At 56.1% G+C, this 57,671-nt stretch carries 51 protein-coding genes, 1 tRNA gene and 1 pseudogene (2 of these 53 cut by a window edge); 33 read left to right on the top strand and 20 right to left on the bottom strand.

The window, feature by feature from the left end:
• The 7 genes from Q1B21_RS14370 to Q1B21_RS14340 all read left to right on the top strand — a co-directional run.
• On the top strand, nt 1-959 hold the 3' portion of the coding sequence (locus tag Q1B21_RS14370) for a LacI family DNA-binding transcriptional regulator (RefSeq protein WP_298935151.1). It extends 82 nt beyond the left edge of the window; the window shows 959 of its 1,041 coding nt (coding positions 83-1,041); the start codon falls outside the window, past its left edge; it ends in the stop codon at nt 957-959.
• A gap of 92 nt (nt 960-1,051) precedes the next feature.
• The gene (locus Q1B21_RS14365; protein ID WP_299890341.1) at nt 1,052-2,140 is read left to right on the top strand and encodes an ABC transporter ATP-binding protein; all 1,089 of its coding nucleotides are present in this window, start codon (nt 1,052-1,054) and stop codon (nt 2,138-2,140) included.
• A gap of 30 nt (nt 2,141-2,170) precedes the next feature.
• Complete coding sequence (locus tag Q1B21_RS14360; protein ID WP_299080462.1) at nt 2,171-3,502, top strand: extracellular solute-binding protein; 1,332 nt, start codon at nt 2,171-2,173, stop codon at nt 3,500-3,502.
• Nucleotides 3,503-3,584: 82 nt separating this feature from the next.
• Complete coding sequence (locus Q1B21_RS14355; protein WP_298935148.1) at nt 3,585-4,511, top strand: carbohydrate ABC transporter permease; 927 nt, start codon at nt 3,585-3,587, stop codon at nt 4,509-4,511.
• Between the two features lie 5 nt (nt 4,512-4,516).
• Nucleotides 4,517-5,389 (top strand): carbohydrate ABC transporter permease, encoded by an 873-nt coding sequence (locus Q1B21_RS14350; RefSeq protein ID WP_299890338.1) that lies wholly within the window; start codon nt 4,517-4,519, stop codon nt 5,387-5,389.
• Nucleotides 5,389-6,129, top strand: coding sequence for a cytochrome b561 domain-containing protein (locus tag Q1B21_RS14345; RefSeq protein WP_299890336.1), 741 nt, complete (start codon nt 5,389-5,391; stop codon nt 6,127-6,129). The genes Q1B21_RS14350 and Q1B21_RS14345 overlap by 1 nt, the downstream gene beginning before the upstream one ends.
• Nucleotides 6,129-7,058: an SMP-30/gluconolactonase/LRE family protein gene (locus tag Q1B21_RS14340; protein WP_299890334.1), complete on the top strand. Its 930-nt coding sequence runs from the start codon at nt 6,129-6,131 to the stop codon at nt 7,056-7,058. Before Q1B21_RS14345 ends, Q1B21_RS14340 begins: the two co-directional genes overlap by 1 nt.
• A gap of 69 nt (nt 7,059-7,127) precedes the next feature.
• Here the strand turns inward: Q1B21_RS14340 and Q1B21_RS14335 are convergent.
• Nucleotides 7,128-7,358: pseudogene (locus tag Q1B21_RS14335) on the bottom strand (transposase); the annotation flags it as partial.
• Between the two features lie 166 nt (nt 7,359-7,524).
• A complete protein-coding gene (locus tag Q1B21_RS14330; RefSeq protein WP_299890332.1) occupies nt 7,525-8,553 on the bottom strand; it encodes a GSU2403 family nucleotidyltransferase fold protein in 1,029 nt (342 codons plus the stop codon).
• A 250-nt stretch (nt 8,554-8,803) separates the two neighbouring features.
• Here Q1B21_RS14330 and Q1B21_RS14325 point away from each other — a divergent pair, with 250 nt between their 5' ends.
• Entirely contained in the window at nt 8,804-8,929 is a 126-nt protein-coding gene (locus tag Q1B21_RS14325) for a hypothetical protein (RefSeq protein WP_298935143.1), read from the top strand.
• Nucleotides 8,930-9,487: 558 nt separating this feature from the next.
• On the opposite strand, the gene Q1B21_RS14320 is transcribed toward Q1B21_RS14325, so the two are convergent.
• Both Q1B21_RS14320 and Q1B21_RS14315 read right to left on the bottom strand, forming a co-directional pair.
• Nucleotides 9,488-9,564 (bottom strand) — tRNA-Pro (locus Q1B21_RS14320).
• Nucleotides 9,565-9,680: 116 nt separating this feature from the next.
• Nucleotides 9,681-10,796, bottom strand: coding sequence for a class I SAM-dependent RNA methyltransferase (locus Q1B21_RS14315; protein ID WP_299890329.1), 1,116 nt, complete (start codon nt 10,794-10,796; stop codon nt 9,681-9,683).
• 298 nt (nt 10,797-11,094) lie between these two features.
• On the opposite strand from Q1B21_RS14315, the gene Q1B21_RS14310 reads away from it, so the two are divergent.
• From Q1B21_RS14310 to nqrF, 6 genes are read left to right on the top strand one after another with little or no spacing between them, the layout of a single operon-like run.
• Nucleotides 11,095-12,438 carry a Na(+)-translocating NADH-quinone reductase subunit A gene (locus Q1B21_RS14310; protein WP_299890401.1) on the top strand — a complete coding sequence of 448 codons (1,344 nt, stop codon included), beginning with the start codon at nt 11,095-11,097 and terminating at the stop codon, nt 12,436-12,438.
• A 5-nt stretch (nt 12,439-12,443) separates the two neighbouring features.
• The gene (locus Q1B21_RS14305) at nt 12,444-13,652 is read left to right on the top strand and encodes an NADH:ubiquinone reductase (Na(+)-transporting) subunit B (RefSeq protein WP_298935141.1); all 1,209 of its coding nucleotides are present in this window, start codon (nt 12,444-12,446) and stop codon (nt 13,650-13,652) included.
• Entirely contained in the window at nt 13,645-14,460 is an 816-nt protein-coding gene (locus tag Q1B21_RS14300; protein ID WP_299890327.1) for a Na(+)-translocating NADH-quinone reductase subunit C, read from the top strand. Before Q1B21_RS14305 ends, Q1B21_RS14300 begins: the two co-directional genes overlap by 8 nt.
• Nucleotides 14,460-15,113, top strand: coding sequence for an NADH:ubiquinone reductase (Na(+)-transporting) subunit D (locus Q1B21_RS14295; protein WP_120631336.1), 654 nt, complete (start codon nt 14,460-14,462; stop codon nt 15,111-15,113). Before Q1B21_RS14300 ends, Q1B21_RS14295 begins: the two co-directional genes overlap by 1 nt.
• Nucleotides 15,113-15,721, top strand: coding sequence for an NADH:ubiquinone reductase (Na(+)-transporting) subunit E (gene nqrE / locus Q1B21_RS14290; RefSeq protein ID WP_120631335.1), 609 nt, complete (start codon nt 15,113-15,115; stop codon nt 15,719-15,721). The genes Q1B21_RS14295 and nqrE overlap by 1 nt, the downstream gene beginning before the upstream one ends.
• Before the next feature lie 10 nt (nt 15,722-15,731).
• The gene (gene nqrF / locus Q1B21_RS14285; protein ID WP_298935139.1) at nt 15,732-16,955 is read left to right on the top strand and encodes an NADH:ubiquinone reductase (Na(+)-transporting) subunit F; all 1,224 of its coding nucleotides are present in this window, start codon (nt 15,732-15,734) and stop codon (nt 16,953-16,955) included.
• Nucleotides 16,956-17,007: 52 nt separating this feature from the next.
• On the opposite strand, the gene tviB is transcribed toward nqrF, so the two are convergent.
• Nucleotides 17,008-18,291, bottom strand: coding sequence for a Vi polysaccharide biosynthesis UDP-N-acetylglucosamine C-6 dehydrogenase TviB (gene tviB / locus Q1B21_RS14280; RefSeq protein ID WP_299890324.1), 1,284 nt, complete (start codon nt 18,289-18,291; stop codon nt 17,008-17,010).
• 14 nt (nt 18,292-18,305) lie between these two features.
• Nucleotides 18,306-19,319: a GDP-mannose 4,6-dehydratase gene (locus Q1B21_RS14275; RefSeq protein WP_299890322.1), complete on the bottom strand. Its 1,014-nt coding sequence runs from the start codon at nt 19,317-19,319 to the stop codon at nt 18,306-18,308.
• Between the two features lie 182 nt (nt 19,320-19,501).
• On the opposite strand from Q1B21_RS14275, the gene Q1B21_RS14270 reads away from it, so the two are divergent.
• Nucleotides 19,502-20,266 (top strand): metallophosphoesterase, encoded by a 765-nt coding sequence (locus tag Q1B21_RS14270; RefSeq protein ID WP_299890320.1) that lies wholly within the window; start codon nt 19,502-19,504, stop codon nt 20,264-20,266.
• A gap of 41 nt (nt 20,267-20,307) precedes the next feature.
• Here Q1B21_RS14270 and Q1B21_RS14265 read toward each other — a convergent pair whose 3' ends face one another.
• Complete coding sequence (locus Q1B21_RS14265) at nt 20,308-20,832, bottom strand: CBS domain-containing protein (RefSeq protein ID WP_299080426.1); 525 nt, start codon at nt 20,830-20,832, stop codon at nt 20,308-20,310.
• A gap of 122 nt (nt 20,833-20,954) precedes the next feature.
• On the opposite strand from Q1B21_RS14265, the gene Q1B21_RS14260 reads away from it, so the two are divergent.
• The 4 genes from Q1B21_RS14260 to Q1B21_RS14245 all read left to right on the top strand — a co-directional run bounded on the left by Q1B21_RS14260 (nt 20,955) and on the right by Q1B21_RS14245 (nt 24,228).
• Complete coding sequence (locus Q1B21_RS14260) at nt 20,955-21,140, top strand: hypothetical protein (protein ID WP_299080424.1); 186 nt, start codon at nt 20,955-20,957, stop codon at nt 21,138-21,140.
• A 66-nt stretch (nt 21,141-21,206) separates the two neighbouring features.
• A complete protein-coding gene (locus Q1B21_RS14255; RefSeq protein WP_299890317.1) occupies nt 21,207-22,232 on the top strand; it encodes an FAD:protein FMN transferase in 1,026 nt (341 codons plus the stop codon).
• Nucleotides 22,233-22,247: 15 nt separating this feature from the next.
• Complete coding sequence (gene nqrM, locus Q1B21_RS14250) at nt 22,248-22,484, top strand: (Na+)-NQR maturation NqrM (RefSeq protein ID WP_120631329.1); 237 nt, start codon at nt 22,248-22,250, stop codon at nt 22,482-22,484.
• A gap of 73 nt (nt 22,485-22,557) precedes the next feature.
• Nucleotides 22,558-24,228, top strand: a complete 1,671-nt coding sequence (locus Q1B21_RS14245) for a sulfatase-like hydrolase/transferase (RefSeq protein WP_299890315.1) — start codon at nt 22,558-22,560, stop codon at nt 24,226-24,228.
• Here the strand turns inward: Q1B21_RS14245 and Q1B21_RS14240 are convergent.
• On the bottom strand, nt 24,225-25,646 hold the full coding sequence (locus tag Q1B21_RS14240; protein WP_299890313.1) for an aspartate aminotransferase family protein: 1,422 nt from the start codon (nt 25,644-25,646) through the stop codon (nt 24,225-24,227). The two genes, Q1B21_RS14245 and Q1B21_RS14240, sit on opposite strands and share 4 nt — an antisense overlap.
• Nucleotides 25,647-25,649: 3 nt before the next feature.
• Nucleotides 25,650-26,789 (bottom strand): DUF819 family protein, encoded by a 1,140-nt coding sequence (locus Q1B21_RS14235; RefSeq protein WP_299890311.1) that lies wholly within the window; start codon nt 26,787-26,789, stop codon nt 25,650-25,652.
• A 230-nt stretch (nt 26,790-27,019) separates the two neighbouring features.
• Between Q1B21_RS14235 and gpmI the strand changes: the two genes are divergently transcribed.
• Genes gpmI through Q1B21_RS14220 form a run of 3 tightly spaced genes read left to right on the top strand, consistent with a single transcriptional unit; the run spans nt 27,020 to nt 31,011 of the window.
• Nucleotides 27,020-28,537, top strand: coding sequence for a 2,3-bisphosphoglycerate-independent phosphoglycerate mutase (gpmI, locus tag Q1B21_RS14230; RefSeq protein WP_299890309.1), 1,518 nt, complete (start codon nt 27,020-27,022; stop codon nt 28,535-28,537).
• Nucleotides 28,534-29,664 carry a peptidase M23 gene (locus tag Q1B21_RS14225; RefSeq protein WP_299890307.1) on the top strand — a complete coding sequence of 377 codons (1,131 nt, stop codon included), beginning with the start codon at nt 28,534-28,536 and terminating at the stop codon, nt 29,662-29,664. Before gpmI ends, Q1B21_RS14225 begins: the two co-directional genes overlap by 4 nt.
• Before the next feature lie 6 nt (nt 29,665-29,670).
• A complete protein-coding gene (locus Q1B21_RS14220) occupies nt 29,671-31,011 on the top strand; it encodes a S41 family peptidase (RefSeq protein ID WP_298935126.1) in 1,341 nt (446 codons plus the stop codon).
• A gap of 54 nt (nt 31,012-31,065) precedes the next feature.
• Here Q1B21_RS14220 and Q1B21_RS14215 read toward each other — a convergent pair whose 3' ends face one another.
• From Q1B21_RS14215 to Q1B21_RS14205, 3 genes are all read right to left on the bottom strand, one after another.
• Nucleotides 31,066-32,592, bottom strand: coding sequence for an MFS transporter (locus Q1B21_RS14215; protein ID WP_299890304.1), 1,527 nt, complete (start codon nt 32,590-32,592; stop codon nt 31,066-31,068).
• Nucleotides 32,593-32,670: 78 nt separating this feature from the next.
• Nucleotides 32,671-33,030: a hypothetical protein gene (locus Q1B21_RS14210; protein ID WP_298935124.1), complete on the bottom strand. Its 360-nt coding sequence runs from the start codon at nt 33,028-33,030 to the stop codon at nt 32,671-32,673.
• 11 nt (nt 33,031-33,041) lie between these two features.
• Nucleotides 33,042-33,803 carry a DUF6478 family protein gene (locus Q1B21_RS14205; protein ID WP_299890302.1) on the bottom strand — a complete coding sequence of 254 codons (762 nt, stop codon included), beginning with the start codon at nt 33,801-33,803 and terminating at the stop codon, nt 33,042-33,044.
• Between the two features lie 248 nt (nt 33,804-34,051).
• On the opposite strand from Q1B21_RS14205, the gene Q1B21_RS14200 reads away from it, so the two are divergent.
• The 4 genes from Q1B21_RS14200 to Q1B21_RS14185 are packed head-to-tail and all read left to right on the top strand — an operon-like array spanning nt 34,052 to nt 40,311.
• Nucleotides 34,052-37,162, top strand: coding sequence for an ABC transporter transmembrane domain-containing protein (locus Q1B21_RS14200; RefSeq protein WP_299890300.1), 3,111 nt, complete (start codon nt 34,052-34,054; stop codon nt 37,160-37,162).
• On the top strand, nt 37,152-38,048 hold the full coding sequence (locus Q1B21_RS14195; RefSeq protein WP_299890298.1) for a CPBP family intramembrane glutamic endopeptidase: 897 nt from the start codon (nt 37,152-37,154) through the stop codon (nt 38,046-38,048). Before Q1B21_RS14200 ends, Q1B21_RS14195 begins: the two co-directional genes overlap by 11 nt.
• 59 nt (nt 38,049-38,107) lie before the next feature.
• Entirely contained in the window at nt 38,108-39,040 is a 933-nt protein-coding gene (gene accD / locus Q1B21_RS14190; RefSeq protein WP_299890296.1) for an acetyl-CoA carboxylase, carboxyltransferase subunit beta, read from the top strand.
• The gene (locus tag Q1B21_RS14185; RefSeq protein ID WP_299890294.1) at nt 39,037-40,311 is read left to right on the top strand and encodes a folylpolyglutamate synthase/dihydrofolate synthase family protein; all 1,275 of its coding nucleotides are present in this window, start codon (nt 39,037-39,039) and stop codon (nt 40,309-40,311) included. Before accD ends, Q1B21_RS14185 begins: the two co-directional genes overlap by 4 nt.
• A gap of 56 nt (nt 40,312-40,367) precedes the next feature.
• Here the strand turns inward: Q1B21_RS14185 and zapE are convergent, their stop codons facing one another.
• Complete coding sequence (gene zapE, locus Q1B21_RS14180) at nt 40,368-41,426, bottom strand: cell division protein ZapE (protein ID WP_299080384.1); 1,059 nt, start codon at nt 41,424-41,426, stop codon at nt 40,368-40,370.
• 149 nt (nt 41,427-41,575) lie between these two features.
• Between zapE and Q1B21_RS14175 the strand changes: the two genes are divergently transcribed.
• The gene (locus Q1B21_RS14175; RefSeq protein WP_299890292.1) at nt 41,576-42,814 is read left to right on the top strand and encodes an MFS transporter; all 1,239 of its coding nucleotides are present in this window, start codon (nt 41,576-41,578) and stop codon (nt 42,812-42,814) included.
• Nucleotides 42,815-42,828: 14 nt separating this feature from the next.
• Here the strand turns inward: Q1B21_RS14175 and mtnA are convergent, their stop codons facing one another.
• From mtnA to Q1B21_RS14150, 5 genes are all read right to left on the bottom strand, one after another.
• Entirely contained in the window at nt 42,829-43,923 is a 1,095-nt protein-coding gene (gene mtnA, locus Q1B21_RS14170) for an S-methyl-5-thioribose-1-phosphate isomerase (RefSeq protein ID WP_299890290.1), read from the bottom strand.
• 117 nt (nt 43,924-44,040) lie between these two features.
• Nucleotides 44,041-44,496 (bottom strand): YaiI/YqxD family protein, encoded by a 456-nt coding sequence (locus Q1B21_RS14165; protein WP_299890288.1) that lies wholly within the window; start codon nt 44,494-44,496, stop codon nt 44,041-44,043.
• A complete protein-coding gene (gene sthA, locus Q1B21_RS14160; RefSeq protein WP_299890286.1) occupies nt 44,493-45,950 on the bottom strand; it encodes a Si-specific NAD(P)(+) transhydrogenase in 1,458 nt (485 codons plus the stop codon). The genes Q1B21_RS14165 and sthA overlap by 4 nt, the downstream gene beginning before the upstream one ends.
• Before the next feature lie 3 nt (nt 45,951-45,953).
• On the bottom strand, nt 45,954-46,787 hold the full coding sequence (gene fghA / locus Q1B21_RS14155; RefSeq protein WP_299890284.1) for an S-formylglutathione hydrolase: 834 nt from the start codon (nt 46,785-46,787) through the stop codon (nt 45,954-45,956).
• Nucleotides 46,788-46,891: 104 nt separating this feature from the next.
• On the bottom strand, nt 46,892-47,821 hold the full coding sequence (locus Q1B21_RS14150; RefSeq protein ID WP_299890282.1) for an AEC family transporter: 930 nt from the start codon (nt 47,819-47,821) through the stop codon (nt 46,892-46,894).
• Nucleotides 47,822-48,022: 201 nt separating this feature from the next.
• Between Q1B21_RS14150 and Q1B21_RS14145 the strand changes: the two genes are divergently transcribed.
• Both Q1B21_RS14145 and phnY read left to right on the top strand, forming a co-directional pair.
• On the top strand, nt 48,023-48,640 hold the full coding sequence (locus Q1B21_RS14145) for a TetR/AcrR family transcriptional regulator (RefSeq protein WP_299080364.1): 618 nt from the start codon (nt 48,023-48,025) through the stop codon (nt 48,638-48,640).
• Between the two features lie 147 nt (nt 48,641-48,787).
• Nucleotides 48,788-50,233 carry a phosphonoacetaldehyde dehydrogenase gene (phnY, locus tag Q1B21_RS14140; RefSeq protein ID WP_299890279.1) on the top strand — a complete coding sequence of 482 codons (1,446 nt, stop codon included), beginning with the start codon at nt 48,788-48,790 and terminating at the stop codon, nt 50,231-50,233.
• Nucleotides 50,234-50,287: 54 nt separating this feature from the next.
• Here the strand turns inward: phnY and Q1B21_RS14135 are convergent, their stop codons facing one another.
• Together Q1B21_RS14135 and Q1B21_RS14130 are read right to left on the bottom strand one after the other, a co-directional pair.
• A complete protein-coding gene (locus Q1B21_RS14135; RefSeq protein ID WP_299890277.1) occupies nt 50,288-50,989 on the bottom strand; it encodes a GntR family transcriptional regulator in 702 nt (233 codons plus the stop codon).
• Nucleotides 50,990-51,069: 80 nt separating this feature from the next.
• Nucleotides 51,070-52,434, bottom strand: coding sequence for a formimidoylglutamate deiminase (locus Q1B21_RS14130; protein WP_299890275.1), 1,365 nt, complete (start codon nt 52,432-52,434; stop codon nt 51,070-51,072).
• A gap of 81 nt (nt 52,435-52,515) precedes the next feature.
• Here Q1B21_RS14130 and hutI point away from each other — a divergent pair, with 81 nt between their 5' ends.
• The 4 genes in view from hutI to hutU are tightly spaced (each overlapping or abutting the next) and all read left to right on the top strand, a layout consistent with a single transcriptional unit that may run on beyond the window.
• Nucleotides 52,516-53,727: an imidazolonepropionase gene (hutI, locus tag Q1B21_RS14125; RefSeq protein ID WP_299890273.1), complete on the top strand. Its 1,212-nt coding sequence runs from the start codon at nt 52,516-52,518 to the stop codon at nt 53,725-53,727.
• The gene (gene hutH, locus Q1B21_RS14120) at nt 53,724-55,262 is read left to right on the top strand and encodes a histidine ammonia-lyase (protein ID WP_299890271.1); all 1,539 of its coding nucleotides are present in this window, start codon (nt 53,724-53,726) and stop codon (nt 55,260-55,262) included. The genes hutI and hutH overlap by 4 nt, the downstream gene beginning before the upstream one ends.
• On the top strand, nt 55,259-56,053 hold the full coding sequence (gene hutG / locus Q1B21_RS14115; RefSeq protein ID WP_299890269.1) for an N-formylglutamate deformylase: 795 nt from the start codon (nt 55,259-55,261) through the stop codon (nt 56,051-56,053). Before hutH ends, hutG begins: the two co-directional genes overlap by 4 nt.
• A protein-coding gene (gene hutU, locus Q1B21_RS14110; RefSeq protein ID WP_299890268.1) for a urocanate hydratase crosses the window boundary here: on the top strand, nt 56,050-57,671 show its 5' portion. Its footprint extends 61 nt past the window's final position; the window shows 1,622 of its 1,683 coding nt (coding positions 1-1,622); it begins with the start codon at nt 56,050-56,052; its stop codon lies beyond the right edge, outside the window. The genes hutG and hutU overlap by 4 nt, the downstream gene beginning before the upstream one ends.

Genomic DNA, 57,671 nt, shown 5'->3' with positions numbered 1-57,671 from the left:
GCCGCGCGCTGAAGAAAAACAGCCCAATTTCCAAGGAAACACGCGACCACATCCTGCAAGTCGTCAAGCAGATGAACTATGTCCCAGACCAAATGGCAGGTTCTTTGACGACCAAGAAGTCCGGCTTTGTCGCAGTGCTTTTGCCCTCGCTGAACAATTTACACTTTGCGTTGACCGTCCAAAGCTTGACCGAAGAGCTGGAAAAAGTTGGGCTGCAATTGCTGCTTGGACACACGGACTATTCTGCCGAGCGGGAAGAACAGCTCGTGGAAACCATGCTGCGCCGCCGTCCAGAGGCTATAGTCTTATCTTATGACGGTCACACACAGCGCACTCTTGACCTGTTGGCTGACGTATCCGTGCCCATCGTTGAGATTTGGGAGAAACCGCAAAACCCAATTGCGCATACGGTTGGGTTCTCGAATTCAAAAGCTGCTTATGACATGACACAGGCGTTGATCGAACGTGGCTTTAAGAACATCGTTTTTCTTGGTGAAGGTCAGGATGATTGGACCCGAGGCGCGGCGCGGCGTGAAGGTTTTGAGCAGGCTATGAGCAGCGCCGGGCTAGATGCCAAGGCGCAGATCATGCTGGGCACTCCACCGCTGACCATCGAGAATGGTGCCGCCGCCGTCGATCACATTCTGGACAGGTATCCCAATGTCGATTGCGTGTTTTGCGTGTCAGACATGGCGGCCTTTGGCGTTCAGAGTCGTCTTTTGCAAATCGGCAAGGCCGTTCCAGACGAAATCTCTGTTGTCGGTTTCGGTAACTTTGAGGTCTCGAGGTTCAGCTCCCCCTCGATTTCCACCGTTGTTGTTGATCCGACTGAGATTGGGCGGCAAACCGGGAAGCTTATTTCACAACTTCTTGCTGACGAGGAAACTCGCACAGATTCGCCCTGTCATGTGACGCTTACACCGCGCATCGAGTTTCGCGAAAGCTGCAGATTCCCTTAGGCTGATTAACCTCCTGATTTAAATTGTAATATTTTACTATGTGACCGGTCACATAGATGCTATTGTGACCGGTAACAAGGGGTGGAGGGATAATGCCCAGAATACGATTAGAGGGCCTCGTCAAACGTTACGGGGACTTTGAAGTCCTGCACGGAATCGACCTCGAGATGGAAGAGAACGAGTTCACCGTGTTTGTTGGCCCGTCTGGATGTGGCAAGTCGACGACATTGCGTATGATTGCCGGGCTTGAGACCGTATCGGACGGTGAGATTTTCATTGATGATCGCCCGGTCAGTCATCTTGAACCCAAGGCTCGCGATCTGGCGATGGTGTTTCAGGATTATGCGCTCTATCCGCATCTTGATGTGGCGCGAAACATGTCTTTCGCACTGAGACTGCAAAAGGTCCCCAAAGCTGAGATCAACAAAAAGGTAGGCGACGTCGCCCGGATGCTGGGCTTAACCGATTACCTGCATCGCAAACCGGCGGAATTATCGGGGGGTCAGCGTCAGCGAGTTGCCATGGGCCGGGCGCTGACGCGCGACAGCAGTACGTTTCTGTTTGACGAGCCACTGTCCAACCTTGACGCCAAATTGCGTGGTCAGATGCGTGCCGAGTTGGCTCTGATGCGTCAGCAGGTACAGAAAAACATGATCTACGTCACTCACGACCAGATCGAAGCCATGACACTGGCGGATCGGATCGTCGTTATGCATGGCGGGTACATTCAGCAACACGGCACACCGGAAGAACTGTACAAAAATCCGGCTAACAAGTTTGTCGCTGGCTTTCTTGGTTCGCCACCGATGAACTTTCTGGACGCAAGTGTTGAAGATCGTGGTGGTGAGCTGTTTGTGACGGGCGCCGGATTTTCTATCAGCTTAACTCAGAAGCGTCAGCAAAATATACAGAAAGCCGACCTGCGCAATGTCACGCTTGGCATTCGACCTTCTGATCTGCGCTTTAATCCTAACGCCCCCGAGGATGCCAGTCTGGACCTGAAGGTCGTGGTCTCGGAATACATCGGCGCACAGTCCGTACTGATCTGCGATTGCGCAGGTCAGAAAATCGAGGTCGAACTGAAGTCGGATACGCCCATCGGGTTGGGTGAGACCCTTCGGTTTGAGGTCAACGCCGACGCAATTCATCTATTTGATCGCGAAAGGGAGGTCGCCCTCTAAGAGCGGCCCAAAACAGCATGGGAGGAGCAAATGCTGAACTTACTCAAACAGACCGGTGCGGGCGTCGCGGCCCTAACACTGACTGCAGGGTTGGCAACCGCCAATCCGTATGAGCCCTATGAAGGCTCAACACTTGTCGTGAATTTCCCGGCACACCCTCACTTTGACGCGGTGATGCAGGTGCTACCACAATTCACCGAAGAAACCGGCATTCGGGTTGAGGTCGACCAACTTCAATACCTGAAGATGCGTGAAAAACAGACGCTGGAACTGACAAAGAACAAAGGCGACTACGATCTGATTGCCTATGTGGTGTTTTCCAAAGCTGATTACGTATATGCGGATCAGCTGGAAAACCTGGCCAAGTATTTCATGAATCCCGCGCTGGCAGACCCGAACTACGACGCAGAGGATCTGATCGACGGATATGTTGGTAACATTGGCGTTTCTGGTGGCGCTAAGGGATACCTGCCCGGACCTACCGGATCGTTGTTCGGCATTCCTTTCGGGTCCGAGACTTCGATCTTGGGATATCGCAAGGATATCTTTGACAAGCACGGCCTTGAGGTGCCGAAAACCTATGACGACCTATTGGAATTGGCGTGTAGAATTCCCGAGCTGGAACCCGGCATGGGTGGTCTGGCATCGCGCGCCGCTTCAGGACATCATGCGTCGCACGCATACCTTCTGCACCTCGCGCCGTTGGGTGGTCGCATTTTCGATGACAACTGGAACCCGATTATGAACAACGAAGAGGGGGTCAAAGCCGCCGAAGCGTTGAAAACAATTGTTGAGTGTGGTGCCGAGGGCGCGGAGACTTTCGGCTTTGCCGAGGCGGGTGCATCGTTTCTGCAGGGCAATTCAGCGATGTTCCTCGACTCCACTGTCTTTGCTGGTCAGGTCAATAACCCGGAGAAATCCAAGGTCGTAGGCAAAATCGGTTGGGCACCACACCCAGAAGGCACACGCCGAGGGAGTCAGACCGGTGGGTTTGGCATCGGCATTCCGACAAATGCCCAAAATAAGGATGCCGCCTTCCTGCTGATGCAATGGCTGACTTCGAAAGAGGCGGACAAAGCTATAGCGGTTGCCGGCGGTAACCCCTCGCGCTTCTCGACCCATAGCGATCCTGATGTTTTGGCTGAACAGCCGCATCTTGAAGTTTTTGGTGAGGCACTAAAACATGCCGATCCCGATTGGCGTCCTATCATCCCGGTCTGGGGTAAAATCAATGCCGACCTGGGTACAACGCTCAGTCAGGTTCTGACCGAAGACCTGGACATTCAGACTGCGCTGGACGGTGTTGCGGAACGTAGCAAGGCGATTATGGACGACGCTGGCTACTACACCTGGCAGCAATAAGTTCACTCCCCGAGGTGGCGCCTGGAATAATGTTCGGGCGCCGCCTCTCAAGACGAAATTCAAAAATCAAAGGGCCGCTGTTATGAGTGCTGTAGCACGGGCCAATCGGCTCACCCCATATCTGTTCTTGGCGCCCGCAGCGGTTGTTCTGATCTTTGCGCTGCTCTACCCGATCGGGTACATGATCTATGCCAGTTTTCTTGATTGGAGCCCCAGCCAGCGCATCGGTCAGGCCGAGTTTGTTGGTCTAAAGAACTACGCCAATCTGCTGCATGACAGCGCGTTCCACGAAAGCTTCTGGGTCACGATCAAATTTGCCTTCGTTGTAGTGACTTTGGAAATGGTTCTGGGTGTAGGTCTGGCTTTACTGTTGGATCGGAACATTCGCGGCATGTCCGTCTTGCGGACGGTGTTCATCCTGCCGATGATGATTGCCCCGATCGTTGTCGGCCTGATGTGGCGCTACATGTACCATCCGACCGTCGGCATCTTTAACCGTACAATCAAAAGCTGGGGTTTTGATGAGGGCATTCCTTGGCTGTCGGATAGTACCTGGTCTTTTGTTGCCGTTGTGATCGCCGACGTCTGGCAGTGGACACCGTTCATTTTCATCCTTGCCTTGGCTGCCATGCAGTCTTTGCCGCGTTCAGCGTTGGAAGCAGCCGAGATTGATGGCGCCAGCGAGTGGCAGAAAATCACTCTGATCAAGATACCCCTCATGATGCCGGTTTTGGTCGTGACTTTGCTTTTGCGGCTTATCGATGCGTTCAAAGTGCTTGAGGTCATTTTGGTCCTGACGAATGGCGGCCCTGGCTTGTCGACAGAGATAATTGCCTTGCGAATTTTCCGAACGGCCCAGGAGTTTCAGGAGCTGGGCGAGGCGGCCGCGATGTCCAACGTCCTATTGCTGATGCTGATGGCGCTGACCATCGGGATGTTCATGTACACCAAGATTCAAGAAGCCCGGGCCGCCAGGATGCGAGCAGCTGCCGAGCAAACAGAAAGCTGAAAATCATGGCAACGCAAATCGAAAAACAAAACCCGGCCTTCTATGCTTTGCTCGCTGCATTGGTCGTCATGTCAGTGGGGCCGATCCTTTTGATGCTGGCGACGTCGTTCAAAATGAACGTCGACATCTATGATGAAAGCGTTTCAGCCTTTTTCTTCACGCCGACGATCAGAAATTATGAAACGGTTTTGTGCGACGTGCTGTGGTACGATCCTGACCATGTGCAATACTGCGATCCAACTTTCGGGCGGGCTCTTCGCAACTCGTTGATCGTGGCGACAATCTCGACGGGGATCACCCTACTGATTGGCGGCATGGCCGCATATGCTTTGGTCCGGTTTCGCTTCATGGGCCGCGGAGCGGTGTCCATCACAACGCTGATGATGCGCATGGTGCCGCCGGCTGTGCTGTTGGTTCCGGTTTTTGGCATCTGGACGTTTCAGTACCATCTTGATCAATCCTACACAGGGATCATTCTGGTCTATACGGCCATGAACCTGCCGTTTGTCATCTGGATCTTGCAGAGCTTTATCGTGCAGGTTCCAATCCAGCTGGAAGAAGCAGCGCGAATGGATGGTGCCAACCCGCTTCAGGTATTCTATCTAGTTGTTTTGCCGATCATCAAACCCGGGCTTGCGGCTGCTGCGATATTTACATTCCGTATTGCCTGGAACGAGTTCCTCCTGGCCAACGCGCTGCTGGGAAGGTCGACGCGAACGGTACCTGTGACAATCGTTAACTCGATCACCGAATACGACATCGACTGGGGCGTGATCATGGCCACAGGAATGTTGCTGGCAATACCGCCCATTATTTTTACATTTGTTGCTTCGCGACAGATCATTACTGGAATGACAGCGGGGGCCGTGAAAGGCTGATGATCGAGTGGTTGCTTTCACCGATTGATCCAACGCGAGGGCATGATGTCGGTTTCTTTTTGTCCTGGCATGCTCGGTGCATGGTGATCGCCTGGGGCGTGATATGCCCGGCAGCAATTCTGGCGGCACGCTATTTTAAGATACTACCGGGTCAGAACTGGCCTCAGGAACTGGACAACCGGGTGTGGTGGTTGTGTCACTGGAAAGGCCAGACACTCGCGTATGTGCTGTCGCTTGTTGGGCTCGGACTTGTCCTTAGTAGCTCCGGTGGGCGACCCGACGCGTGGTTGCATCGGATCTTGGGGTATATCGTGCTTGCTCTGGGCACGTTGCAAGTTGTATTGGGCGTTTTCCGGGGCACCAAAGGTGGCCCGACCGCACGGGCAAAGGATGGCAGCCTCTCTGGCGATCACTATGATATGACGCCTTGGCGAGTGGCGTTCGAGCACATTCATAGAACTTTGGGTTATCTAGCGCTGGTTCTCGGGGCAATAACGATCCTAAGCGGGTTATGGTCGTCGAATGCGCCACGCTGGATGTGGGTCCTGATCAATGGTTATTGGTTGGGCTTGATCGCGATTGCCGTTTTTTTGCAACTTTCTGGCAGGGCGCATGATACATATCAAGCCATTTGGGGGCCGGGTCCCGACCTGCCGGGCAATCGAAGGCACAAAATGGGTTGGGGCACCGTAAGACCCGGAGATCAAATGATTTTCCCCTCAGAGGAAGGAACAGAGTGATGTTTGGTGTTTTGGAAGGCACTGGCTTTGAGGTCATCGAAAAAGAGTTCGAGGCATGTTTCATCGGGCATGCCCGCGTCGAGCGGTTATGGACCGGGGCACGTTGGACCGAAGGACCTGCTTGGTTTGCGGCTGGTCGCTATCTGGTCTGGTCCGACATACCCAACAACCGGATGATGCGTTGGGATGAGACGGATGGTTCGGTTTCAGTATTTCGCGAACCGGCCAACAACACCAACGGTCACACGGTTGACGGCCAAGGACGTCTTGTCTCGTGCGAGCATCTGACCCGTCGGGTCACCCGCACGGAGCATGATGGCTCGATTACAGTTCTGGCTGACGCTTGGCAGGGCAAACGGCTCAACTCTCCAAACGATGTTGTCGTTAGATCTGATGGCTCAATCTGGTTCACAGATCCGTCCTACGGGATCATGATGGATTATGAAGGCGAGCGCGCCGAAAGCGAGATTGGGGCTTGCCACGTCTATCGGATCGACTCTGATACGGGCGAGGTGACTGCGGTCGCAACAGATTTTGTCAAACCAAACGGATTGGCTTTTTCGCAGGACGGAAATACGCTCTTCGTGTCGGATACTGGTGGTACACACATGCCAGATGGACCGTCACACATCCGCAAATTCTCGGTCGGTGGCGATGGGAAGTCTTTGTCTGGAGGCGGTGTTATCGCGGAATGCACCAATGGTTTCTTTGATGGTTTTCGGTTGGACCACGGCGGCAGAATCTGGAGCTCGGCCGCTGATGGTGTGCATTGCCTGAACGCCGAAGGGGATTTGATCGGGAAAATCCACATACCTGAAATCGTTTCAAATGTCTGTTTCGGTGGCGCCAAGCTGAACAGATTGTTTGTTACCGCGACCAGTTCGCTTTACTCGATTTACTTGAATGTGAACGGGATCAGGCACTCCTAGGCTCCGGACTCATACCCAATAGGTGACGATAGCGGCAAGCGCGATCGCTGACAGGAAGACCTTCGGGCATCAGTCGAAGCGGTTCGCAACCCTCCGCCAATCCTTGAGCCTGCCGAAGATTATCTCGATCCTGTCGCGTTGTTAATAGCGCCGCTTGTCGTATCGGATAGTCGATTTGCGTTGTTTCTGACTGGGGATACCGGCACATATCCCTTTGTCTTTCAACGCTTCTCTGAACCAGTCGGCGTCGTAACCGCGGTTCCCGAGAAGCGATCCGACCTTCGGCAGGCTGCCAACCAGAAAAACAGACACGTTCACCGCTTGTTTTCGCGGCGGTGAACCATGCAGAGCAACGGAAATCAATCGATCGCGAGCCTAATACAAGGGCTTCTGATGTCAGTCTCTGCGCTTCAGTGGCAGTCAGTCCCGAAATAACGCTGCGGTTTCATTGCGTACGTTCCTGGCTTCAATCTGAACAAACACCATCCAAAAGGTGCCGCGTCTCCGGCATACGCCCCAACGTTGCATCTATCCGCGCTCGCCACTTAGGACCGCGGGACCGGGCATCTTCATAGGCTTCACGCAACTCGTCCGGACGATCCTCGGCCAGCACCTCGATCAGAAAGGCGGCTTGGCGCCGGTCTTTTTCCGACTTTAGTGCATTCTCTCCACCGCGCCGGCGATCCGCGACGATCAGCTTGTGGATGGCATAGCGCTCGGGTTGCGGGATCTGCAGCATGACGCCGCTGCGATAGGTCACAGCCGCCTTGATCGGGTCGGCGATGAGGTAGTTCAGATGGTGCAGACCTTGCGCATCTACGCCGAGCGCGGGCAATTCGCGCACGCCTTCTTCTTCGCCAAAGGACGGTGTCAGGAACTCGACCAGAGTATCGCTGCGTGTTTGTTTCCAGCGCCAAGTCTTGTCAGCCTGCAGGCTGGGCTGAGGCACAAATGAAAAGTCCCGGAAGACCTGTTCGAGCGGCGGTGTGGCGGCGTCCTCAAGGGCGAGGGAGAGGCGGGAGAAGCTGGCGATGTCGATGTCATCGGTATGCGCCATCAGATCTAGGCCGTATCGGACACCCAATTCTCCCTCGTAGAGACGAAAGGCATGGGTGCCTACGATGGTGCCTCCAAGGCGAAATACGCCAGACGCTGCCATCGCCGACATGAGGCTGCCTGTTGCAGCGTCCAGGTTTAGGAAGCCTTCTGCCCGGAGAAGGCGCACAAGCCGGGTTCGGTTCTTCCTGCGCTCATCGGCTTCGGCTTTGAGTTGCTGATGTTGCTCAAGCCTGGCCCGGAGTTCCTCGCTGTCCTCGCCGATATAGCGCTTCTTGACGTCAGAGCCGACCCGGTATGTGTCATACCAGTAGACTTTCCCATTGCGTGAGACATGTGTTGGTGTGCCTCGGATATCCGAAACAGCGTCGTCTTTAAGCGATCGCAGCAGGTCGTGATAAGCGGCTTGGGCGATGGATGAATGTCGCTTGAACGTCATGTTGGCGCCGTGTTCTACAAAAGGTTACTTTGTTGAACATACTACGTGTTCAACAAAAAAGAAAGGTGTTGAACATATCAGGCGTTTCCCGCCACATTCCCAAACGGACCATCGCTATAACTAAGATATTCAGCGTGTGTTGCGTCATTTCCGAGAGGATAGAGATGACCAAGAAGCCGGATGAAAACAACCGATTGTGCCTTTTCCCCCAAACTGGGCCACTACTTTGGCTTAGAAAGGGGAAGAGGAGGTGGCTCGAAAGCAATACTCGGACGAAGATATTCTGAAGCTGCTGCGCGAGATTGAACTGAAGCTGGCCGATGGCGACGATGTTCGCATGGCTTGCCGCGGTGTCGGCGTCAGTGATGCGACTTAGTACAACTGGCAGCGACGGTTCGGAGGTATGGGTAGATCGCAGCTTTCGGAGTTGCGTAGTCTCGAGAAGGGAACGCCCGGCTCAAGAAGATCGTGGCCCAGCTCGAACTGGACAAGCCGATCCTAAAGGAAAGTCTGAACTACCTTAAACCGAGGGCCTGACGACGAGCCAACTTTGTCAGGCCGTCATTCATACTCGCCAGAAGCTCGTCACATCAGAGCGGCGCACCCGCAAGGTGGTCGGCCTCGCGCTCATTTCCATGCAGTGCCAGACCGTCGAGAAGGACGATGATGCTCTTCGACTGGCGGATGTGTCACCGCGCGTTCTGCGGCACATCGCGGCAGTTCATATGGCATAGGCAGGCATCTCGGTGGAGGAGATTGGACAGTTTCTCGGCCATTCAAAGCCGCGGATCACCGCGTCCGTTTATGCGCGCTAAAGCCCGGAGCACCTACGTAAGGCTGCTAGCGCCCTAGAGTTCGACAAATGCTCAGGTTTAACGAACCTCGGATCACTGTCCTGAAAACACTAAAGGCGCCATCGGGCGCCTTGAAAACTTGGTCGGAGTGGCGAGATTCGAACTCACGACCCCTGCCTCCCGAAGACAGTGCTCTACCAGGCTGAGCTACACTCCGACCGTGGCGGGTGATCTATACCCGGCAATTGGGATGCGCAAGTCGATTTCCGGGCCTGAGATTTTGCAAACCTCCGAAAAAGTTCATTTGTCAGTTCGGCCTATGATAGCGCGCAATCACGGCAACGCGTTGGTTCTGTACAGTTTTATTTTTGTTCCTCCGTGATCAACAACCGGCCCGGTTGGGAGTAACGGAAGGCGCGCCGATCGGGCGAGGGACGGGTTGCTGGTTACGATGCCGACGCGCCAACCGGAAAACCGTGACATAAGGACTTTGCCCAGACTGCCATACAAAGACCGCAGGCGCTTTTCATCCCCGATCCGTGCGCCGTAGGGTGGGTTAACGATCACCAGACCGGCCTTGCCTTCCGGGGGTTTAATGTCGCTGATGGCGCGTTGGGCAAATTGTGTCACATGGGAGACCCCCGCCTGAGCGGCATTGGCGCTGGCGGCTTCGATGGCGCCTGAGTTTCGGTCCGAGCCGTAGAAACGAAACGTCATCTCTGGGGGCGGGGTGTCGTGACGCAATGATTGCCAGGCTTGTGCGTCAAAGCTGGCCAGATCCTCGAATGCGAACTGGCGCGAGCGTCCGGGTTGCAGACCCAACGCGATTTCGGCCGCTTCAATCACAAATGTGCCCGAGCCGCACATAGGGTCCACCACCGGTTCAGTGCCGTCAAACCCGCATTCTCGCAGGAACATGGCAGCCATGGTCTCACGCATAGGGGCCTTGGCTACGGCTGGTTTGTGGCCCCGTTTGTGCAGCGGTTCACCTGAGGTATCGATGGAAAAGGTGCACAGGTCTTTCTCGATACGTAGCAGGACGCGCAGCTTGGCGTCAGAAGAAATTGGCGCACCAAGGGTCTCGGATATAGCGTTTTCAATTCGCTGCCGGGCCGCGCCTGCATGATAAATTCGGGATTTCCGGCTCGTGGCCTCGACTTTGATCGGTATGTCAGGGCGTAGAAAGTCTGACCATGGAAATTTGCGCGCCCGTTTGTCCAACTGAGCCAGGTGCACGGCCGGAAAACTTCCTATGCGTACCAATACCTTATTCGCTCCGCGAAGGCACAGGTTGGCACGCCAGGCTTCGGACCAATCCCCGCGGCAGTTGACGCCTCCGGCGACCTTATGGGCCTCGGCGAATCCGTTTTGGATAGCCTCTTCGCACAAAGGCGCTTCGAGACCGGGTGTGGCCACCAAAAAGATTTCAAAACTGTCTGAAGTGTTCATCCCCGTTGCTTACACTGGAAGTAAATCAGGCGCGACACGCTTTTTTTGTGCTATTTTGGTCGCGTCGCTGCGAGTTCAGGATAAAGTGACTTTGTTGTGCTGATTTGCGCGGTAACAGGTTTGCGTTTTAGGACGTCCGCGCGTAAAGGGTCCGTGATTGGAATAACGCGAGCGGATATCGGCAGGTTTGTGGCGCTTTCACGGACCGGATGGCGAGACAATTCGCACTATTTGATGCCCAAGACTGAAAGGCGACAAATAGCGGACGCAGGAACGAGGCTTGGAAGACCGTAGCGACATGCAAACTTTCAAACTGAAAAAAGGGTTGGAGCTGCCGATTCAGGGTGCCCCTGAGCAGACTATCCGGCCGGGGCCGGAGTTTTCCAGCGTCGCTGCGCTTGGGTCGGATTATTTGGGCCTGAAGCCGCGCATGCTGGTACAGGAAGGTGATGAGGTTCGGCGGGGAACACCATTGTTCTGCCACAAGGACGCACCAGAGGCGATGATGGTCGCGCCGCTGAGCGGCAAGGTCGTAGCAATAAACCGTGGCGCACGCCGGGTTCTTCAAAGTGTCGTTGTTGAGGTCTCTGACCCGAATGATACTGGTGTCGATTTTTCTGACGTAGGCGATGCAGACACAGCCGAGGGTGTGACCAAAAAACTCTGTGCGGCCGGGTTGTGGACCGCTCTCCGCACACGGCCGTATTCCAAGATGCCTGAGCCGGGGACAAAACCAACAGCGATTTTTGTGACTGCAATGGACAGCGAACCTTTGTCCGCTGATGCCGCAGTCATCATCGCGGATGCCGGGGATGACTTTGCCGCCGGGCTTGGCGCAATCGCCAAACTTACCGAGGGCACGACCTATTTGTGTCACAAGGACGGCGATACCATTCCGGGGGCCGACGTTGCGGGTGTCGAAGCCGCAGCTTTCTCGGGTCCGCATCCGGCAGGGCTGGCCGGGACGCATATCCATTTCCTCCGGCCATTGGCGGGTAACACGCAGGTCTGGACCATTGGGTATCAGGATGTAATTGCAATTGGTCGTCTGGTTCAGACAGGTCATCTGGATCCAAGTATCGTGATCGCATTGACGGGGCCGGGGGCACGTCAGCCACGTTTGATCCGCACTGTTCTGGGTGCCTCGACCGAGGATCTGACCCGTGATGAGGTCGATGTTGACGGAACGGCGCGCATCATCTCGGGCTCGATCTTGTCCGGACGCCACGCGGATGGACCAACCGCCTATCTGGGACGGTTTGCGCGTCAGATTACCATTATCCGCGAAGATCACGATCAGATCCCAATGGGCTGGATTCGTCCCATGCCGTCGAAGTTTGCCGTGCAGCCTGTTTTGGGCTCGGCTTTTGCCAAGAAACTGTATGGGCTCACCTCGAACCTGAATGGTGGGCGTCGTGCGATGGTGCCAACGGGGACGTTTGAGCAGTTGATGCCGCAGGACTACCTGCCGACGCAATTGCTGCGTGCGATGTTGGTGATGGACACCGATAGTGCTCAGGCCCTGGGCGCGCTGGAGCTGGACGAAGAGGATCTGGGCCTTGTGGGCTTTGCCTGTCCGGCAAAATATGAATACGGGTTGGCGCTGCGCGACTGCCTGACCAAGATTGAAAAGGAGGGCTGATCCAAATGGGTTTGCGCAGCTTCTTTGACCGGATCGAGCCGAACTTTACCAAGGGCGGCAAGTACGAGAAGTATTTCCCCATCTACGAGATGGTCGAAAGTTTCATCTACACTCCGAAAACAGTAACCACCGTCGCGCCACATGCGCGGTCATACATCGATATGAAGCGGATCATGACCTATGTCGTGATCGCGACGATCCCATGTATCCTATGGGGGATGTACAATACGGGTTACCAGGCGAACTCGGCTATTGCAGCGCTGGGGCCTGACGCGGCAACCGGTTGGCGAATTGCGATCCTGCAGGCCTTTGGCGTGTCATTGGACCCGGGCAGCATCATTGCCAATGTGTTGCACGGAATGATGTATTTCCTGCCAATCTACATCGTCACACTGGTCGCTGGCGGTATTTTCGAGGTGATTTTTGCCACCGTGCGCGGCCACGAGGTGAACGAAGGGTTTCTTGTCACCTCGATGCTCTACACGCTGATCATGCCGGCAACTGCACCTCTGTGGCAGGTGGCGCTGGGGATTATCTTTGGCGTTGTGATTGGTAAGGAAGTCTTTGGCGGCACCGGCAAGAATTTCCTCAACCCCGCGCTTGTGGGTCGGGCGTTCCTGTATTTCGCCTATCCTGCCAACATGTCCGGCGATGCTGTCTGGACACCGGTTGACGGATTCTCGGGCGCGACGGCTTTGGCTGTGTCCGCTGCCGATGGCGTGCAGGCCCTGGCAGCAGATGGGATCACCTGGTCGAATGCTTTCTTCGGGCAGATACAAGGCAGCTTTGGTGAGACCTCGACACTGGCTTGCATGGTTGGGCTGGCCTTCCTGCTGATGACGAGGATCGCCAACTTTCGTCTGATCGTGGGCTGTTTGGCCGGAACCATCGGCTTTACCTTGCTGCTGAACCTGATCGGATCTGACACTAATCCGATGTTCGCGATGCCGTGGTACTGGCATGTGGTTCTGGGTGGGTATGCTTTTGGGCTGGCCTTCATGGTGACCGAGCCGGTTTCGGCGAGCCATACCAATCTGGGACGCTATATCTATGGTGGGCTGATTGGTGTCATGGTGGTAATGATCCGGGTGATCAACCCGGCCTTCCCGGAAGGCATGATGCTGGCAATCCTGTTCGGCAACGTCTTTGCGCCGCTGATCGACTATTTCGTTGTGCAGGCAAACATCAAACGGAGGGCGCGTCGCCATGTCTGATACGCAATCCCCTGAACCAAAGGGCGCGATCGCCCGGTTTCTGGCGGCCTCGCCGGATTCTGTTGGCAAGACGATCTTTGTTGCCGTTGCAGTCTGCCTTGTTGCGTCGATGGTCGTATCGGCTGCCGCCGTTAGCTTGCGCCCGGTGCAAGAGGCCAACCGGCTGAAAGACAAACAAGTCAACGTCCTGCAAGTCGCGGGCGTCTATGAACCCGGGATTGATGTGACCGAAGCCTTTGCCGCCTTCGAACCACATGTTCTGGAACTGTCGACCGGCGATTTCGTCGATGACCAATTTGACCCAGCTACATTTGACGATATTGCTGCCGCAAGCGATCCTGAACTGAGCGTCGCTCTGGATGACGATCCGGCGGGGATTGGGCGCAAGGCGAAATACCGCGTGGTCTATCTGCTGCGTGATGACACTGGTGGTTTGGATAAGGTGATCCTGCCGATACAAGGATATGGCCTTTGGTCAACGCTTTACGGTTTCATTGCGTTGGAAAACAACGGCAACGATATCTATGGCCTTCAGTTCTATCAGCACGGTGAAACCCCCGGCCTTGGGGCCGAGGTCGATAATCCGCGTTGGAAAGCATTGTGGAACGGCAAAAAGCTGCGGGATGACGCGGGCGACTTGCAAATCACTGTCGCCAAGTCGCAACCCGCCGCCGGCCCCGATTTCTACATCGACGCGCTGGCCGGGGCGACGCTGACCTCGGTCGGTGTCGACAACCTTGTGAAATTCTGGATGGGCGATGCCGGTTACGGCCCCTTCCTTGGCAAATTGCAAGCAGGAGAGTTCTGATGTCCCAGACAAGGAAAGAGCTTCTGGTCGACCCGCTTGTCGACAACAACCCGATCACCTTGCAGGTGCTGGGCATTTGTTCGGCATTGGCGGTCACCTCGTCATTGCAGGTGTCGGCAGTGATGGCACTGGCGGTGATCTTCGTGACATCCTTCTCGTCTTTCTTCATCTCATGCCTGCGCAATCAGATCCCCGGATCAATCCGGATCATCGTGCAGATGGTGATTATCGCTTCTCTGGTGATCCTGGTTGACCAGATCCTTAAGGCCTATGCGTTTGAGATCTCAAAAACCCTGTCCGTCTTTGTAGGCCTGATCATCACCAACTGCATCGTGATGGGCCGTGCCGAGGCGTTTGCGATGAAGAACCCGCCCGTCGCATCCTTCATCGACGGGGCGGGCAACGGAATGGGCTATGGTCTGATCCTGCTGCTTGTGGGTTTCATCCGCGAGCTGTTCGGAGCCGGGTCGCTGTTCGGTGTGACCATTCTTGAGACCGTGAACAATGGTGGCTGGTACGTGCCAAACGGAATGCTTCTGCTGCCACCCTCGGCATTCTTCATCATCGGGCTGATCATCTGGGCCTTCCGCACATGGAAACCAAACCAGGTCGAAGAACGTGAATACAAAATCCAGCAGGTAGAGGCGCACTGATGGAAGGTCTACTGTCCCTGGCCGTAAAGGCCATCTTTGTTGAAAACCTTGCGCTCAGCTTCTTCCTTGGCATGTGTACCTTCATCGCCGTGTCCAAGAAGATTTCCACCGCGCTTGGTCTGGGCATTTCGGTGATGGTGGTGCAGGCAATCACCGTCCCTGCGAACAATCTTCTGTTGAATTACCTGTTGAAACCGGGTGCGCTGTCCTGGGCTGGGTTCCCGGATGTGGATCTGACATTTCTTGGCTTAATCTCGTATATCGGTGTGATCGCAGCGATGGTTCAGATCCTCGAGATGATCCTCGATAAATACTTCCCACCTCTCTACAACGCACTGGGGATCTTTCTGCCGTTGATCACTGTGAATTGCGCCATCCTGGGCGGCTCGCTGTTCATGGTCGAACGTGACTACAACTTTGCCGAAGCGACGACCTATGGTCTGTCCTCGGGCTTTGGTTGGGCGCTTGCGATCACCGCGATGGCGGGGGTTCGAGAAAAGCTGAAGTACTCTGACATTCCGGATGGCTTGCAGGGTCTGGGCATTACTTTCATCACCGCGGGATTGATGGCGATGGCCTTCATGTCCTTCTCGGGCGTGAAACTGTAAGGAGGGGCCAATGGAAACTTTTAGCTTAGGCGTCATCCTTTTCACTCTTATCGTTCTGGGGCTGGTGACCATCATCATGGCCGCGCGCTCGCGGTTGGTGTCGACGGGTAATGTCAATATCACCATCAATGGCGAGAAGACGGTTTCGGTTCCCGCTGGCGGCAAACTTCTCCAGACACTGGCGGCCGAAAAGCTGTTCGTTCCGTCCGCCTGCGGCGGCGGTGGCACCTGCGCGCAGTGCCGCGTGCGCATCCACTCTGGCGGTGGGTCTATCCTGCCAACCGAGGAGGGCCATATCACCAAGCGCGAGGCCGCATGCGGCGACCGCTTGTCCTGTCAGGTCGCCGTCAAGCAGGACATGGACATCGAAGTTCCTGAAGAGGTTTTTGGCGTCAAGAAGTGGGAATGCACGGTTCGGTCGAACGAGAATGTGGCGACCTTCATCAAGGCGCTGACTTTGGACCTGCCCGAAGGCGAAGACGTTAATTTTCGCGCGGGTGGCTATATCCAGATCGAAGCACCCGTACACCAGTTGAAATACACCGATTTCGACGTCGAAGAGGAATACCGCGAAGACTGGGATCGGTTCAATCTGTGGCAGTATGACTCGGTCGTGTCAGAGCCAATTGAACGCGCTTATTCGATGGCCAATTATCCGGATGAAAAAGGTATGATCATGCTGAACGTCCGGGTGGCGTCGCCGCCTCCGGGGTCAGAAGGTATTCCGGCAGGTCAGATGTCGTCCTACATCTTCAACCTTAAACCCGGTGACAAGGTCACCATCTCGGGGCCGTTTGGCGAGTTCTTTGCCCGCGAAACGGAAAAGGAAATGGTGTTCATTGGTGGTGGTGCCGGTATGGCCCCCATGCGCAGCCATATCTTTGATCAGCTCAAGCGCCTGAAGAACAAAGATCGCAAGATCACATTCTGGTACGGCGCTAGATCGAAGAAAGAGATGTTCTTTGTCGAGGATTTCGACCAGCTTGCTGCGGAATTCCCGAATTTTGAGTGGCATGTAGCCTTGTCTGATGCGCAGCCCGAGGATGACTGGAAAGGTTATACTGGCTTCATCCACAATGTTCTGTTCGATGAATACCTCAAAAACCACCCAGCGCCCGAGGATTGCGAGTATTACATGTGTGGCCCGCCGATCATGAACCAATCGGTCATCAACATGCTTCTTGATATGGGCGTTGACCGCGAAGATATCATGCTCGACGATTTCGGCGGGTAAATGAAAAAACCGGCGCATTTAGCGCCGGTTTTGTTGCTTTGGGGCCTGTGCCCTACAATCTTAGGTCGCTGGCATCGCGCGGCAGGCAAGATTTGATGTCAAACACCACACTGACTGGTTTGCCATAAGATCGAAACTGCTCCGGGTCGAGTGCTTGGTATTCCTGATGTGCCACCGCAAGAACCACGCCGTCATAGGCCCCTTCATGAGGTTGGTCTAACAGGGACAAGCCGTATTCAGCTTCCGCCGCTTTCGGATCGGCATGCGGGTCGTGCACATCCACCGAGACGCCGTAGCTTTGTAGTTCCTCGATGATATCGATCACCCGAGTGTTGCGAAGGTCGGGACAGTTTTCCTTGAAGGTCAGGCCCATGATCAGAACTCGCGCCGCGCCGACATTGATCCCGTTGCGCGCCATTTGTTTGACCAGTTGCGAAACGACGTAGCTGCCCATTCTGTCATTAAGACGCCGTCCGGCCAGAATGATCTGAGGGTGATGCCCGACAGCCTCGGCCTTGTATGTCAGGTAGTAGGGGTCAACGCCGATGCAGTGCCCGCCAACCAGACCGGGCTGGAAAGGCAGAAAGTTCCATTTGGTACCCGCCGCCCGCAACACTGCATCGGTGTCTATGTCCATACGACCAAAAATCATCGCCAGTTCATTGACCAAAGCGATATTCAGATCGCGCTGGGTGTTTTCGATGACTTTTGCGGCCTCGGCCACGCGGATGCTTTCGGCCTTGTGGGTTCCGGCAGAAATGATCTGCGCATACAGCGCGTCCACCAGATCGGCTACTTCTGGTGTTGAGCCAGAGGTCACTTTGCAGATATCCGAAATCCGGTGTGTCTTGTCGCCGGGGTTGATCCGTTCCGGGCTGTAGCCCGCGAAGAAATCCCTATTGAACTTTAAACCAGAGACCTGCTCCAGCACCGGGACACAATCCTCTTCAGTCGCTCCGGGATAGACGGTGGATTCGTAAATCACCAAATCGCCGGGCTTCAACACGCGGCCCACCGTGTCCGACGCGCTGAGCAATGGTGTGAGGTCAGGCTGTTTGCCAGCAGTGATCGGGGTTGGGACCGTGACAATATAGGTGTCACACTCGGCCAGATCGGTGGTTTCGGTCGAAAACGTCAAGCCTGTAGCTGCGGTCAAGTCCTCTGGCTCGACCTCCAGCGTCGCGTCTTCGCCCGCGCGCAGGGCGTCGATCCTTGAGGCGTTGATGTCGAACCCCACTACAGGACCGATCTTTCCAAAGGCCACGGCCAAGGGCAGGCCAACATAGCCCAGCCCTATGACTGCGATCTTTCGCGACTTGGGGTTTGTGTCCAGCATTCAGCTCTCTTTGGTCATTTATCGTGATAGTCGCGGAACCATTCGACGAACCGCGCGATCCCGTCTTTGAAATCGGTCTGCGGACGATAGCCAGTCAGGCGTTGCAGCAGGTCTGTATTCGCCCAAGTTGCTGGAACATCGCCCATTTGCATCGGCATGTAGTTTCGGATTGCTTCCTTGCCGACCGCTTCTTCGATGGCTTCGACAAAGTCCATCAAGCGCACCTTGTCACCATTGCCGATGTTGACGACGCGATACGGCGCGACCGGGGACAGGCTGTCGCCTTCTTCGATCTGATCGGCGCTCGCGGGCCGAACCGGCGGTGTATCGATCAACAATCTGATCCCGCGAACCAGATCTTCCACGTTGGTGAAGTCACGATACATGTCGCCGTGGTTGTAAATGTCGATCGGACGGCCATCCAGAATCGCATCAACAAACTTGTAGAGCGCCAGATCAGGTCGGCCCCAGGTACCGTAAACGGTAAAGAACCGGAACATGGTTGTTGGTAAATCCCAGAGGTGCGCATAGGAGTGGCCCATCGATTCATTCGCCTTTTTTGTGGCGGAATAGATGGTCAGTTGCGTGTCGGCTTTTTCAACCTCGGTAAAGGGCATGTCCTCATTCGCGCCGTAAACGGATGAGGTCGAGGCCATCAGCAGGTGGTCGACCTTGTGCGTTCGGGCAACCTCCATCACGTTGAATGTGCCCACGATGTTCGAATCGATATAGCTACGAGGTTCTTCCAGGCTGTAGCGCACGCCAGCCTGCCCGGCGAGGTGAACGATGATCTCTGGTTCAAACTCATCACCGATCTGCATCAGGCGTTCATGGTTTTCCAGAAGGTCTTCAGTCGCGGAAAAATTTGGTGTCTGCAGCAGCATCTGATGGCGCCTTTGCTTCAGTGCTACATCGTAATAATCTGTCATTCCATCATAGCCATGCACGCGGAAGCCTTCTGCCAGCAGCAGTTTTGCCAGATGGAACCCGATAAAGCCGGCAGTGCCTGTAACCAATACTCGTTTCATAAAACCCTCAAACCCAAATCAAACCATATGCACATCAGGGATACTTTCCCCAAGACAAGGTCAAGGGTATTTTCCCTTCTGCCCTGCCATATCAGACGCGTGTATGCTTTGGTCAACCGGTTTACGCGATCGAAAATTTGCCGATTGTGGCCCGGGATTGGGCCGGGTAGGGATGAAGCCGCATGGTTAAGAATTGGATCAATGGGCTGTTTGGGCAGAACACGTCGCATGGCGTGGACGCGGTAGTGTCTGAAATCGCGCCAGACGAACGGTTTGTCGTCATTGGTGACATCCATGGTCGGCTTGATCTGTTGCAATCCCTGTTGCCCAGGCTGGATGACGATATCCCTCTGATATTTGTCGGCGATTACATCGATCGTGGCGACTACAGCGCGCAGGTCTTACGCCAATTGCATCACCTGAGCAAATCCTCGCATGGGCGGGTTATCTGTCTGCTTGGTAATCACGAAGAGATGTTGCTGCGGTTTGTCGAAGACCCCAAGCGCGTCGGCGGACTTTGGTTGCAAAACGGGGGCGTAAAGACACTGGCTTCTTTCGGCATTACCGGTATCGCCGAAGCCACGGTCGGAGATCGGGCTATTGTGGTCGCTGATCAGCTGCGGCAGGCGATGGGCCAGGATCTACTAAGTTGGCTTGCCGACCGCCCTCTGACCTGGACCAGTGGGAATGTGACCGTTGTACATGCAGCGCTGGATCCGTTGCAGCCGGTTACAAACCAACCGCGCCAGATTTGTCTGTGGGGCCATTCCCTGTTTCCAAACCAACCCCGACAGGATGGGCAGTGGGTGGTGCATGGGCATACGATTGTCGTTCATGCCCGCGCCCGCAACGGGATCGTGTCTGTGGATACCGGCGCATTTGTGACGGGCCGCTTGACGGCGGCCGAGATTTTCAAAGGCGGCGTGCGGTTCACCTCAACCGGGTGATTCAGATTTAGGAGGCTGCGTACATAGCCGGAAGGTTGGCTTTAACCGACAATCATCTGCTTCATGCGAAGGGCTTCGTATTCCAGTTCCTTCAAACGGAAATGCACGACGTCGCCAATCGTGATGACACCGCACAGATTGCCATCGCGTAGAACCGGCATATGGCGAAAACGGCCTTCGGTCATAGTCTTCAGCACATCATTCAGCAGATCGTCTGGCGTGCAGGACCGAACGTCCTTTGTCATCAGGTCTTCCACGGATTGCGGCAAGGTTTGCCCCGGGGTGTCCGCCATGCGTCGCACGATGTCACGCTCTGACAGGATGCCTTGCAGGGTCCCGTTCTGATCGGTCACAACAACCGCGCCGATCCGTCTTTCCTTAAGGGTGTTGACCACCGAGTGAATTGTCTCATTGGGGCGCACGGAAAACACCGCATCCCCTTTGCCTTCCAGTAGCTTGGACACGGTTGTCTGGGTGTGCGACAGGTTGGAATCAGTGGATTGGCTGTAAGTGCCAGCACCCGCCTTGTCGCCTCGGGTCGGGGGCCGATAAGAGCTTGGGGCCATGGGCAATCTCCTCCTGTACGTGCAATGTCTTTCCCTTGTACCTTAGCGCAGCTAAATGACCTGTATAGGGTGGAATTACCCTGATCGGCGAAATCCGTTGCTAAAAAAGGAAACGTAAGTCTTTGACCGACCTGTATCTTACGCCCGCGCTGGCCGTGGTGATTTTCTTTGCGGTGGTGGTTTGCGGCCACAACTTCCGGATGGCGTGGAAACAGCAACCACCCGGGTGGCAAAAGCGGGCATGGCTGTTTGGAATACCGGCGGGGATTGGTTTACTGGTGCTTGGCTTCGTGCCGCTCAAGCTTTGATCGCGGTTTGACTCCGACGGGGGGCGCTGGCATACGCCGAGCACGGATTTTCCAGGAGACCGCCAAATGCGTCTGATGCCTGTACTGGCCCTTGTAACACTTGTGTCGGGTTGCCTGTTCGACAAGGAACCCGACGTGGTGCGCCTGTCCGGTGAAACCATGGGCACCACGTTCAATGTGACAGCAATCGGCGACGATCTGGACGAAACCGCGCTGGCCACTGCCGTCGAGGAGACGCTGGCAGAGGTTAATGCCAAGATGTCCAACTGGGACCCAAATTCCGAGGTTTCGACCTTTTCAGCCTCGGACAGCACGGACCCGATGCCAATCTCATTGGAATTTGCTCTGGTGATGGCTGCCGCCAATGACGTGCATCAGAAAACCGATGGCACTTTCGATGTAACGCTGGGGCCATTGATCGAGCTTTGGGGTTTTGGCCCCCGCACGCCGGAAGATCCGGTGCCATTGGATGCCGATATTCAGACCGCGCTAAGCGGTGTCGGTCAGGGCAAACTGCTGACGTTGGATCCAGAGGCGAAGACCCTGGCAAAATCCGACGCCAGCGTCGGGATCAATCTGTCTGCCATCGCAAAGGGTTATGGCATCGACGCAGTCGCCGAAGCGCTACGTGACGCTGGTATCGATGACTACCTTGTTGAGATTGGTGGTGATCTTGTTGCCAAGGGTCAGAATGATAAGGGTGAAGACTGGCGGATCGGCATTGAAAAGCCCGAGGCGGGAGCGCAGAGCCTACAACTGATTGTCTCTCTGGACGATCAAGGCATGGCAAGTTCGGGAGATTACAAGAATTTCTTCGAACAGGACGGTGTGCGCTATTCGCATATTCTCGACCCAAAAACCGGGCGCCCGATCACCCATCATACGACATCGGTCACCGTTTTGGCCGACAATGCGATGATGGCCGATGCCTGGGCTACGGCAATGCTTGCCCTGGGGCAGGAAAAAGGGCTGGAACTTGCCGAACAGCATAAACTTGCTGTGTATTTCATCTCGCGGGATGTGACAGGCGGCGAAGATGCCTATATCACAGTACACAGCACCGCGTTCAAAGACGCTTTGGGAACCAACTGACAGGTAGGAACCGAGATGAGCACCTTTATTCTGGCCTTTGTCCTGTTGATGATCATCATGGTCGGCATGTCATTGGGCGTCTTGTTGATGGGCAAAACCATCAAAGGCAGCTGCGGTGGATTGAACGCGATCTCGGGCGCTGACAAATGCGTCGTATGTCAAAAGGATGTCGACCCTGACAGCCCGCTGCGGGATCAGCTGCAATGCAAGCGCGCCAAGAAGATGCTGCAACAGATGGAACGGCAGGCCTGAGATCAGTTTGCGCTTCGTTCTGAGAGCGGAACTGGCTAAGTAAGTCCCTGACACTATTCAGGGGGACGCAGAATTGGCCGAAGCCAAAAACATCTTGTTCATCATGTTCGACCAGCTGCGCTGGGACTACCTGAGTTGTTACGGCCATCCTCATCTGCAGACCCCCAACATTGACCGCTTGGCGGCTAAAGGCGTTCGGTTCAATCGCGCTTACATCCAGTCGCCGATCTGCGGTAGCTCGCGCATGTCCACATATACCGGGCGCTATGTGCATTCACATGGCGCGTCATGGAATGGTATCCCGCTGAAAGTGGGCGAGATAACAATGGGCGATCACCTGCGTCAGGCCGGTATGGATTGCTGGCTGGTCGGCAAGACCCATATGCGCGCTGACGCCGAAGGCATGGCGCGGCTGGGCCTGGAACCGGACAGTCTGATCGGCGCGCGGGTTGCTGAATGTGGGTTTGATGTTTTCGAACGGGATGACGGTATGCTGCCTGAGGGGCCGGATGGCTACTACGACCCGGATGGTGCGAAGGAATACAACAAATTCCTCAAGTCCAAGGGGTATCAAAGCGACAACCCCTGGCACGACTTTGCAAATTCAGGATTGGATGCTGACGGGAATGTTCTGTCCGGGTGGTTTCTGAAAAATTCAGCCGAGCCCGCCAATATCGCCGAAGAAGACAGTGAAACGCCCTATCTGACCGGCCGTGGCATGGAGTTTATGGAAACTCACAAAGGCCCATGGTGTTGCCACCTGAGCTTTATCAAGCCCCATTGGCCTTATGTGGTGCCAGAGCCCTATGCCTCAATGTACGGGGCAGGGGATGTCCTGCCGGTGGTTCGATCTGAGGGTGAACGCCAGAACGCCCATCCGGTTCTCAAGGCTTTCATGGACACCAAAGTGGGGCAGGCTTTCTCTCGGCAGGACGTGCGCGATGCGGTGATCCCGGCCTATATGGGTCTGATCAAACAGGCCGATGACCAAATGGGCCGCTTGTTTGACTGGATGGAACAAACCGGTCGGATGGACGACACAATGATCGTGCTTACGTCGGACCATGGCGATTTTCTGGGTGATCACTGGATGGGGGAAAAGACCTTCTTCCATGACGCATCCACCAAGATGCCCCTGATCATCTACGACCCGTCGCCCGAGGCGGATGCGACACGCGGCTCGGTCAGCGATGCGCTGGTCGAATCCATCGATCTGGCGCCGACTTTCGTCGATGTCGCTGGGGGTGAGGTTGCGGGGCACATCCTGGAAGGGCACTCTTTGATACCCATCTTGCGAGGGCGGGCTACTGAGACCCCTCGGGATGTCGTGATCTGCGAATACGACTATTCGGCCTCGCCGGTTGCGGATTTGCTGAATGCCTCGATCCGGGATGCGGTGATGTTCATGGTCGCCAACAAGAAATGGAAGTTGATCCATTGTGAAGGCGGCCACCGTCCGATCCTGTTTGATCTGGAAAATGACCCCGATGAATTGAATGATCTGGGCGATAGCGCGGATCATGCCGAGGTGATTTCAGACATGTACGATCACCTATTTACCTGGACGCGCAGGGCGTCACAGCGCACCACTCGATCCGAGCAGCAACTGATCGAGATGCGGACGAAAAGCCGGGGCAGGGGCGTGATCGTTGGGATTTACGACGAAAACGACGCGCCGTTGGATCTGACAGTCAAATACCGCAACCGGACAGCGCACCCCTACAGAACCTACCTTAAGGATTAACTGCGCCGGGCCTTCCATTGCACGTAACGGGCCATGCCGCGTTCCAACAAGTTTGGGGATTTACTGTTGTCCAGTTGCAAGGAACCACCGCCGGCCCGGTACATCTCTGCAAATACGTCCAATACCTTGGATTTGACCATCCCGCGCAGCGGGACATGTGCCATCATGCCATAGGTCGCGGCACCACCGGTCGTTGCCAGCTCGGGATGTGCCCGAACAGTGGTGACGGCCTGTGCCAGATCTGTCAGATACTCGTCGGCGACGTGCAGGTGTTTTGCGGTCACCATACAGTGAATGCCGTCGGGGTTTTGCACCCTGTTGATGCTCCAACCGGCTTGTTCCAACTGATCCGCTACGGCGTAGATGTTCAGCTTTGGATCGGTCGAACCGTAGGCCAGCAAAGGGCCCTGAGGCTGGCCCAGAATGCAAAGCCCGTCGATCGCGGTAATGCCCGCCTTCAGATTTTCAACGGCCTTGGACGTGTCCTGCGCCAAGCGGCGGTATCCATCAACCCCAAGCTTTTGCATGACGGCCCATGCCGCCGCATAGGCGCCGCCGGGGCGTGTGCCCAGCAATGCCGGTGAGGCAAAAACGCCGCCGGGCCAGTCCTGACAGACAAACATCTGGTGCTTTAGTAACGCGAGGTTGCGGTACAGGATCGTCGAAGCCCCTTTGGCCGCATAGCCGTACTTGTGCAGATCAACTGAAATCGATGTGACACCCGTCACACGGAAATCCCAATCAGGCAGGTCAATGCCGTTGCGCTCCATGAATGGTAGGATCAGTCCCCCGACGCAGGCATCAACATGCAGCGGAATGCCCTTGGACTGCGCAATTGCGCCCATGTCGGTAATTGGATCGATTGTGCCATGCGGATACTCCGGAGCGGATCCAAGGATCATCACCGTACCCGCGTTGATCATGCGTTTTAGCTTTGAGATATCGGTCGCATAGTCTGACGTCATCGGCAGCAGCCGCGCTTTGACCCCGAAATACTCTGCCGCTTTGAACCAGGCGACATGTGCGGTTTTGGGCAGGATCATGTTGGGTCGGGTCACCTTGCGCTGCTTGCGCGCCATGTCGCGATACGTTTTCACTGCCATCAGGCAGCTTTCGGTGCCGCCTGCGGTGACAACGCCGCATGTGTCCGGGCCGCCATGCAGCAGACCGGCCATTGTCGAAATGATTTCGCTTTCCATTCGCTTCAGACTTTGGAAAGCAGCCGGGTTGAGGCCGTTGGCCGAGGAAAACGCACTGTAGGCTTTGGCCGTGAAGGCGTCATGGTCATCATCCAGATGGTAAACAAGGCTCCATGTGCGTCCGTCACGGTAATTCGGGTCGTTCTCGGCGAAGGATTTGAGTTGGTCTAAGACTTCATCTTCGGATCGGCCAGTTTCGGGCAGTGTCAGATGATCCATGTTCTATCCTTTCCCAGCCAGCAGCAGAGCCAGCGAAATGCCCAGATAGTTCCCTATGGCAAAGCCCAGAATGCCGGTCGCCATTCCGGACATCAAGATCGCAGGGTTGCGCAGGCTGCGCGATACCATCGGCACAAAAGCGGGTGACATGACCGCGGCCACTGATGTGATCAGGAATGTGTCGCGGTCGATGCCCGCCAGCCGCGCCAATACTGCATGCAGCGTGAAGCTGCCGAAGGTCGCGATCAGCACAAAGCCCAGCACTGACAGGTTCACGGTGCTCAAGGCGGCCAGATCCATCGAGGCGGCAACGCTGAACGAAAACACATACAGCAGATACATTCCGATATGCGGTGCAGCTGCGTTTTGGCGCAATGTAGGCGTCAGGGATCCTAGAATGCCAAATGAGGTCAACAGCACGATGATCATAATCTGAGGTTCAGCGAATGGCATCATCGGAGCGAGCGCCGATGACGCGCCAACACAAAGCGCGGCACCGGCGACAGCGATCAGACCCTGAGCGCCCCAATTTCGTTTTGCCGGCTTGGCAGTTTCTGACGCATCGGGTTCTCCTTCGCGCGACCCGTTAAAGGGCAACAGAAAACGGCCCATGACGACAGGTGCGAGTGTCAAAACAAACAGCAGATACCCGGCGCCAACAACCGTATCCATTGTGGCAAACAGCAGGTATCGGCCCTCGGGGATATCCAGTGCCAGTTTGATCGCCCCCATATTCGCCAGACCGCCGGTATACATGCCCACCGCCATACCAGACAGCTGTTCAGTTTCTTCCGTGCCGCCAGCACTGAAAAGGAGAAACAGGACCGTCGCAATCACACCCACAGAAACGATAGCCAACCCCATGGACAGCAATGCGGATCCGGCGATGCGTCCCCAAGCGCGCAAATCTACGGCGAATAGCAATAGAGGTAAGGCCAGTCCAAGGCTGGCCTCGATGATCGTGTCCCGGATCGGTGAAACGCTTTCGGGCTGAGATCCGGACAATCCCAACAGCAGCCCGGCGATGTAACACAGGACAATGGGTCCCAATCGCGCGGCGAAACCCGACCGATGTGCCAGCAACATCAACGCCGCCGGCGTTAACAAATAGATCAGCGCAAAGCCCACAGCATCTGATTGCATTAATTCGATCTCCCTTACGCCGAGACTAGGCAGCAGTTATGGGCTGGCACAAGCCGGTCTGACGTAAGGTTCACACGGTATCCGGGCAAAACCGCGGCATTCCTGTGAGGGCGTTGAGGACGTGTTCTTTGTGGTTTTGATTAAATCTGCATCAATCTCTGCAAAGACGGTTCACCCTCCGGCAGCCAGACGCTAGAAGATGACGCAAGAGCAGTTACCGGAGAATTTCAATGACCGCCCCAAAACCCGTTGTCCTGTGCATTCTTGATGGCTGGGGGTTGTCCGAAGAAACCGAGGCCAATGCGCCCCTCCTTGCCAACACACCGACCTTCGACGCGATCATGGACAAGTGCCCCAACGCAACACTGATCACCCATGGGCCGGATGTTGGCCTGCCTAGCGGCCAGATGGGAAACTCGGAAGTTGGGCATACAAACATTGGTGCGGGCCGGATTGTCGCCATGGATCTTGGGCAGATTGATCTGGCGATTGAAGATGGCTCGTTCTTTGAAAACACATCTCTGCAAGAGTTTATTGCCAAGGTCAAAGCCGCGGGCGGGACTGCGCATCTGATGGGGTTGATCTCGGACGGCGGGGTGCATGGGCATCTGAACCACATCATTGCAGCCGCCAAAGCGATTACCGACGCCGGTGTGCCGGTGGCGCTGCACGCGGTTACGGACGGGCGCGACGTGGCACCGAAATCGGCCTTCACCTATATAGCTGAGCTTGAAGACCGCCTGCCTGATGGCGCGCGCATTGTTACCGTTTGTGGCCGTTACTACGCATTGGACCGCGACAACCGGTGGGAGCGTGTCGCCGAGGCTTACAAGGCGATGATCGAAGGCGAGGGGTGCGTGGCCAGCTCCGCGCATTCTGCCGTGGATCAGGCCTATAACCGGTCCGAAACAGATGAATTTGTCACTTCAACGGTGCTGGACGGGTTTGAAGGCGCCCAAGATGGGGATGGATTTTTCTGTCTGAATTTCCGCGCGGATCGCGCGCGTGAGATTTTGCGTGCCATTGGTGAGCCGGGGTTCTCTGACTTCGACACAGGACCAAGGCCAAAGCTGTCGGCGCTTTTGGGGATGGTGGAGTATTCCGATGGTCACAACGCCTATATGGAAACGGTTTTCCCCAAGCGGGCGCTTGTGAACACCCTAGGCGAATGGGTATCCAATCAGGGTCTGCGTCAGTTCCGGTTGGCCGAGACCGAAAAGTACCCACACGTGACCTTCTTCCTCAATGGCGGCAAGGAAACCCCCGAAATCGGCGAAGATCGGTTCATGCCGAAATCGCCCAAAGTGGCAACGTATGATCTGCAACCCGAAATGTCTGCCGCCGAGGTCACTGCGAAATTCGTTGAGGCCATCGAAGAAGGCTATGATCTGATCGTCACCAACTATGCCAACCCTGATATGGTTGGACATACCGGCGACCTGCAAGCGGCGATGAAAGCCTGCGAGGCGGTTGACCAGGGGTTGGGTCAGGTCGTGTCCGCTTTGGAAAAAGCAGGTGGCGCTATGATTGTCACGGCTGATCATGGCAATTGCGAAATGATGGTCGACCCGGAAACAGGTGGCCCTCATACGGCGCATACACTCAACCCGGTCCCGGTAGCTCTGGTTGGTGGTCCCAAAGGCGCGAAACTGCGCTGCGGGCGTTTGTCGGATCTGGCTCCAACACTGCTGGAGTTGATGGGTCTGCCCAAACCGCCCGAGATGACCGGGAAGAGCCTGCTTTCATGAGGCTTGCCACAATCGTCATATGTCTGCTTGTTGCAGTGCAGGGGCATGCTCAGACCGGGCCATCACAAGCAGCGTTAGAGGCGGCGCAAATGCTGGAGCAGGCGTCGATATCTCTGACCCAAGCCGATAGCGCCCGTGACCGGGTGCGCGCCCTAACTGAGACGATACAAGCCTACGAAGCCGGGCTTGCTGCGATGCGGGATGGGTTGCGCAAGGCGGCAACCCGAGAGGCGCAATTGACAGCCGAGCTTCGCGCGCGGGAAAAGGATGTGGCGCAATTGCTGGGTGTGTTGCAAACGATCGAGACCACGGCACCGCCGGTGTTAATGTTGCATCCGTCCGGGCCATTGGGGGCCGCACGCACCGGTATGATGCTGTCTGAGGTCACTCCGGGGTTGAACGCAAAGGCCGAAGTTTTGGCAAAGGACCTGCAAGAGGTTCAGACATTACGCGCTCTGCAGCAGAACGCCTCTGAAACCCTGACAGAGGGTTTAAGCGGTGTGCAGGACGCCCGCACACGGTTGAGCGAGGCCATCGCTGATCGTACTGATCTGCCGCGTCGGTTTGTCGAAGATCCCGTTCGTACAGCCATTCTGATCTCGTCGACCGAGACATTGGACGGATTTGCAAGCGGGCTTTCTGAGATATCCGAGGGCGAAATCGCCCAGACCGATGCCAGCATCTCGGACAGAAAGGGTAATGTGCCACTGCCGGTTCAGGGTATCCTGCTGCACGGTGCAGGTGAAACCGACGCAGCCGGGGTAACGCGACCGGGCTTGGTGCTGGGCACGCGCCCGCGCGCTTTGGTCACTTCACCGACCGCCGCCACAATCCGCTATCGCGGACCCCTGTTGGATTTGGGGAATCTGGTGATCCTTGAACCTCAGCCTGGGCTTTTATTCGTGTTTTCGGGCTTGCAAGAGGTCTATGGCGCGCCGGGTCAGGTTATCCCCGAAGGCACTCCAGTGGGCTTAATGCCCGGTGAAATGCCTGAAATCGGCGCAATATTGTCAACAAGCAGTGATGGCACTGGAACTGACCGTTCAGAAACGCTCTATATAGAGGTAAGACAAGAAAACAGCCCCGTGGACCCGGAATCATGGTTTCGGACCGACAAGGATGGATAAACGAGTATGAAGAAATTTGTGATGGCCGGAGTGGCCGGAACCGTTGCAGGCATTATTGCAACCACTCAGATCGCAGGACCCCTGTTGGCGCAGGAAGCCGAGAACAAAGCCAGCGTCTATCAGCAACTGGACCTGTTCGGTGATATTTTTGAACGTATCCGCGCCCAATACGTGGAAGAGGTTGAGCCCGAGGAACTGATCGAAGCGGCCATTGATGGCATGCTGACATCTCTGGATCCACATTCCAGCTATCTGTCGCCGGATGATGCGGAACAGATGCGCGTGCAAACCCGTGGTGAGTTTGGCGGTCTGGGCATCGAGGTGACGCAGGAGGAAGGCTTTGTCAAAGTTGTCTCTCCGATTGATGATACACCAGCGGCCGCAGCCGGGATCGAAGCCGGTGATTTCATCACACATGTGGATGGGGAAAGCATTTTGGGTCTGACCCTGGACAAGGCGGTTGATTTGATGCGCGGTCCGGTCGGGTCCGAGATCGCCATCACCGTTGTGCGCGAAGGTGAGTCCGAACCGTTTGACGTCACGATCATTCGCGACACGATCAAACTGACTGCGGTTCGTGCCCGGACAGAGGGCACAAGTGTCATACTGCGCGTGACTACATTTAACGATCAGACCTACCCAAACCTGCAGGAAGGCCTTCAAGAGCAAATTACCGAAGCCGGTGGTATCGACAAGGTCAATGGGGTCGTACTGGATTTGCGTAACAATCCTGGCGGCTTGCTGACACAGGCTATCAAAGTGTCGGATGCGTTTCTGGACGAAGGTGAAATCGTGTCGACCCGAGGCCGTGACCCGGAAGAAGGCGAGCGATTCAACGCAACCATTGGTGACCTCGCCGAAGGGAAGCCAATCGTCGTTCTGATCAACGGCGGGTCAGCTTCTGCATCCGAGATTGTGGCAGGTGCGCTGCAGGATCATCGCCGCGCCATCGTTGTTGGCACGAAAAGCTTTGGTAAAGGGTCGGTCCAGACGGTCATGCCGCTTCGAGGTGATGGGGCGATGCGTTTGACCACCTCGCGATACTACACGCCATCGGGACGCTCGATCCAGGCCCTGGGCGTCAGCCCCGACATTATCGTTGAACAACCGCGTTCGGAACCTGAGGTGGAGGAGGAGGAAGACAATCCCTTTACCCGCTCAGAGGCCGATCTGCGCGGCAGTCTCAACAATGACAGCCTGAGCGAGGATGAAATCCGCCAGATCGAGGAAGATCGGGCCAAGGCCGAAGCTACGGCTGAGTTGCGCGAAGAGGATTATCAACTGGCCTACGCCATCGATATCCTCAAAGGGTTGTCCGCCTTCAATCCAAGCGGACCATCCCAGTAAGGTAAACGGGGCCGCGAATTTCGCGGCCCTTTTTGTTTGACGGAGTGCGCAGTGTCAGCTTTCGATTTTGTGCAGCTTTTTCTCGTCCAGCATCAAGGCAAGTAGGATTCCGATCGAAACGGAAACCGTCGAAAAGATGAACGCCGAGCTCATGCCACTGTCAAAGGCGGCTGCAAGTGCATTCTGAACTTTTTCGATCTCACCTTGGTCAAGTTTTTGCATGACAGCCTTGGCTGAGTCGGTGTTGAGAGTTCCTCCATTGATCGCCCTCTGATCAGCCTCTGACAGGTTGACGCCCAAAGAAGCCAGACGATCGCGTAGGCTGGATAGGGACACCATGTACATGATCGCCGTTGCACAAGCGACGGATACCGCCCCATAGACGAGATGGGTCATAAAGCTCAGCCCGCCCACCAGCCCGGCGCGTTCAGGTTTCACCGCACAGACCGCCGCCGTACCTGACGGACCAACCGTCAGCGTTGCGCCCAGCCCGATCATTGCCATTCCCGGCAAGATCCGGAAATAGCCCAACCCGCTGGGCAGCAAAACAATGCTCGCCGAACCGATCGTGGCAATCAGATAGCCCCAAAACAACAGACGCTTGGGACCGAAATCGTTGTAAAGCGTCCCGGATAAGACCGAGCCCACTGCAAGCAGAACTGTCAAAGGAGCCAATCCCAGCGCAGACTCAAATGCAGACCAACCCAACACCTTTTGCATGTATTGCGGGAAATACATCAAAGCGACGAAGGCGGCGGACACGTTGAACATGTTGAGGCCGAGGGTGATGCGAAACTCCCTGTTTTGCATCATTTGTGGCAAAAGCAGCGGTTCTTTCACCCGTTTTTCAACTTTTGGGAAGAGCAAGAACAGAAATGCGCTCACAAAAAACAGCAGCAATAGAGGTGCTGAAGTCCACCCCCAATCAGCGCCGACATCCAGTCCGTAAAGCAACAAGAGCACCGCAAACGACAAAAGGCCCATTCCGGCAAAATCGATATGCTCACCAGTCTTGTGCTCGGTTTCGCGTTCCATCAGTATTAGCGCCGTAGCCATCGAGATGCAGGAAAACACGACGTTGGCCAGGAAGAAATAACGCCACTCTCCGATGTTCACTACAAACCCACTGATCATTGGACCAAAGACGTTGCCGCTGGTGACGCCTGCCAGGATCAAACCCATCACTAGCGCCCGATGTTCGGGTTTGGACACTTTGGTTGCACCAAAAGCCAAGGTGCAGGGCCAGACGCAACCGGCGCCGATACCTTGCAACGCGCGCGCGCCAATCAGATAGTCCAGACTGGGCGCGAAAAAGCACATGACCGACGAAAACAGAAAGATCGTCAGACCGATGATCATTATCCTGCGATGCCCGTACATATCGCCAAGACGGCCTCCGGCGACCATGGTCATGGCAAAAAACAGCGCGTAGATATTCAGGACCCATTGGGTGCTGGTGATATCTGTGTCGAAACTGTTTTCAATGGCTGGAATCAGCATCAGGGCACCGGTAAAATCGATTCCGATACCAAAAGCCGTCACCATCAGAGCGATGACTTTAATAATGCTGCTGCGATCCATTGAGGCACCCAAATTGCTTCGAATGCCTCATTGATGCATGAAAATGCGCTAGATGACAGAAAAACCTAAACTTTCAGGTCAATTGGCGTCGTGGCAAATCCGCCTGAACGCCCGCTTCAACATGTCAAGCTCGGCGCGCAGCAACTCAACTTCTGCCCGTAGATCATCCGCGGCGGGTGATCCGGCGATTATTGTGAAGTCAGCCAGTTTTTGCGTGGTATCAATGTCCACAATGACAAAGCTATGCACCCCTTCGGACAGGGCGGTCACGGGTACGGGTACGTTCAGGTTCCAGCCGCCTTCGGCGGGGGACATTTCGACCCCACTTAGCGCAGCGCCTAAGTAACGAACCTCGATGCCTGGTTCGCTTTCGGCCTGAATGTGCCCTTGCCAGATGCCGTTTTCGAACTTGATGAGTGTCAATGTTGGCTGCGTCATGTTTGGGCGTCTCACAAATCGGCGCGATGATGGCGACAGAAGGTCAGGTCGCGCAGAACGATCCGGTTCATACGCGGGTTTTTAAAGATCAGGTCCATCCAGATTTTCTCGATCCGCCGTTCGTTCAAAGGCAGATGTGCCAGATCAAAGTCAATTGCGATGGACCGGCCGGACAGGTCCAGCTGCCTCAGTACCTGCTCAGAATTCGGCCCATGTTGGATATTGAGACGGGCGAAGACTTCGATGGCCTTTTCGCTGTCGATCAAAGAATCGACGCGCATCAGATGCTGACGGGTCAGGTCTTGGGCGGCGTCGGCCGGCAACTCGACTGACAGAGACAGGAACGAGCCTTCAAAGCTGAAGACCTCGAGTGCCAGGCTGAAAGGTGCAAGATCGCTTTCATGCCTGTTTCTGATCTGTCGTGCGGAAATCTCTGAATGACCGCAATCGTGAAACAGCGTGACCTGTCGATCAATCATTGACTTTCGTGGCGCTGATGCGACCCCTGGGCGGGCCAAGGGGCCGCGCCAAAGATCGGGTCGCCAGCTCCAGTCTGTTCCGATAGGCTTGGGAAACCGCTCGGACCCGATCTGCGGTCTGGCCAGCCGCCCATCTGCAATATGGATTATCCGGTCCAGATGCGTGCGTAGACTGCGCGCCTGATCGCGTTGGTGGCGCAGAAGTGATTGCGGTGCATCCGACGATTGTTGCGCAGCCTTGCGCCAGCGCCCCAAAACCTTGCGATGAATATAGAGATCCAGAATCCTGCCCATGGCCCCAACGTCCAAAGTTGCACCTCTTTAGTCAAAGACTTGGTGAGGGACAAACCCGGAATACCACTATCAGCAATCAATATTCATGACTAATGAATCGCGGTCACATAAGTTGTGCCCCGCATCGCAAGAAAGACGTTGTCCATTCTTGCAATAGGCAGGGCCAGTGCGTACCGTCTGTCACCTGACTAAAGTGGGTCACCCCCGGTACCGCCGCGTAGCAATTTCAATCAAGACAAGGTCAGGGTATGGAATCCACTCTGTTCGCGTTCATCTGGAAACATTCAAAGAAACAACAGCTTGTCCTGCTGTTTCTGACGATTTTGTCGTTCCCGTTTCTGTATGCTTCGCTGGAATTGCCAAAGCAGATCATCAACGATGCAATCGGTGCGCCCGGTGATACCGTGGCGATCTGGGGCTTTACGGTGACCCAGGTGCAGTACTTGTTGATACTCTGCGTTGCGTTTTTGGCGACGGTGATCGTCAGCGGCTTAATGAAGATGCGCATCAACACGATGAAAGGTGTTTTGGCCGAACGCATGCTGCGCCGCCTGCGATTCACACTGATCCACCGTGCAATGCGCTTTCCAAGATCCTATTTCGCGACTACCAGTCAGGGTGAGTTGGTATCAATGATCACGTCCGAGGCCGAACCGATGGGCGGTCTGATGGGCGATGCCATTGCTCAACCGGTGTTCCAGTTCGGGCAGATGATGACCATCGTCACATTTCTGTTCATGCAAAGTGTTTGGTTCGGTCTTGCCAGTATCGCCCTCATCCCTTTGCAGGCCTGGTTGATCCCGAAACTACAGCGCCAGATCAACCTGTTGAACAAGGATCGTATACAAGAGGTCCGGCATCTGAGTTCTGAGATCGGCGAAAGCGCGGCGGGGATCAGCGACCTGCGCACCAATGGCGGCTGGCGCTATCGTCTGGCGCAGTTCAGCCATCGCCTTGGAACCTTGTTCGAGATCCGGTTCAAAATCTACAACAAGAAATTCTTCATGAAGTTTCTTAACAACCTGATCACTCAGATGACACCGTTCCTGTTCTATTCGGTCGGCGGCTATCTGGCGATCACGGGTGAGGTAACCGTCGGGGCTCTGGTTGCTGCATTGGGCGCATACAAAGACCTGAGCGGCCCGTGGAAGGATTTGTTGACTTATTACAACCAGGTACAGGATATGTCGCTGCGCTGGGAAATCGTCACCGAACGCTTCGACCCGGAAAACATGGTTCCCGAAGAGCTTTTTGATGGCGAGCCTGAAACAATCCCACATCTGAATGGTGACGTCGAACTCAGGAACGTGACGGTGCGTGACAGTGATGGCAAAACCATATTGGAAGATCTGGACTTGGTCATTCCGAAGGGCGCGCGGGTGGCGATCCAGTCGACGCACGCCTCGGAACGCAACGCTTTAGGTCAATTGCTGACGCGTGAGGTTCTGCCGGTTCAGGGTGAGGTGATCATGGCCGGTCATAATTTGCGGGGGCTACATCAATCGGTGATCGCCGCGCGGATCGGGTACGCCTATTCACGGCCCTATCTGTTCGACGGGACATTGGGTGACAATCTGATGATGCCACTGCGCACCCATCCTCAGCACGAAGCGGACGCGGCAAAGGCCCCCACGCGCAGGCAGATCGAGGCAGTGCGGGCCGGCAACCCGCCGGATTCGTTGTCAGATGAATGGATTGATCCAGGATTGGCCGGGTTGGACGATATCGACGGGATTCGGGACTGGTGGTTCCAGCTGGTCGAAGCGATGGGCATTGATGAATTCATGTTCCGTCGCACGTTGCGGTCCCAATTCGACCCCGAGTTGCATCCCATTCTTGCGCGTGAAATCATTGCACTGCGCGAGATTGTGGCGGAACAATTGCGTGAAAAAGAACTGGATCGATATGTTTATCGCTTTGATCCGGAGCGGTTTAACCCAGCCGTGCCGTTGGGTGGCAATCTTCTGTTTGCGTCGCCGTCGCGAGATATCTCACCGGATATTCTGGCGGGCGATGGTCGGTTTCTTTCGATGCTCAGCGCGCATGATCTGGCCGACGAAGCCATGAGCATCTCAAACGCTGTGCTCGAGACATTGAACCAGACATTTGGTCGGGACGGCACCGACCATCCTTTGTTTTTGCGTCTCGGCATGTCGAAGGACATGTATCACCGATTGCTGGACATCGAAGACCGGCGCAAATCCAAAGGTCATGCGGACTTAACTGACGAAGAGCGGGCTCTGCTGTTGACAGTGCCCTTCCTGCTGACGGCCGAGCAGATCGGCTCTGATTTTCCGGACGAGTACAAGGACAAGATCTTATCGATCCGAAAGGGGCAGGCCAAACGGTTGCGCGGCGCGATGAACGGTATGTTTATCCCGGTGTCCCCGGACATCTATATCCCCCGCCTGTCGGTGATAGAAAACGCGATCTACGGGCGGATTTCGTTGATGGCCGGGGCCCATGCGGATGATATCGAAGATGTTGTTGCCCAAGCCATGAATGAGGCTGGCTTGCGCCGTCGGGCCGCGGCAATCATCTATGACCTGCCGTCGGGCTTGGGCGGAAACAACCTGCCAACAGTGTTTCAGGAACGCGTTGCATTTTCGCGCGCCGGGATAAAACGCCCGGATATCCTGATCCTCGACAAGGCTTTGGCCAGCCACGATTCCGAAAGCCGGTTGCGCACGCGACTGAAACTGCGAGAGTTGTTGCCCGACTCGATCATGATCTTCATGGAAGATCATTTTGCGCACCCCGAAGCCTATGATTTGTTTGTCGAAATCAAAGACGGTCGCATCGATGGCGTGTCGAGAACCAAGCTTGAGCACGAAGAAGGCGCATCCGCCGATCTTAGTCGAAAGCTGGAGGTTATTTCCGCGACCGAGCTGTTCTCGGGTCTTGATGGTCGAAATCAACGTTTGTTGGCCTTCTCCGCGCAATGGTACGAAGCGGCTGCGGGACAGGTCATATTCTCGCGGGGCCAAGGGCCGGACGCTGCCTATTTGTGCATCTCAGGGCAGGCGAGATTGGACTGGTCCGACGATGATGGCCAAAAAAGACCAATTTCCATCATCGAGCCGGGAAGGCTGATCGGGGACCTGTCCATCATTACCGGTGAAGCCCGACAGTTGGATCTGGTAGCCGTCAATCAGTGTTTGTTCTTGCGGATTGGCGCAGAAGAATTACGTGCAGTGATTGAAAGCGATGCTTCGGTCGCCATGCAGCTGCTGCAGACTGTGGCCGGATATCTGACCACATTGTCCGACAGGATCAACGCGGCCCAAACTCCATCGGATGTTTTCCCGGAAGTTTCGCAAGCGATTGTGGCAGAAGGCACGGGTGGACATGCTGAGTAACCCACCCTTGGCATACTCTGCCCATGAACATCTGGTAAAGGATGCGCGTTCTCGGCCCGAATTGTGGCGCCTGATTTTAGGCCTGGGGTTGATCGGTGTTTTGGTTACGGCGCTGAACCTGGGATTGTTCGCGGTGGTCGCGGGGGTGGCCCCGCATGATTGGACCATAGAGTTTTTACAAGGTGCCTCGCCATTAGCCATGCTTATTCTGCTAGGCAGTTTTGGGTTTATCACCTTCGGCGTTGCCGTTGTAGCAAAACGGCTTCAGCACAGGTCTCTGCATTCGATATTAGGCCAGTATCAACTGGGTTTGCGTCAGTTCTGGCGGGTTTTGGGCGCGCTGACTGTTCTGGGCGTGATTGTGGCCGTACTTCCGCCGTATGGCGTAGGAGAGCCATTGGTTCGGAACTTGGATGTTTCCAGATGGCTGGTTCTGTTGCCGTTTTCGGTGGTGGCTGTGCTGATTCAAACCAGTGCCGAAGAAGTTTTGTTTCGCGGCTATATCCAGCAATCCCTGGCCGCCAGATTTCGGTCACCGATCATCTGGATGGGACTGCCAGCTGTTTTGTTCGCCGCCGGTCACTATGCGCCCGCTGTGGCCGGAGACAACGCCATGCTGATTGCGGTGTGGTCTTGTATTTTTGGTCTTCTGGCCTCGGACCTGACAGCCAGATCTGGAACGCTTGGCCCAGCAATAGCACTGCATTTCTTCAACAACATCATCGCACTTGTGCTTATTTCATTGCCTGACAACCTCAGTGGTTTGTCACTGTTCCTGTTGCCCTATGATATGTCGGACACAGGAATGCTGCGGCAGTGGCTATACGTGGATTTCGTGATGATGTTTGTTTGCTGGCTGGCAGCGAGACTTGCCATCATGCGTTGATTGCAATTCCTGCCGTAGCGTCTTATTTGACGTCAACGCCGCATCAGCAAGGTTCCGACATGAACTGGATCACAAACTACGTCCGCCCCCGGATCAACTCGATCTTCTCGCGCCGCGAAGTGCCCGAAAATCTTTGGCAAAAGTGCGATGAATGCGGAACAATGCTGTTTCATCGCGAGTTGGCCGATAATCAGAATGTCTGCACACAGTGCGATCATCACATGGCAATCACGCCGCGCGACCGGTTCAGCCATCTGTTTGACGGCGGTATTTTTACCGATGTCGACGTTCCCGCGCCCAAAGACGACCCGCTGCAGTTCCGCGATCAGAAGAAATATCCTGATCGTATGAAAGCGGCCCAGAAGAAAACTGGCGAGAAAGAGGCGATGCTGGTCGCCAAGGGTGAGATCGGGCGCACGCCAATCGTGGCCGCCGCGCAGGATTTTTCCTTTATGGGCGGTTCAATGGGAATGTATGTCGGAAACGCCATCATTGCCGCTGCGCAAGAGGCGGTGAAACTGCGTCGCCCGTTGATCCTGTTTTCTGCGGCGGGTGGTGCACGTATGCAGGAAGGTATCCTCAGCCTGATGCAGATGCCGCGTACAACCGTCGCGGTTGAGATGCTGAAAGAGGCAAACCTGCCTTACATCGTTGTGCTGACTCATCCGACCACGGGCGGCGTCACAGCCTCTTACGCAATGTTGGGGGATGTTCATATCTCGGAACCAAACGCCTTGATCTGCTTTGCCGGACCGCGCGTGATCGAGCAGACCATTCGGGAAAAGCTGCCCGAAGGGTTCCAGCGGGCCGAATACCTTTTGGACCATGGCATGCTCGACCGGGTAACCAAACGGACTGAGATGCGGGACGAGCTGATCACCATCATCCGCATGTTGATGGACCTTCCGCCTGCGGTTAAAGGTGATCTTCCAGCGCCGGAACCCGCAGAACCGGCTGAGGAAACCCCGGCCGAGGACGCAGACAAAGAATGACGGCGCCCAAGTCCGACCTGATCCTTGACCGGATGATGGCGCTGCACCCAAAGATCATCGACCTGACTCTGGATCGAGTGTGGCGCCTGCTGGCTGCGCTGGGTAATCCGCAAACCAACCTGCCGCCAGTGATCCACATCGCGGGAACCAATGGCAAAGGCTCGACGCAGGCAATGATCCGGGCTGGTCTGGAAGGCGCTGGCCTGAGCGCCCATGCTTATACCTCGCCACATCTCGCCCGCTTTCACGAGCGCATTCGTTTGGCCGGAGATCTGATTTCCGAAGACGACCTGACCGCGGTTCTGGATGAATGCTATGCGGCCAATGGCGGTGAAAACATCACCTATTTTGAGATCACGACCTGTGCTGCTTTGCTGGCCTTTGCACGATCACAAGCGGACTACACGCTGCTTGAAGTCGGGCTTGGTGGTCGTCTCGACGCGACCAATGTCATCGAACGGCCCGCTGTGACTGTCATCACACCGGTTTCGATCGATCATGAGCAATTCCTTGGTGATACCTTGGGCAAAATCGCGGCAGAAAAGGCCGGCATCATCAAGCCGGGCGTGCCTTGCATCGTCGGCCCGCAACAGGACGAAGCGCTGGAAGTGATTGAATACACGGCGGCCCGACTTGGCGCTCAGCTGTTCGTTCATGATCAGCATTGGCTCGTGCACGAAGAAAACGGGCGTTTGGTTTATCAGGACGAGACTGGTTTGCGGGATGTGCCTCTGCCCAACTTATTGGGCGCCCATCAGATTCAAAACGCAGGTGCGGCGCTGGCTGTATTGCGACATCTGAAAATGGGCGATGCTGCTTACGAAGCGGCTGTAACCAAGGCCGAATGGCCCGCCCGCATGCAGCGCCTAAAAGCCGGGCCGCTGGTGGAATTGGCTCCAGAGGCTGAGTTGTGGCTGGATGGTGGTCACAACGCAGCCGCTGGCATCGCTGTGGCGGATGTGCTGGCCAAACTGCCCGAACGCCCAACCCATATGATTTGTGGGATGCTCAACACCAAGGATGTGACCGGTTATCTTGCCCCGTTGGCCGAACAGGCCCAAAGCCTGACCGCCGTTTCAATCCCGGGCGAGACGAATACCCTAAGTGCCCATGCTACGGCGGCGGCGGCCGCCAAGGTCAACCTTCCAGCGACCACTGCGGACAGCGTGGCTGACGCGCTGAAAGCAATTGTCGCGCTGGATTCGCAGGCGCGCGTATTGATTTGTGGGTCGCTCTATCTTGCCGGCAATGTCTTGCGTGAAAACGGCTAAACTTCATCTTGCGACAAATATCTGCGGGCCCACCTATGGCGGCGAGGGCAGAGTCCCTATTTCCCCCAGCCCTGATCCTGCATTTCCCGCAAGCGCGAGGCGGTTCTTTCAAATTCAAACGTTCCTTCGCCTTCGACATAGAGCATTTCTGGCTCGGCGGCGGCGGAACAGATCAGGCGAACTTTCCCTTCGTAAAGCGCATCAATCAGTGTGACGAACCGTTTGGCCTCGTTAAAATTGTTGCGGGATAGTCGTGGGATATCCTCGAGGACCAGAACCTTCACCTCTTCAGCGATGGCGAGGTAATCGGCTGGCCCCAGCATACGTCCGCACAGATCATAGAACGAGGCGCGTGCCACTCCGTTGCGGAACTGGGGCAATTCAACGGCACGCCCCTTGACCTGCAGCACCAGCGGATCAGCTGGACCACCCGCAAGATCCGTCCACACACTACGAATACTCTGACGCGCCTCTGGGCCGATCGGAGTAAAATAGACCGGCGCACCTTCCAGCCGATTCTGTCGATAATCGGTGGGTGACACCAGTTCCCAAACCTGAAGTTGTTCCTTGATATGAGCAATGAATGGCAGGAACAGTTGTCGGTTCAGGCCGTCCTTGTACAAGCCGTCCGGATGGCGGTTTGACGTTGTGACTATCACCACGCCGCCCTTGTGCAACATATCGAACAAGCGCCCAACAATCATCGCATCGGTGATATCGGTGATTTGCATTTCATCAAAAGCCAGCAAACGCACGGATTTCACGACGTCCTGCGCCACGGGTCCCAAAGCGTCTTCGACCCCGTCCTGTCGTGCCTTGTGCATTCCGGCGTGGATTTCCTGCATAAACGCATGGAAATGAACGCGTCTTGCCGGAATGTCTGTCAAATTGTCGACGAACATATCCATCAACATGGATTTTCCACGCCCAACACCGCCCCACAGATACAATCCTTCGGGTGCAGGCGGAGCCTTGCGAAAGAGACTGCGTTTGACCGGTTCGGCCAATGCTTTTCGAATGCGCTCGAAATGCGGCAGAACGGCCTCCTGCGCATCATCTCGGGTCAATGATCCGTCGGCGATGCGGGCCTCATAAAGCGAAATCAGATCCGTCATAGGTCTGAGCCTTAGCGTTGGACTTGCCACTTGAAAAGCAGCCAAATCTCCCAAGGCATCAAATTTGCTTATCCGTGACCGCAAATCTGCTGATTTGACGCCTTCACCAAAACCAGTAACTTCCGTCATACGAATGCCCCGAGGATCAAATGCCGCAATCCGTTCGCCTGATGAATCCAATCCTGATTGTCGCCTGCATCATCATCACGGTGAACTTTGCTGTGCGTGGCTCATTCGGCGTGTTCCAGATCCCGATAGCGGAGGAATTCGGCTGGCTGCGTACCGATTTCTCGATGGCCATCGCGATTCAGAACCTGGCTTGGGGGATTGGACAGCCGATCTTTGCGGCAATCGCTGAAAAGGTGGGCGATCGCCGCTCGATCGTTCTGGGCGCGTTGGTCTATGCCGCAGGGATGGTGCTTTCGGCGTGGTCCGTTACGCCGTTTGAACACCAGATGTACGCCTGGCTTGTCGGATTTGGTATCGCCGGGACCGGGTTTGGCGTGGTTCTGGCCGTGGTGGGCCGGGCATCGTCTGACGAAAACCGGTCCATGTCGCTTGCCATTGTCACCGCAGCCGGCAGCTTTGGTCAGGTTCTCGGTGCTCCGATTGCGGAATGGTTGCTGACATTCCTGCCTTGGCAACAAGTCTTCATTGTCTTTGCAATTGCGGTTTTGGCACTCGTCCTGACACTGCCGTTCATGCGTGCACCGCAGCCTGTCAGCAAGGCCGAGCTGGAAGAAAGCATGGCCCAGATTTTGGGCAAAGCAATTCGTGACCCGTCCTATGCGTTGATCTTCGTGGGGTTTTTCAGTTGCGGGTATCAGCTAGGCTTTATCACCGCGCATTTTCCTGCCTTCGTGACCGAGATGTGTGGTCCGATCCAACCGGGGGGCGTTCTGCATTCGATCGGTATCACCTCGACATCCGCGTTGGGTGCCGTCTCGATCTCATTGATTGGATTGGCCAATATTGGCGGCACTTTACTGGCAGGTTGGGCAGGAAATCATTTCCCAAAGAAGTACCTGCTGGCGGCCGTCTACACCGGGCGCACAATTGCGGCGGCGTTGTTCATCGTGTTTCCGATTACACCACTTTCGGTGATTGCTTTCTCGCTGGTCATGGGGTCGCTCTGGTTGGCAACCGTTCCTCTGACATCTGGCCTGGTCGCGCATCTCTACGGTCTGCGTTACATGGGAACACTTTACGGCATTATCTTCTTCAGCCATCAGGTTGGCAGTTTTTTGGGCGTCTGGTTGGGTGGCCGCATGTATGACCAATATGGCGACTACACCACGGTTTGGTGGATCGGTGTAGCCATCGGTGCGTTCAGTGCGATCGTTCACCTGCCAATCCGCGAGAACCGCGGCGCAACGGTGCCGGCCTAAACCGTCAGCGTTGGTTAACCCGCCCGGTCGGGAAACAGCGCGGACAGTCCCTCTGCCGAGGCGTCGCACACGCCGCGTTCGGTAATTAGGCCCGTAACAAGCCGGTTCGGGGTGACATCAAAGGCAGGATTGCCGCCCTCGGTCCTGTCTGGCGCAACGCGCACATCTTCGACAGTTCCCTGATCGTCAACGCCCATCACATGAGTCACCTCGCGCTGATCGCGTTCCTCGATCGGGATTTCGGCCACGCCGTCCCGTACGGTCCAGTCGATTGTTGGCGATGGTAGGGCGACGTAAAACGGTACCCCGTTGTCGTGGGCCGCAAGTGCTTTCAGATATGTGCCGATTTTGTTGCACACATCCCCTTGCGCTGTGGTTCTGTCGGTGCCGGTGATTACCGCATCGACTTGCCCGTGCTGCATCAGATGCCCTCCCGCATTGTCCACGATATATCGATGCGGAATGCCGTGCTCGCCCAGTTCCCATGAGGTCAGCGCCCCCTGATTGCGGGGCCGAGTTTCATCGACCCAGATGTGGACTGGAATACCTGCCTCATGCGCGTGATACATAGGGCTGGTTGCTGTACCCCAGTCCACCGTTGCGAGCCAGCCCGCGTTGCAGTGGGTCAGCAGGCGGACTGGTTCGCCCTTGGGTTTGCGCGCTGCAATCTCCTTGATCAGCTCTAAACCGTGCCGGCCAATCGATGCATTGATCTCGACATCTTCATCAGCGATGTGCTGCGCCAGGGTCCAGGCCTGATCGGCACGGTCACTGATGGCCAGAGGCATCAGTGCCGCGCGGCACCTGTCCAGCGCCCATCGGAGGTTGATGGCTGTGGGTCGCGTGGCGTGCAGGACGTCGTAAGCGGCGTCAAACGCGGCGTCCGAGCTGTCTCGCGACATTTGTTCGGCGATTCCGAAGGCAGCGGTCGCACCGATCAACGGCGCGCCCCTGACCCACATGTCGCGGATTGCCGTCGCGAATTCGTCGAGGGATTTCAGGGTCACAATTCGAAACTGATGCGGTAGCCATCGCTGGTCGATAATCCGAACCTCACCAGCCGTTTTGTCCCACCAGATCGACCGATAGTGATCGTTTTTCACCTTCATAGTCTACGCTCCGTGCTCAAACCCGCTGTGTTGTCCTGGGCGAGTGTTGAGGTTGCTGCGATCAGACGCAAGCGAAAGCCGCCAGCAATTCCGGTATTTGGCGATTTTGCAGGGTCGCTACTGGTGCTGCGAGGCTCGCAATTCCCTTTCCAATGCGTCTAGAAAGCGGGACCGGTCAACCTTGCCAAAGGGTTTTCCGCCGCCGCCAGCACCCAGCGGATTGGCTGCGCGCAGGTCGGCCATAAGATCCCGCATCGCCAGCTGCTGGCCAATATTCGCCTGTGTGAACGCCTCACCATTCGGGCGCAGGACACGCGCGCCGGATTCAACACATTTTGCTGCCAGAGGGATGTCTGATGTGACCACTACATCACCTGTGCCGCAGCGGTCCGCGATCCATTTATCTGCCTCATCTGCGCCTTCCGCGACAATTACGACTCGTACCAACGGATTGGCCGAAGGACGCAGCCCACCGTTTGAGACCAGCGCAATTGGCACTTTGTGCCTTGTGGCCACCCGCTCGGCCTCGGCCTTTACGGGACAGGCATCTCCGTCGATGTAGAGCGTGGTCACGCTTTCTTGGCCTCTTTCTTGGCGGGTTCTTCGGCTTTCTTGCGCACCTTGAATTCTTCGGGGATCGGCATGCGATTGAACGCGTCTAGGCCGGCGATCTTATAGGCTTCTGCGAGGGTCGGATAGTTGAACGTGTTCTGCACGAAGTAATCCACAGTGCCTTTCAGGTTCAACACCGCCTGCGCAATATGGATCAGCTCGGTCGCGCCCTCACCCACGATCTGCACACCCAGAACCCGTCGGGTTTTCAATGAGAACAGCATTTTCAACATGCCATGTTCCAACCCCATGATATGCCCGCGCGAGGTTTCGCGAAATCGTGCCACGCCGACTTCGTAGGGGATGCCACGTTCCTGCAGTTCTTCTTCGGACATACCGCAGGTGGAAATTTCAGGCACCGAATAAATCCCATAGGGGTACCATGGGCTTTCCGGCAATGTCGGGGTGTCCAGCGCATGGCAAGCCGCCACACGACCTTGCTGCAATGATGTTGACGCAAGCGACGGGTGCCCGATCACATCACCGGTTGCATAGATATGCGGCACCGTTGTCTGATAGGTTTTGCGGTCCACACTGATGCGGTTGCGGTGATCGGTTTCCAGCCCAACGGAATCCAGATTGAGAGCTGACGTAGCCCCCATGCGCCCGGCTGCAAACAGCAGCATTTCGCCCCGAACGTGCCGCCCATTGTCCAATGTGACTTCAACATGGCTGCCAGCGTCTTCAATCTTTTCGACGGCCGATCCCAATCGCAGATCTACGCCGTTTTCGCGGATTTGGTGGGTGAAATCATGGATCAACCGGCTATCGATAAAATCGAGGAAGGTATCACGTGGTTCGATCAACGTTACCCGCACATCTAAGGCAGAGAACATGGTAGCATATTCAACGCCGATCACCCCGGCTCCGATCACCACGAGAGAGCGGGGGATTTCAGCCATTTCCAGAAAAGTGTCGCCGTCGACGATAGTCTTGCCGTTGAAGGGCACGTAATCCGGCCGATAGGTCTTTGTACCGGTCGCGATCAGAAACTTGGCCGCTGTCAGGCGCGTTGATTCACCGGCGTCTGTTGCCACCTCGACCTCGTGCGGTCCAATGAATTTAGCAAAGCCATTCAGTGTTTCGACATGGTTTCGATTGAATTGATGTTCTAACACGTCGACCTCGTGGTCGAGTGTCATATGCAGCCTGGCCTTCAGATCTTCGGCGCGGATTTGATCTTTGACCCGGTAAGAACGGCCATAAAAACTGCGCTCGCGCCAACCCGACAGGTTCAGGACAGTTTCGCGAAGTGTTTTGGACGGGATCGTGCCCGTGTGGACGGAAACGCCCCCCAACCGATCCTGACGATCAATGACCAGAACACGCCGTTGCAGCTTGCCGGCCTGAATTGCCGCGGCTCGCCCCGAAGGGCCGGAGCCGATGATGATCAGGTCATAGTCATACTCGCTCATCCCTTAGTCTCCGTATAGCGCCTCGGCATGGAAGGTGACGTGGTCTTCCATGAACGTGGACACAAAGAAATACGAGTGATCGTAGCCGGGTTGCAGACGATAGATCGCTTGCTGGCGACGTTCGGCAATGGCGTTGGCGAGCGCTTCGGGACGCAACAGATCGATAAACTGGTCATTGGCCCCTGTGTCGATCAGGACCGGGCCGTCAAAACCGGTCTGTTTCATCATCACCGACGCGTCGTGTTTGGCCCAAAGTGCTTCATCCCCACCCAGGTAGGCGCTTAGCTGCTTGCGCCCCCAATCAGCGCCGGTGGGGTTGGAAATCGGCGCAAAGGCCGAGACCGAGCGGAACCGTCCTGGCAGGTTCATGGCCAGCGTCAGCGCTCCGTGCCCGCCCATGGAATGCCCGGTGATTGCCTGACGATCGCTGTCTATCGCAAAGTTTTCGACCAGTAATGCGGGCAGTTCTTCGGCAACATAATCCCACATGTTGAAATGTGGGGCCCAGGGTCTCTGAGTTGCGTTGACATAGAATCCGGCACCCTGACCCAGGTCATAATCGTCGTGATCAGCAACACCGTCGCCGCGCGGCGATGTGTCTGGAAAGACAACGGCGATACCTTGCTCGGCCGCCCAGGCCTGCGCCCCAGCTTTGGTCATGGCGTTTTCATGGGTGCAAGTTAGGCCCGACAGATACCAAAGGATTGGAACCGGCCCATCCTTGGCCTCGACTGGCAGAAACAGACCAAAGGTCATGTCGCACTGGCAGGCAGCTGAGGCATGGCGGTATACGCCTTGCACGCCACCGAAACAGGCATTTTCCGATAGGGTTTCCATCAGGCATCGTCCTTACATTAGTGTCGCGATATGGCTAACGATCCAACGTCCTCGCGTAAAGTCCGCGCGTCTTGGGCGGCGGGCTTTTTTCGCAATGGTGCCGATCAGGGTGTTCCAACCCAAGCGATAACCAGCGGAATTGTCAAAATACTGGCGATGGTCGACAACAATATCGCTGCCGATGCACGGTGTGGTGCGATCCCGTAATGCGCCGCCAGCATGTATACATTGCCTGCAACAGGCAACGCAGCCGCTGCGATGGCAACCGCTGCCGGGAAGGGATCGATAGGGATCAACCAGATCAAAACAACAGCAACGCAGGCCGGATGGATGACCAGTTTGCAAAAGCTAAGCCAGGCAGCGACTTGGACCCGTTCCGCTGACTTTCCGGCAAGCGAGGCACCGATCGCGAACAATGCGCCGGGCGTCGCAGCGCCACCAAGGATAGTCAGGAAGTTATTCAGAGGTGTCGGGACGGGCACCTGAAATGCAGACCAGATGAGGCCTGCGGAAATAGATACTATCATCGGGTTTTTTAGCAGGCCCAACCCGATCAGTCGAAACGTGGCAGGTGTCAGCTTTCCATCCTGGCCTCCATTGATAAGGATGACGATAAGCGACGAAAAGACCACCAGATCCACTGTTAACACCAGCATGACGGGCCCTATCGCAGCCTCGGTAAACAGCAGCGCCAGCATGGGCAGGCCTAGAAAGCCGACATTTCCAATCGCCGCACATTGCGCCTCGACCGCAGCGGTGGGTATGTCGAGACCCCGCATCCAGGCCACGAAGGTTGCCAAGGTGTAAACCGCAGCGGTCCCGATCAGGTACCCCAGCATCAATCGGCCATTGAATATCTCGGCAAATGGTAGCGTGGAAGCAAAGCGAAACAGCATCGCCGAGAGAGCAAAATAGAAAACGAATTTTGTGAGATATGCTGTGGCTTCTGCGGTAAAAAACCGGGTTCGCCCGGCCCAATATCCCAGGCCGATGATCGCAAAGAAAGGAAGTGTGCGTAAAAAGATATCGACCATGCGAAACGTCCTAACACGGATTGTGCTTGGCGCAACCGCCGCGGATCGGATGTGCCATATATTTGGTGGGCTTAGTGCAAAGGTGCAATTGGGCCACCAAAATAATGAACTCTGCGTGAGCCGCCCGAATTTCGCCGAGAATCCTTGTGTCTGAACTGATCGGTTTATAAACTCAATCCATTCGAAATCTGAGGAGATGACATGACCCAGACCGCCGCCATCCTGCGCACCGGCCGAAAATTCGACCAGGTTCTGCGCGGGGCCCGAGAGGTTTTCATGGCGGATGGGTTTGAAGGCGCAAGCGTGGATGACATCGCGCGTGCGGCGGGAGTCTCCAAAGCGACGCTCTACAGTTATTTCCCCGACAAACGCTTGTTGTTCATGGAAGTAGCGCAAACCGAATGCAGCCGCATGGCGGATCGGGTCATCTCGATGATCGACGAAACCAAACCCGCGCGTGAGGTTTTGTCGATCGCTGCGACGCAATTGACCAGTTTTCTTGTGTCCGATTTTGCCCAGCAGGTGTTTCGTATCTGCGTCGCCGAGCGCGACAGATTCCCGGAATTGGGACGAGCGTTTTATGAGGCGGGTCCTCAGAACGGCCAGCGCCAGATGGCAGAGTATCTGGAAAAGGCCGTGGCCAAGGGCGAATTGGCGGTCGAGGATGTTCATATTGCGGCGGAACAATTCTCGGAGCTTTGCAAAGTGCGGATTTGGACACGCGCAGCCTTTGGAATCCAGAACAGCTTTACCGAAGCTGAGATAGGTGAGGTCGCGTTGCAGGCGGTCGACATGTTCATGGCGCGCTACGGGGTTTGACTATAGTGGGTAGCGCGCATTGGCTCGGGTAGCAATTTTCTTGTTGAAAAGCACGGCCATCTGATCATTTTTGTCCCGGCACACAGAGCCGATAAACGCTTTCGATCTCGAACAGCCGTTGGTCTTACAGATGAGGACATACGCGCAATGACGGCCGAAATTCGTAACGAAGGTATGCGCATTGGCGGAAAGGTTGTTTTCACCGAAGACACCATTCCTGTTCACTATCCCTATACTAACGAAGTGATTGGCACAGTTCCCGCGGGCAAGGCTGAACATGCACGACAGGCGTTTGAAATTGCTGCCAACTACACGTCTGGTCTGACCCGGTTCGAACGCAGCCAGATATTGCAGCGGACAGCCGAACTGATCGGAGAGAGGCGCGCGTATCTGGCCAAGTGGCTGACGTTAGAGCTGGGCATCTGCCACCAACATGCCATCTATGAGACAAAGCGCGCGGAAGATGTTTTTCAGTTTGCCGCGTCGCAAGCGCTTGTTGACGATGGCCAGGTTTATTCCTGCGACCTGACCCAAAACGGCAAGGCCCGAAAGATCTTTACCAAACGCGAACCGGTTAAGGCCATCAGCGCCATTACCCCCTTCAATCACCCATTGAACATGGTTAGCCACAAGATTGCGCCGTCGATTGCCACGAACAATTGTATGGTCTGCAAGCCCACCGAGTTGACGCCTCTGACGGCGCTGGCACTGGCCGATATCCTATACGAGGCGGGCTTGCCGCCCGAGATGTTCCAGGTGGTTACTGGTTGGCCAGATGACATTGGTGACGAGATGATTACGAACGATTACATCGATATCATCACTTTCACTGGTGGTGTTCCTATCGGTAAACTGATCGCTTCCAAAGCCGGTTACAAGCGTCAGGCCTTAGAGTTGGGCGGAAACGATCCATTGATCGTATTAAACGATCTTGATGACGCTGACTTGGATAGGGCGGCAACCATCGCCGTGGCAGGGGCGACGGGGAATTCAGGTCAACGCTGTACCGCGATCAAACGTATTTTGGTTCAGGAAAGTGTCGCTGACAGGTTTGCGCCGATGGTTTTGGAGAAAGCCAAAGCCATCCGTTTTGGCAATCCACAAGACCCGGAAACTCAGCTGGGATGTGTGATCCACGCCGAAGCTGCCGCGTTGTTCGATAAGCGCGTGACTGATGCGGCCGCGCGGGGGGCTGAAATACTGTACCATCCGGGTCGACAGGGCGCGCTGTTGCCCCCGGTTGTTGTCGATAAAGTTCCTCATGACAGTGAGTTGGTGATGGAAGAGACCTTTGGTCCGGTAATTCCGATTGTCCGCGTCCCCGACGATGATCAGGCGGTGATGGCGATTTCAAACGGGACGGCATTTGGCTTGTCATCCGGCGTTTGTACCAACGACCTGAACCGCGCGATTGCTTTTATCAATGGTCTCGACGTCGGCACCTGCAACATCTGGGAACAACCCGGATACCGCACCGAGATGTCTCCGTTCGGCGGCATCAAGGACAGCGGCAATGGTGTCAAGGAAGGCGTCATAGAGGCGATGAAGTTCTTCACCAACGTTAAATGCTACTCACTTCCCTGGCCAGAGTAAGGTTACGGGTCCGGCCAGATCAAATGCCGTGAGGTTGATGCCGCTTCGACAAAATCAATACGTTGTCCGCATCCGATATCCCTGGTGAAAGGTCATGCGCACAAATGTCACGGGATCGTTTCGGAACCATGTTGTGCGTTCCAACTGGAACAAAGGCGTTCCTGAGGGGACCGACAAAAAATCTTGCAGCTGCCCTTCGGCGGGAACAGCGGAAAATGAGATTTCCGCGTTTGAAAAGGGCACTTCGGCCAACAACCATTCATTTGGGCCAACGGTCAGAAAATCCTCATCCACCACATGTGGGACCGCACCGACGTTGATCCAGCGTTCTTCGAACTGAAACGGGCGGTTGTCGGCGTGATGCATGCATTGCAGACGCAGCACCTTTGTCCCTTCGGGGATTCCAAGCTTTGCCTGCAACCAGGCCGGGCAGTCAATCAGCGTCCGGCTCACAAGAGCGTAACGGTATTGCGCGTTCATGTCTTCGACGGTTTGACGCACAACAGTGATGGGCAACTTGGCCTGTTTCACTGGCGTCGTAACAACCCGTGTCCCGCCTTTGCGTTTGCGGGTCACAATACCTTGTTCAGCCAGTTCGCGTAGCGCCCGGTTTACGGTTGCCCTGGCACAACCAAACTCGGCGGCCAGTTCTAACTCGGTCGGAAGCAGGCTGCCTTGCGGCCACACCCGTGTCTGGATGCGCTCGATGACTTCGTCACGGATACCCTGGAATCCGATACTCTTTGGCTCTGTCACGTGTGGCTCTTGCTTATAATAGTAGACATATTATCAATATGTCGGGAAATAGGGCGTGTGCAAAGGGTTGATTGCACCATCTAGAGGCAAGCCATCAGATGGGTCATCACCGTCCTGTATCGGGCAACGATCCTGTCTCGGTCAACATGCCGGCCCTCTTTGACACAATGACGGCCGGCCGACCACAGGTCCGTTACCACGTGATCCCTTGCGGCAAAGACAAAACCATCCAGAAGCTGTTCGGCTTTTAGGCAACACAAGGCTTGATCCCGACTGTCGATAGCAACCAGATCAGCCAGCATGCCTTCTGCGATCTGTCCTGCGGACCGACCCAAAGCCTGCGCGCCTCCAATAGCTGCCCCGCAATAGAGCGAGTGCCCGACAGATCCTTCGCCGCGAACCATTACGTTTCGCGACAGATCCCGCAGCCGCTGCGAATATTCAAGCATGCGCAGTTCTTCGGTCAATGAGATCAGAACATTAGAATCAGACCCGATGCCAAACGCCCCGCCTGACATAAGATAGTTTGCACCGTTAAAGGGACCGTCGCCAAGATTTGCCTCGGTGATCGGGCACAACCCGGCGACCGCACCGCTGGCAGCCATGTTTTGAGTTTCACGGTCGGTCATGTGGGTAGCGTGGATCAGGCACCACTTAGAATTGACGGGGGCATTGTTCAGCAGCCATTCGACGGGTCGCGCACCCAGCTCTGCTTCAATTTCCGCAACTTCTTTAGGTTGCTCAGCAATATGGATATGAATGGGCCCCGCCGAATGGGTCTTTAAGACGGCAGCCAGGTCGTGCGGCGAGGTGGCTCGCAAGGAATGGGGTGCAATCCCAAGCCGACAATCCTTGGGCAGGGATGAGAGAGCATCTTTGGCCTGGTCGACCAGCACACAAAAACGGGTGACGTTATTGCCAAAGCGTTTCTGAGCAGCTTCCAGTGGGTTTTCGCGCGCGCCCGAATAGGTGTAGAGAACCGGCAAATGAGTCAGGCCAATCCCGGTCTCGGCTGCGGCGGCCATGATCCGGTCCGACAACTCGCCCAACCGATCATAAGGTGTGCCGTCGGGTTGGTGATGGAGGTAGTGAAACTCGCCGACCGATGCAAACCCAGCCTCCTGCATTTCCATGTAGACCAGCGCCGCAATCGTCTGGATCTGATCGGGGTTCAGGTGAGCCGTAAAGCGATACATCAGCTCTCGCCAGGTCCAGAAACTGTCGCGCCCGACCATGCGGTGTTCCGTCATCCCGGCCATTGCCCGTTGAAACGCGTGGCTATGAAGATTGGCCATTGCCGGTAACAACGTGTCCGCCGTGATATCGCCGGGTTGCGCCACGCTGTCTTTTTGCAGGGACGAAATGTGCCCAGCATCGATTTCTAACCGCAGGTTGGTCACCCAGCCCGTATTCAGCAGGGCGTGCTTTGCGAAGATGGCAGACATTTTTACCTCATTTTATGCATAGACATATTACATAATGATTTGTACTAGAAAAGAGAGAATTGCAGAGGGGCTCTAAGTCGAATGGAGACGCAAGTTCGCGTATTTTCAGATCTGAACGCCGCGACGATGATCGGCGGGTCGGTGCCCTACGGGCTGATTGAGCGTGCGGCGATAGCGGTTGAGAATGAGCGTATCGTCTGGGTCGGGCCCCAAGAAGACCTACCGGACAAATATGCGGATCGACCCCGAACCGCGCTGGAAGGGCGTTTGGTAACGCCTGCGCTGATCGACTGTCACACACACGTGGTCCACGGCGGCCACCGCGCTGTTGAGTTTGAGATGCGCCTGAACGGGGCCAGTTACGAAGAGGTGGCGCGCGCTGGCGGTGGTATCATCTCGACCGTGAAAGCCACGCGCGCAGCCAGTGTAGACGACTTGATCGCGCAGGCCCTGCCGCGCGTCGATGCGATGCTGGCCGAAGGTGTGTCGGTCGTAGAGGTCAAATCCGGCTATGGTTTGGACCCGGATACCGAGTTGAACATGCTTCGCGCCGCACGGGCCTTACCGAGCCATCGTCCCATCCGTGTCGTGACCAGCTTTCTTGGCGCGCATGCTGTGCCCGACGAATTCAATGGCAGGGCAGAGGCGTATATCGCTGAGGTGTGCATCCCGACACTGAAAGAGGCTCATGCGCAGGGGTTAGTGGATGCCGTGGACGCGTTCTGCGAAGGCATCGCGTTCTTGCCCGAGCAATTGGTGCCGCTGTTCGAGGTTGCCAAAGAACTGGGACTACCTGTCAAACTGCACGCCGAGCAACTATCGAACCTGGGTGGGGCGAAACTGGCAGCGAACTACGGCGCATTGTCAGCGGATCACATCGAATACCTCGATCAGGACGGCGTTGACGCCATGGCCAAAGCAGGCACCCTTGCCGTGATCCTTCCGGGTGCTTTCTACACGTTGCGTGAGACACAGGCACCGCCGATTGATCTGCTACGAGCAGCAGGCGTGCCCATGGCTTTGGCCACGGATTGCAACCCGGGATCGGCTCCGATGACCTCATTGCTTTTGGCTATGAATATGGGATGCACCCTGTTTCGTATGACCCCCGAAGAAGTCCTGCAAGGCGTCACGGCCCACGCGGCTCGCGCCTTGGGTCTGTCAGATTGCGGTCAGATCGCCCCGGGTTTGCGCGCTGATCTGGCAGTTTGGAACGTAACCCACCCGGCCGAACTGTCGTATCGCATTGGTTTTAATCCGTTGCATACCCGCATTACCGGAGGTGATCTGTGACAAGTCTGACGCTGACCCCCGGCACTGTTTCTTTACAGCAACTTGAACAGGTATTCCGCAAAGAATGCGCCGTGCGTTTGGATGCGACTTGCCGCCCTGCGATTGAGGCTGCGCACCAAAGTATCGCCGCCGCAGCAGCTGGCGATGCGGCGGTCTACGGCGTCAATACTGGCTTTGGCAAACTGGCCAGCGTCAAGATCGCACCCGAGGATACTGCGACCCTGCAGCGCAACCTGATCCTCAGCCATTGCTGTGGTGTTGGGCCAGCGATCCCGCGTGCACATGCGCGATTGATGATGGTGTTAAAGCTGCTCAGCCTTGGGCGTGGTGCATCAGGTGTACGGTTGGAATTGATTGACCTTCTAGAGGCAATGCTAGCCAAAGGCGTTACGCCCGTGATCCCGGCGCAGGGCTCGGTTGGGGCTTCGGGTGATCTCGCGCCCCTTTCGCATATGGCTGCTGTCATGATGGGTGCTGGAGAGGCCGAGTTCAAAGGTAACGTGATGCCCGGCGACGCGGCCCTGGCGGCAGCTGGTTTGAACCCGGTTGAACTGGGCCCCAAGGAAGGGCTGGCGCTGATCAATGGTACGCAGTTCTCCACCGCTTTTGCGTTGGCCGGTCTGTTTGGAGCCTGGCAGGCGGCGCAAAGCGCTCTGGTCACCTCGGCCCTGACCACCGATGCGATTATGGGCTCAACTGCTCCGCTGCAGCCCGAGATTCACAGCTTGCGCGGCCATCGCGGTCAGATCGAAGCCGGGGCAACCATGCGTGCCCTCCTGGCCGGATCTGTTATCCGTGAAAGCCACCGGGACGGCGATACACGTGTGCAGGATCCCTATTGCATTCGCTGCCAGCCTCAGGTCGTCGGTGCAGCGATGGATGTTTTGCGTCAAGCGGCGACAACGCTTGAGATTGAAGCCAATGCGGCCACGGACAATCCTCTGGTCTTGTCCAAAGCGGGGCTGATCGTATCGGGCGGGAACTTCCACGCCGAGCCGGTGGGTTTTGCCGCCGATATGATCGCGCTGGCCCTGGCAGAAATCGGAGCTATTGCGCAGCGGCGCATTGCCCTGATCGTTGATCCGGTGCTGAGCTTTGATCTGCCGCCTTTCCTGACCCCCAACCCCGGGTTGAATTCAGGCTATATGATCGCCGAGGTGACCACTGCCGCGCTGATGAGCGAGAACAAGCATCTGGCCAATCCCTGCGTCACTGACAGTACGCCAACCTCGGCCAATCAAGAGGACCATGTGTCCATGGCTGCCCATGGTGCCCGCCGGTTGGGGCAGATGGTGACCAATTTAGAACGCATTCTGGGGGTCGAGCTGCTTTGCGCCACACAAGGTGTCGAATTTCGCTCACCTTTGCCAACCAGCGACGCGCTGCAGGGCGTTATGGCTCGCCTGCGCGCGGTTGTTCCAGTTCTGGAAGATGACCGTTATGTCGCCCCGGATATCGAGGCCGCCGCGACCCTGATTGGCAGCGGCGAGATTGCCCAAGGCACGGGGATCACCATGCCGGATCTTGGCGCATGACGAACCCCGTCGAAATCACACGGGGCACCGGCCCAGTGGTTCTTGGCCTACCGCACACCGGTACTTATGTGCCGCCTGTGATCAAGGCCAAACTGAACGCCCGTGGCAAGGAGCTGACGGATACGGATTGGCATATTCACAGTCTTTACGATGGGCTTTTGGCGGATACGACGACGGTCAGGGCGATGTTCCACCGCTATGTGATCGACGCGAATCGTGACCCCTCAGGTGTGTCGCTTTATCCTGGGCAGAACACGACGACACTGGTGCCTTTGACCGATTTTGACGGGCGGGACATCTGGGATGTTCCTCCTTCGGAGCAGGATATCTCAGATCGGCGCGATGCGTTCCACAGCCCGTATCATACAGCACTTGAAGCAGAGCTGGAGCGTGTGAGAGCGATCCATGGGACTGCGGTGCTTTATGACTGTCATTCAATCCGCAGCCGCATTCCCTTCCTGTTCGACGGTAAACTGCCAGATATGAATATTGGCACAGACGGTGGTGCCACTTGTGCGCCGGACATCGAGACCATTGCCCATGAGTTTGCTGCCTCATCGCCCTACAGCACGGTCTTGAACGGGCGTTTTCGAGGAGGCTGGACCACGCGACGCTATGGTCGCCCATCCGAGGGTATCCACGCTATTCAGATGGAGCTGGCCCAATCCACTTATCTGACCGCAGAGGCCCCGCCCTGGACTTATGATCTAGAAAAAGCCACCCGCCTGCGCCGCTGGCTCACCGACATTCTGGACGCCATCCAAGATACAGTATTGGAGCTTGCCCCATGACCGATCCTCGCAAAAACACCCGTCACGTTTATCCACCCACTGGCCCGGAACTGAATGCCAAAAGCTGGATGACCGAAGCGCCGATGCGGATGCTGATGAACAACCTTCATCCCGATGTGGCCGAGAACCCGCATGAGCTGGTGGTCTATGGTGGCATTGGTCGCGCTGCGCGGACGTGGAAGGATTTTGATACGATTGTCGCCAGTCTGAAAGAGTTGGAAGATGACGAAACGCTGGTGGTTCAGTCCGGCAAGCCCGTCGCCATTGTCCGAACCCACACAGACGCGCCCCGGGTGCTGATTGCGAATTCCAACCTTGTGCCGCATTGGGCCAACTGGGACCACTTCAATGAGCTCGATAAGAAGGGCCTGATGATGTACGGCCAGATGACGGCGGGTTCGTGGATCTATATCGGAACGCAAGGCATCGTGCAGGGCACTTATGAGACCTTTGCCGAGGCCGGGCGACAGCATTATGACGGTGACCTGACTGGGAAATGGATCCTGACCGGAGGCTTGGGCGGTATGGGCGGTGCGCAACCGCTGGCCGCCGTATTCGCCGGGGCCTGCTGTCTGGCTGTTGAGTGCAACCCCAACAGCATCGATTTCCGGCTGCGCACCAAGTACCTTGATGAAAAAGCCGAAACGCTGGACGAAGCCCTTGAGTTGATCGACCGTTGGACCAAGGCGGGCGAGGCAAAGTCGGTGGGTCTGCTGGGCAACGCGGCTGAAATTTTCCCGGAAATCTATAACCGGATGCAGGCGGGCGGGATGCGGCCCGATATCGTTACCGACCAAACCTCGGCCCATGATCCGGTGAACGGGTATCTTCCGTTGGGTTGGACCATGGCGCAATGGAAAGACAGGCGCGAAAGCGATCCGAAATCGGTAGAGAAAGCCGCGCGCGCCTCGATGAAACAGCATGTTTCTGCGATGGTGGACTTCTGGAACGCGGGCGTGCCGACGTTGGATTATGGCAACAATATCCGACAGGTGGCGCAGGATGAGGGACTGGAGAATGCCTTTGCCTTCCCCGGCTTTGTGCCTGCCTATATCCGCCCGCTGTTTTGTAGAGGTGTTGGCCCGTTCCGCTGGTGCGCCCTTTCAGGCGACCCAGAAGATATCTACAAGACCGACGCCAAAATGAAGGAGTTATTCCCCGAGAACGCTCACCTGCATAACTGGTTGGACATGGCGCGGGACCGGATTGCGTTTCAGGGTCTGCCCGCGCGGATCTGCTGGATCGGGTTGGGTGACCGCCACAAAGCGGGGTTGGCGTTCAATGAAATGGTGCGCACTGGCGAGTTGAAAGCCCCCGTTGTCATCGGGCGGGATCATCTGGACAGTGGCTCGGTCGCCTCGCCCAATCGCGAGACCGAAGCGATGAAAGATGGCTCGGATGCCGTTTCCGACTGGCCGCTGTTAAACGCCTTGGTCAATACAGCCTCGGGCGCAACCTGGGTGTCGCTACATCATGGCGGTGGCGTTGGCATGGGGTTCAGCCAACATGCGGGCGTGGTGATCTGTGCAGACGGAACCGACGCCGCCGCCAAACGGTTGGAGCGGGTTTTGTGGAACGATCCCGCCTCAGGGGTTTGGCGCCATGCGGACGCAGGTTA

It is taken from the genome of uncultured Ruegeria sp. (assembly GCF_947504215.1).
In the GTDB taxonomy this organism is placed as follows: Bacteria; Pseudomonadota; Alphaproteobacteria; order Rhodobacterales; family Rhodobacteraceae; genus Ruegeria.
The sequence above is the reverse complement of the archived record's forward strand: the minus strand, read 5'-3'. Positions and strand labels throughout refer to the sequence as shown.

Bases quoted from the DNA above. Each gene is read 5' to 3' on its own strand.
- Q1B21_RS14365 (WP_299890341.1), top strand. From the start codon at position 1,052: ATGCCCAGAATACGATTAGAGGGCCTCGTCAAACGTTACGGGGACTTT.
- Q1B21_RS14360 (WP_299080462.1), top strand. From the start codon at position 2,171: ATGCTGAACTTACTCAAACAGACCGGTGCGGGCGTCGCGGCCCTAACA.
- Q1B21_RS14355 (WP_298935148.1), top strand. From the start codon at position 3,585: ATGAGTGCTGTAGCACGGGCCAATCGGCTCACCCCATATCTGTTCTTG.
- Q1B21_RS14350 (WP_299890338.1), top strand. From the start codon at position 4,517: ATGGCAACGCAAATCGAAAAACAAAACCCGGCCTTCTATGCTTTGCTC.
- Q1B21_RS14345 (WP_299890336.1), top strand. From the start codon at position 5,389: ATGATCGAGTGGTTGCTTTCACCGATTGATCCAACGCGAGGGCATGAT.
- Q1B21_RS14340 (WP_299890334.1), top strand. From the start codon at position 6,129: ATGTTTGGTGTTTTGGAAGGCACTGGCTTTGAGGTCATCGAAAAAGAG.
- Q1B21_RS14330 (WP_299890332.1), bottom strand. From the start codon at position 8,553: ATGACGTTCAAGCGACATTCATCCATCGCCCAAGCCGCTTATCACGAC.
- Q1B21_RS14315 (WP_299890329.1), bottom strand. From the start codon at position 10,796: ATGAACACTTCAGACAGTTTTGAAATCTTTTTGGTGGCCACACCCGGT.
- Q1B21_RS14310 (WP_299890401.1), top strand. From the start codon at position 11,095: ATGCAAACTTTCAAACTGAAAAAAGGGTTGGAGCTGCCGATTCAGGGT.
- Q1B21_RS14305 (WP_298935141.1), top strand. From the start codon at position 12,444: ATGGGTTTGCGCAGCTTCTTTGACCGGATCGAGCCGAACTTTACCAAG.
- Q1B21_RS14300 (WP_299890327.1), top strand. From the start codon at position 13,645: ATGTCTGATACGCAATCCCCTGAACCAAAGGGCGCGATCGCCCGGTTT.
- Q1B21_RS14295 (WP_120631336.1), top strand. From the start codon at position 14,460: ATGTCCCAGACAAGGAAAGAGCTTCTGGTCGACCCGCTTGTCGACAAC.
- nqrE (WP_120631335.1), top strand. From the start codon at position 15,113: ATGGAAGGTCTACTGTCCCTGGCCGTAAAGGCCATCTTTGTTGAAAAC.
- nqrF (WP_298935139.1), top strand. From the start codon at position 15,732: ATGGAAACTTTTAGCTTAGGCGTCATCCTTTTCACTCTTATCGTTCTG.
- tviB (WP_299890324.1), bottom strand. From the start codon at position 18,291: ATGCTGGACACAAACCCCAAGTCGCGAAAGATCGCAGTCATAGGGCTG.
- Q1B21_RS14275 (WP_299890322.1), bottom strand. From the start codon at position 19,319: ATGAAACGAGTATTGGTTACAGGCACTGCCGGCTTTATCGGGTTCCAT.
- Q1B21_RS14270 (WP_299890320.1), top strand. From the start codon at position 19,502: ATGGTTAAGAATTGGATCAATGGGCTGTTTGGGCAGAACACGTCGCAT.
- Q1B21_RS14265 (WP_299080426.1), bottom strand. From the start codon at position 20,832: ATGGCCCCAAGCTCTTATCGGCCCCCGACCCGAGGCGACAAGGCGGGT.
- Q1B21_RS14255 (WP_299890317.1), top strand. From the start codon at position 21,207: ATGCGTCTGATGCCTGTACTGGCCCTTGTAACACTTGTGTCGGGTTGC.
- nqrM (WP_120631329.1), top strand. From the start codon at position 22,248: ATGAGCACCTTTATTCTGGCCTTTGTCCTGTTGATGATCATCATGGTC.
- Q1B21_RS14240 (WP_299890313.1), bottom strand. From the start codon at position 25,646: ATGGATCATCTGACACTGCCCGAAACTGGCCGATCCGAAGATGAAGTC.
- Q1B21_RS14235 (WP_299890311.1), bottom strand. From the start codon at position 26,789: ATGCAATCAGATGCTGTGGGCTTTGCGCTGATCTATTTGTTAACGCCG.
- gpmI (WP_299890309.1), top strand. From the start codon at position 27,020: ATGACCGCCCCAAAACCCGTTGTCCTGTGCATTCTTGATGGCTGGGGG.
- Q1B21_RS14225 (WP_299890307.1), top strand. From the start codon at position 28,534: ATGAGGCTTGCCACAATCGTCATATGTCTGCTTGTTGCAGTGCAGGGG.
- Q1B21_RS14220 (WP_298935126.1), top strand. From the start codon at position 29,671: ATGAAGAAATTTGTGATGGCCGGAGTGGCCGGAACCGTTGCAGGCATT.
- Q1B21_RS14215 (WP_299890304.1), bottom strand. From the start codon at position 32,592: ATGGATCGCAGCAGCATTATTAAAGTCATCGCTCTGATGGTGACGGCT.
- Q1B21_RS14210 (WP_298935124.1), bottom strand. From the start codon at position 33,030: ATGACGCAGCCAACATTGACACTCATCAAGTTCGAAAACGGCATCTGG.
- Q1B21_RS14205 (WP_299890302.1), bottom strand. From the start codon at position 33,803: ATGGGCAGGATTCTGGATCTCTATATTCATCGCAAGGTTTTGGGGCGC.
- Q1B21_RS14200 (WP_299890300.1), top strand. From the start codon at position 34,052: ATGGAATCCACTCTGTTCGCGTTCATCTGGAAACATTCAAAGAAACAA.
- Q1B21_RS14195 (WP_299890298.1), top strand. From the start codon at position 37,152: ATGCTGAGTAACCCACCCTTGGCATACTCTGCCCATGAACATCTGGTA.
- accD (WP_299890296.1), top strand. From the start codon at position 38,108: ATGAACTGGATCACAAACTACGTCCGCCCCCGGATCAACTCGATCTTC.
- Q1B21_RS14185 (WP_299890294.1), top strand. From the start codon at position 39,037: ATGACGGCGCCCAAGTCCGACCTGATCCTTGACCGGATGATGGCGCTG.
- zapE (WP_299080384.1), bottom strand. From the start codon at position 41,426: ATGACGGATCTGATTTCGCTTTATGAGGCCCGCATCGCCGACGGATCA.
- Q1B21_RS14175 (WP_299890292.1), top strand. From the start codon at position 41,576: ATGCCGCAATCCGTTCGCCTGATGAATCCAATCCTGATTGTCGCCTGC.
- mtnA (WP_299890290.1), bottom strand. From the start codon at position 43,923: ATGAAGGTGAAAAACGATCACTATCGGTCGATCTGGTGGGACAAAACG.
- sthA (WP_299890286.1), bottom strand. From the start codon at position 45,950: ATGAGCGAGTATGACTATGACCTGATCATCATCGGCTCCGGCCCTTCG.
- fghA (WP_299890284.1), bottom strand. From the start codon at position 46,787: ATGGAAACCCTATCGGAAAATGCCTGTTTCGGTGGCGTGCAAGGCGTA.
- Q1B21_RS14150 (WP_299890282.1), bottom strand. From the start codon at position 47,821: ATGGTCGATATCTTTTTACGCACACTTCCTTTCTTTGCGATCATCGGC.
- Q1B21_RS14145 (WP_299080364.1), top strand. From the start codon at position 48,023: ATGACCCAGACCGCCGCCATCCTGCGCACCGGCCGAAAATTCGACCAG.
- phnY (WP_299890279.1), top strand. From the start codon at position 48,788: ATGACGGCCGAAATTCGTAACGAAGGTATGCGCATTGGCGGAAAGGTT.
- Q1B21_RS14130 (WP_299890275.1), bottom strand. From the start codon at position 52,434: ATGTCTGCCATCTTCGCAAAGCACGCCCTGCTGAATACGGGCTGGGTG.
- hutI (WP_299890273.1), top strand. From the start codon at position 52,516: ATGGAGACGCAAGTTCGCGTATTTTCAGATCTGAACGCCGCGACGATG.
- hutG (WP_299890269.1), top strand. From the start codon at position 55,259: ATGACGAACCCCGTCGAAATCACACGGGGCACCGGCCCAGTGGTTCTT.